The sequence below is a fragment of the Sulfurimonas sp. genome (genome assembly GCF_028714975.1).
Classification (GTDB): Bacteria; Campylobacterota; Campylobacteria; order Campylobacterales; family Sulfurimonadaceae; genus Sulfurimonas.
The window spans coordinates 1-57,671 of record NZ_JAQTLH010000007.1; the positions used below are offsets into that span (position 1 = coordinate 1).

At 35.7% G+C, this 57,671-nt stretch carries 54 protein-coding genes (1 of these 54 running past the window's edge); 33 read left to right on the forward strand and 21 right to left on the reverse strand.

Annotated elements, in window-relative coordinates; genetic code table 11:
* Positions 1-2,238, reverse strand: a 2,238-nt coding sequence (locus PHQ93_RS07225) for a valine--tRNA ligase (RefSeq protein WP_299942629.1), incomplete at its 3' end; no start/stop codon positions are given.
* A gap of 113 nt (positions 2,239-2,351) precedes the next feature.
* Positions 2,352-3,179 (reverse strand): GGDEF domain-containing protein, encoded by an 828-nt coding sequence (locus PHQ93_RS07230; RefSeq protein ID WP_299942631.1) that lies wholly within the window; start codon positions 3,177-3,179, stop codon positions 2,352-2,354.
* Between the two features lie 162 nt (positions 3,180-3,341).
* Here PHQ93_RS07230 and PHQ93_RS07235 point away from each other — a divergent pair, with 162 nt between their 5' ends.
* The gene (locus PHQ93_RS07235) at positions 3,342-5,417 is read left to right on the forward strand and encodes an ATP-dependent helicase (RefSeq protein ID WP_299942633.1); all 2,076 of its coding nucleotides are present in this window, start codon (positions 3,342-3,344) and stop codon (positions 5,415-5,417) included.
* A 52-nt stretch (positions 5,418-5,469) separates the two neighbouring features.
* On the forward strand, positions 5,470-5,904 hold the full coding sequence (locus PHQ93_RS10740) for a c-type cytochrome (RefSeq protein WP_367278381.1): 435 nt from the start codon (positions 5,470-5,472) through the stop codon (positions 5,902-5,904).
* A 32-nt stretch (positions 5,905-5,936) separates the two neighbouring features.
* Here the strand turns inward: PHQ93_RS10740 and PHQ93_RS07245 are convergent, their stop codons facing one another.
* Genes PHQ93_RS07245 through PHQ93_RS07255 form a run of 3 tightly spaced genes read right to left on the reverse strand, consistent with a single transcriptional unit; the run spans position 5,937 to position 8,223 of the window.
* Entirely contained in the window at positions 5,937-6,719 is a 783-nt protein-coding gene (locus PHQ93_RS07245) for an EI24 domain-containing protein (protein ID WP_299942635.1), read from the reverse strand.
* On the reverse strand, positions 6,716-7,657 hold the full coding sequence (locus PHQ93_RS07250) for a DUF3137 domain-containing protein (protein ID WP_299942637.1): 942 nt from the start codon (positions 7,655-7,657) through the stop codon (positions 6,716-6,718). Before PHQ93_RS07250 ends, PHQ93_RS07245 begins: the two co-directional genes overlap by 4 nt.
* A gap of 11 nt (positions 7,658-7,668) precedes the next feature.
* Positions 7,669-8,223, reverse strand: coding sequence for a LemA family protein (locus tag PHQ93_RS07255; RefSeq protein ID WP_299942639.1), 555 nt, complete (start codon positions 8,221-8,223; stop codon positions 7,669-7,671).
* Between the two features lie 188 nt (positions 8,224-8,411).
* On the opposite strand from PHQ93_RS07255, the gene PHQ93_RS07260 reads away from it, so the two are divergent.
* The 22 genes from PHQ93_RS07260 (at position 8,412) to hypF (ending at position 30,723) form a co-directional block, all read left to right on the forward strand.
* Complete coding sequence (locus PHQ93_RS07260; protein WP_299942641.1) at positions 8,412-11,030, forward strand: PAS domain S-box protein; 2,619 nt, start codon at positions 8,412-8,414, stop codon at positions 11,028-11,030.
* Positions 11,031-11,048: 18 nt separating this feature from the next.
* On the forward strand, positions 11,049-12,677 hold the full coding sequence (locus PHQ93_RS07265; RefSeq protein WP_299942643.1) for a diguanylate cyclase: 1,629 nt from the start codon (positions 11,049-11,051) through the stop codon (positions 12,675-12,677).
* A gap of 209 nt (positions 12,678-12,886) precedes the next feature.
* Entirely contained in the window at positions 12,887-14,224 is a 1,338-nt protein-coding gene (locus tag PHQ93_RS07270) for a deoxyguanosinetriphosphate triphosphohydrolase (RefSeq protein ID WP_299942645.1), read from the forward strand.
* A gap of 57 nt (positions 14,225-14,281) precedes the next feature.
* Positions 14,282-14,527 (forward strand): AbrB/MazE/SpoVT family DNA-binding domain-containing protein, encoded by a 246-nt coding sequence (locus tag PHQ93_RS07275; protein ID WP_299942647.1) that lies wholly within the window; start codon positions 14,282-14,284, stop codon positions 14,525-14,527.
* On the forward strand, positions 14,521-14,856 hold the full coding sequence (locus PHQ93_RS07280; RefSeq protein WP_299942649.1) for a type II toxin-antitoxin system PemK/MazF family toxin: 336 nt from the start codon (positions 14,521-14,523) through the stop codon (positions 14,854-14,856). Before PHQ93_RS07275 ends, PHQ93_RS07280 begins: the two co-directional genes overlap by 7 nt.
* A 113-nt stretch (positions 14,857-14,969) precedes the next feature.
* Positions 14,970-16,175 (forward strand): AAA family ATPase, encoded by a 1,206-nt coding sequence (locus PHQ93_RS07285; RefSeq protein ID WP_299942651.1) that lies wholly within the window; start codon positions 14,970-14,972, stop codon positions 16,173-16,175.
* A gap of 172 nt (positions 16,176-16,347) precedes the next feature.
* Positions 16,348-16,629: a HypC/HybG/HupF family hydrogenase formation chaperone gene (locus PHQ93_RS07290; protein WP_299942653.1), complete on the forward strand. Its 282-nt coding sequence runs from the start codon at positions 16,348-16,350 to the stop codon at positions 16,627-16,629.
* Positions 16,626-17,753 carry a hydrogenase formation protein HypD gene (gene hypD, locus PHQ93_RS07295; RefSeq protein WP_299942655.1) on the forward strand — a complete coding sequence of 376 codons (1,128 nt, stop codon included), beginning with the start codon at positions 16,626-16,628 and terminating at the stop codon, positions 17,751-17,753. The genes PHQ93_RS07290 and hypD overlap by 4 nt, the downstream gene beginning before the upstream one ends.
* Before the next feature lie 28 nt (positions 17,754-17,781).
* Positions 17,782-18,795, forward strand: a complete 1,014-nt coding sequence (locus PHQ93_RS07300) for a Fic family protein (protein WP_299942657.1) — start codon at positions 17,782-17,784, stop codon at positions 18,793-18,795.
* A gap of 16 nt (positions 18,796-18,811) precedes the next feature.
* A complete protein-coding gene (locus PHQ93_RS07305) occupies positions 18,812-19,507 on the forward strand; it encodes a CHAD domain-containing protein (protein WP_299942659.1) in 696 nt (231 codons plus the stop codon).
* Positions 19,504-20,001, forward strand: a complete 498-nt coding sequence (locus PHQ93_RS07310) for a histidine phosphatase family protein (protein WP_299942661.1) — start codon at positions 19,504-19,506, stop codon at positions 19,999-20,001. Before PHQ93_RS07305 ends, PHQ93_RS07310 begins: the two co-directional genes overlap by 4 nt.
* 2 nt (positions 20,002-20,003) lie before the next feature.
* Positions 20,004-21,467 (forward strand): pyruvate kinase, encoded by a 1,464-nt coding sequence (gene pyk / locus PHQ93_RS07315; protein ID WP_299942663.1) that lies wholly within the window; start codon positions 20,004-20,006, stop codon positions 21,465-21,467.
* 31 nt (positions 21,468-21,498) lie between these two features.
* A complete protein-coding gene (locus tag PHQ93_RS07320) occupies positions 21,499-22,518 on the forward strand; it encodes an aldo/keto reductase (protein ID WP_299942665.1) in 1,020 nt (339 codons plus the stop codon).
* 129 nt (positions 22,519-22,647) lie between these two features.
* Positions 22,648-23,097: a hypothetical protein gene (locus PHQ93_RS07325; RefSeq protein WP_299942667.1), complete on the forward strand. Its 450-nt coding sequence runs from the start codon at positions 22,648-22,650 to the stop codon at positions 23,095-23,097.
* Positions 23,087-23,752 (forward strand): nucleotidyl transferase AbiEii/AbiGii toxin family protein, encoded by a 666-nt coding sequence (locus PHQ93_RS07330; protein WP_299942669.1) that lies wholly within the window; start codon positions 23,087-23,089, stop codon positions 23,750-23,752. Before PHQ93_RS07325 ends, PHQ93_RS07330 begins: the two co-directional genes overlap by 11 nt.
* A 184-nt stretch (positions 23,753-23,936) precedes the next feature.
* Positions 23,937-24,191, forward strand: a complete 255-nt coding sequence (locus PHQ93_RS07335) for a type II toxin-antitoxin system Phd/YefM family antitoxin (RefSeq protein WP_299942671.1) — start codon at positions 23,937-23,939, stop codon at positions 24,189-24,191.
* Entirely contained in the window at positions 24,184-24,471 is a 288-nt protein-coding gene (locus PHQ93_RS07340) for a type II toxin-antitoxin system RelE/ParE family toxin (RefSeq protein ID WP_299942673.1), read from the forward strand. Before PHQ93_RS07335 ends, PHQ93_RS07340 begins: the two co-directional genes overlap by 8 nt.
* Positions 24,472-24,529: 58 nt before the next feature.
* The gene (locus PHQ93_RS07345; protein ID WP_299942675.1) at positions 24,530-24,844 is read left to right on the forward strand and encodes a nucleotidyltransferase domain-containing protein; all 315 of its coding nucleotides are present in this window, start codon (positions 24,530-24,532) and stop codon (positions 24,842-24,844) included.
* 200 nt (positions 24,845-25,044) lie between these two features.
* Positions 25,045-27,075: a P-loop NTPase fold protein gene (locus tag PHQ93_RS07350; protein WP_299942677.1), complete on the forward strand. Its 2,031-nt coding sequence runs from the start codon at positions 25,045-25,047 to the stop codon at positions 27,073-27,075.
* Positions 27,076-27,093: 18 nt separating this feature from the next.
* The gene (gene hypE / locus PHQ93_RS07355) at positions 27,094-28,086 is read left to right on the forward strand and encodes a hydrogenase expression/formation protein HypE (protein ID WP_299942679.1); all 993 of its coding nucleotides are present in this window, start codon (positions 27,094-27,096) and stop codon (positions 28,084-28,086) included.
* Positions 28,087-28,428: a hydrogenase maturation nickel metallochaperone HypA gene (gene hypA, locus PHQ93_RS07360; RefSeq protein ID WP_299942681.1), complete on the forward strand. Its 342-nt coding sequence runs from the start codon at positions 28,087-28,089 to the stop codon at positions 28,426-28,428.
* Positions 28,429-28,491: 63 nt separating this feature from the next.
* Entirely contained in the window at positions 28,492-30,723 is a 2,232-nt protein-coding gene (gene hypF, locus PHQ93_RS07365; RefSeq protein WP_299942683.1) for a carbamoyltransferase HypF, read from the forward strand.
* Here hypF and PHQ93_RS07370 read toward each other — a convergent pair.
* Genes PHQ93_RS07370 through PHQ93_RS07410 form a run of 9 tightly spaced genes read right to left on the reverse strand, consistent with a single transcriptional unit; the run spans position 30,703 to position 39,130 of the window.
* Positions 30,703-31,494 (reverse strand): shikimate dehydrogenase, encoded by a 792-nt coding sequence (locus PHQ93_RS07370; protein ID WP_299942685.1) that lies wholly within the window; start codon positions 31,492-31,494, stop codon positions 30,703-30,705. The genes hypF and PHQ93_RS07370 overlap by 21 nt on opposite strands.
* Positions 31,495-32,898 (reverse strand): anthranilate synthase component I family protein, encoded by a 1,404-nt coding sequence (locus PHQ93_RS07375; protein ID WP_299942687.1) that lies wholly within the window; start codon positions 32,896-32,898, stop codon positions 31,495-31,497.
* A 48-nt stretch (positions 32,899-32,946) separates the two neighbouring features.
* On the reverse strand, positions 32,947-33,663 hold the full coding sequence (locus PHQ93_RS07380) for an SPOR domain-containing protein (RefSeq protein ID WP_299942689.1): 717 nt from the start codon (positions 33,661-33,663) through the stop codon (positions 32,947-32,949).
* 47 nt (positions 33,664-33,710) lie between these two features.
* On the reverse strand, positions 33,711-34,253 hold the full coding sequence (locus tag PHQ93_RS07385) for a DUF1882 domain-containing protein (RefSeq protein ID WP_299942691.1): 543 nt from the start codon (positions 34,251-34,253) through the stop codon (positions 33,711-33,713).
* A 9-nt stretch (positions 34,254-34,262) separates the two neighbouring features.
* On the reverse strand, positions 34,263-35,510 hold the full coding sequence (locus PHQ93_RS07390) for a serine hydroxymethyltransferase (RefSeq protein ID WP_299942694.1): 1,248 nt from the start codon (positions 35,508-35,510) through the stop codon (positions 34,263-34,265).
* 51 nt (positions 35,511-35,561) lie between these two features.
* Positions 35,562-37,076: a lysine--tRNA ligase gene (lysS, locus tag PHQ93_RS07395; RefSeq protein ID WP_299942696.1), complete on the reverse strand. Its 1,515-nt coding sequence runs from the start codon at positions 37,074-37,076 to the stop codon at positions 35,562-35,564.
* An 11-nt stretch (positions 37,077-37,087) separates the two neighbouring features.
* The gene (locus tag PHQ93_RS07400; protein ID WP_299942698.1) at positions 37,088-37,564 is read right to left on the reverse strand and encodes a Fur family transcriptional regulator; all 477 of its coding nucleotides are present in this window, start codon (positions 37,562-37,564) and stop codon (positions 37,088-37,090) included.
* 1 nt (position 37,565) lies between these two features.
* On the reverse strand, positions 37,566-38,216 hold the full coding sequence (locus PHQ93_RS07405; protein WP_299942700.1) for a CvpA family protein: 651 nt from the start codon (positions 38,214-38,216) through the stop codon (positions 37,566-37,568).
* Positions 38,216-39,130, reverse strand: a complete 915-nt coding sequence (locus PHQ93_RS07410) for a GGDEF domain-containing protein (protein WP_299942702.1) — start codon at positions 39,128-39,130, stop codon at positions 38,216-38,218. The genes PHQ93_RS07405 and PHQ93_RS07410 overlap by 1 nt, the downstream gene beginning before the upstream one ends.
* Before the next feature lie 165 nt (positions 39,131-39,295).
* On the opposite strand from PHQ93_RS07410, the gene PHQ93_RS07415 reads away from it, so the two are divergent.
* The gene (locus tag PHQ93_RS07415; RefSeq protein WP_367278383.1) at positions 39,296-40,648 is read left to right on the forward strand and encodes a class II 3-deoxy-7-phosphoheptulonate synthase; all 1,353 of its coding nucleotides are present in this window, start codon (positions 39,296-39,298) and stop codon (positions 40,646-40,648) included.
* Between the two features lie 16 nt (positions 40,649-40,664).
* Here the strand turns inward: PHQ93_RS07415 and abc-f are convergent, their stop codons facing one another.
* Positions 40,665-42,602 (reverse strand): ribosomal protection-like ABC-F family protein, encoded by a 1,938-nt coding sequence (abc-f, locus tag PHQ93_RS07420; protein WP_299942705.1) that lies wholly within the window; start codon positions 42,600-42,602, stop codon positions 40,665-40,667.
* Between the two features lie 101 nt (positions 42,603-42,703).
* Between abc-f and PHQ93_RS07425 the strand changes: the two genes are divergently transcribed.
* On the forward strand, positions 42,704-44,101 hold the full coding sequence (locus PHQ93_RS07425; RefSeq protein ID WP_299942707.1) for an MBL fold metallo-hydrolase RNA specificity domain-containing protein: 1,398 nt from the start codon (positions 42,704-42,706) through the stop codon (positions 44,099-44,101).
* 31 nt (positions 44,102-44,132) lie between these two features.
* Here the strand turns inward: PHQ93_RS07425 and PHQ93_RS07430 are convergent, their stop codons facing one another.
* On the reverse strand, positions 44,133-44,441 hold the full coding sequence (locus PHQ93_RS07430; RefSeq protein ID WP_299942709.1) for a hypothetical protein: 309 nt from the start codon (positions 44,439-44,441) through the stop codon (positions 44,133-44,135).
* A 169-nt stretch (positions 44,442-44,610) separates the two neighbouring features.
* Here PHQ93_RS07430 and htpG point away from each other — a divergent pair, with 169 nt between their 5' ends.
* Complete coding sequence (htpG, locus tag PHQ93_RS07435) at positions 44,611-46,506, forward strand: molecular chaperone HtpG (RefSeq protein WP_299942711.1); 1,896 nt, start codon at positions 44,611-44,613, stop codon at positions 46,504-46,506.
* Between the two features lie 98 nt (positions 46,507-46,604).
* Positions 46,605-47,111: a hypothetical protein gene (locus PHQ93_RS07440; RefSeq protein WP_299942713.1), complete on the forward strand. Its 507-nt coding sequence runs from the start codon at positions 46,605-46,607 to the stop codon at positions 47,109-47,111.
* Positions 47,112-47,117: 6 nt separating this feature from the next.
* Here PHQ93_RS07440 and PHQ93_RS07445 read toward each other — a convergent pair whose 3' ends face one another.
* Positions 47,118-47,426: a hypothetical protein gene (locus PHQ93_RS07445; RefSeq protein WP_299942715.1), complete on the reverse strand. Its 309-nt coding sequence runs from the start codon at positions 47,424-47,426 to the stop codon at positions 47,118-47,120.
* A 98-nt stretch (positions 47,427-47,524) separates the two neighbouring features.
* Positions 47,525-47,842, reverse strand: a complete 318-nt coding sequence (locus PHQ93_RS07450; RefSeq protein ID WP_299942717.1) for a DUF3817 domain-containing protein — start codon at positions 47,840-47,842, stop codon at positions 47,525-47,527.
* A gap of 176 nt (positions 47,843-48,018) precedes the next feature.
* On the opposite strand from PHQ93_RS07450, the gene PHQ93_RS07455 reads away from it, so the two are divergent.
* Positions 48,019-48,234 (forward strand): OadG family transporter subunit, encoded by a 216-nt coding sequence (locus tag PHQ93_RS07455; RefSeq protein WP_299942719.1) that lies wholly within the window; start codon positions 48,019-48,021, stop codon positions 48,232-48,234.
* 6 nt (positions 48,235-48,240) lie between these two features.
* A complete protein-coding gene (locus PHQ93_RS07460) occupies positions 48,241-50,070 on the forward strand; it encodes a biotin/lipoyl-containing protein (protein WP_299942721.1) in 1,830 nt (609 codons plus the stop codon).
* A gap of 66 nt (positions 50,071-50,136) precedes the next feature.
* Here the strand turns inward: PHQ93_RS07460 and PHQ93_RS07465 are convergent, their stop codons facing one another.
* The 3 genes from PHQ93_RS07465 to PHQ93_RS07475 all read right to left on the reverse strand — a co-directional run bounded on the left by PHQ93_RS07465 (position 50,137) and on the right by PHQ93_RS07475 (position 54,064).
* Positions 50,137-51,513, reverse strand: coding sequence for a sensor histidine kinase (locus tag PHQ93_RS07465; protein ID WP_299942724.1), 1,377 nt, complete (start codon positions 51,511-51,513; stop codon positions 50,137-50,139).
* Positions 51,514-51,529: 16 nt separating this feature from the next.
* On the reverse strand, positions 51,530-53,047 hold the full coding sequence (locus PHQ93_RS07470; RefSeq protein ID WP_299942726.1) for a response regulator: 1,518 nt from the start codon (positions 53,045-53,047) through the stop codon (positions 51,530-51,532).
* Positions 53,048-53,119: 72 nt separating this feature from the next.
* Entirely contained in the window at positions 53,120-54,064 is a 945-nt protein-coding gene (locus tag PHQ93_RS07475) for a chemotaxis protein (protein WP_299942728.1), read from the reverse strand.
* Positions 54,065-54,228: 164 nt separating this feature from the next.
* On the opposite strand from PHQ93_RS07475, the gene PHQ93_RS07480 reads away from it, so the two are divergent.
* The 3 genes in view from PHQ93_RS07480 to PHQ93_RS07490 are tightly spaced (at most 29 nt apart) and all read left to right on the forward strand, a layout consistent with a single transcriptional unit that may run on beyond the window.
* Positions 54,229-55,980 (forward strand): molybdopterin-dependent oxidoreductase, encoded by a 1,752-nt coding sequence (locus tag PHQ93_RS07480; RefSeq protein ID WP_299942730.1) that lies wholly within the window; start codon positions 54,229-54,231, stop codon positions 55,978-55,980.
* Positions 55,977-57,161 (forward strand): aspartate aminotransferase family protein, encoded by a 1,185-nt coding sequence (locus tag PHQ93_RS07485; protein WP_299942732.1) that lies wholly within the window; start codon positions 55,977-55,979, stop codon positions 57,159-57,161. Before PHQ93_RS07480 ends, PHQ93_RS07485 begins: the two co-directional genes overlap by 4 nt.
* Positions 57,162-57,190: 29 nt before the next feature.
* Positions 57,191-57,671, forward strand: partial view of an SAM-dependent methyltransferase gene (locus tag PHQ93_RS07490; RefSeq protein WP_299942859.1) — the beginning only. 509 nt of this gene lie beyond the right edge of the window; the window shows 481 of its 990 coding nt (coding positions 1-481); it begins with the start codon at positions 57,191-57,193; the stop codon falls past the right edge of the window.

The following is a 57,671-nucleotide window of genomic DNA, read 5'->3' on the forward strand; positions in this document are numbered from 1 at the left end:
TGCCAAATCAACTAAAACTTTGGCACGGCGGATAGAGACGATAGCATCCATGATAAGCTCAAATCTTGCCTCATCTTTTTCGCGTTTTTTGGTTTTAGTAGGGTATCTCATAATCATAATCGAATCACTATCTTCCAGGCTTGTGCCTGAGAGTTCATGGTATAAATACTCCGTGATAAACGGCATAAACGGATGCAGAAGCTTCATAGACTCTTTAAAAATCGCTCCAAGTTCGATGATGGCGCCTTTGTCTGCTTTGCTTAACTCAATGCCCCAGTCACAAAACTCATTCCAGATAAAGCGATAAACTGCAGTCGCTGCGTCGTTAAATCTATACTCATCCATACATGCGCGGACTTCTGCAGTTGCCATGTTTAGTCTTGAGAGCATATATCTACCAAGCCCGCTCTCTACACAAAAACCTTTAAGGTCTGGAAAAACATCTGCATTCATCTGCAGAAATTTTGCGGCATTGTAGAGTTTGTTTGTAAAGTTGCGGTTTTGATCAAGCTTTGCTTTGCTCATACGGATATCGCGCCCTTGAGCAGCCGAGATGGCAAGCGTAAAACGGAGTATATCCGCGCTAAATTCGTTTACCATATCAAGCGGGTCGATAACATTGCCTTTTGATTTAGACATCTTTTGTCCGTTTTCATCGCGGACAAGCGCATGAAGATAGATGTGGTTAAACGGCAATTCGCCTATAAAGCTCTCACCCATCATCATCATTCTAGCCACCCAAAAGAAAAGGATATCAAAACCCGTGATTAGAAGCGAATTTGGGTAAAACTCTTTCATATCGTTTGAGGCAAAAAGTTTATCCATCTCAGCGTCGCCGTTACCCCAGCCTAAAGTTGAAAACGGCCATAGTGCGGAGCTAAACCAAGTGTCTAGTACATCTGGGTCTTGATGAATATTTTTTGAAGCACATTTTGGACACTCATGCTCTTCGTCTTTGAGACTTGCCCACTCATGGTCGCACTCATCGCAGTAAAATACAGGAATTTGATGTCCCCACCAAAGCTGTCTTGAGATACACCAATCACGCAAATCTCCCATCCAAGAGTTGTATGAGTTTATCCAATGAGGAGGAAAAAATTTCGCTTCGCCGTTATTAGTTTTTTCAATCGATTTTTTTGCAACCTCGCTTCTGACAAACCACTGTTTTGAGATGTAAGGCTCAACGATGTTTTTACATCTGTAACAGTGTCCGACTTGATGTTTATGCTCTTCAATCTTTACGATAAAGCCCTCATCTTGAAGTCTTTTGACAATAATATTACGGGCTTCAAGGCGTTCTAATCCTTTGAACTCACCTGCATACTCGTTTAAGATACCTTTTTCATCAAAAACGGTGATGAACTCCAAGTCGTGTCTCTTACCCACTTCATAGTCGTTTTGGTCGTGTGCGGGAGTAACTTTTACCACACCGGTTCCAAAAGTTATATCGACATGCTCATCGGCAATAATTGCAACTTCTCTGCTTGTTAGCGGGAGTTTTACTTTTTTACCTATAAGATGTTTGTATCGCTCATCATCGGGATGAACCATAACCGCAGTATCGCCGAAATATGTCTCAGGTCTTGTTGTTGCAACTTCTACAAAGCCGCTTCCATCTGCAAACGGGTACTTGATGTGGTAAAATTTGCCGTCATGGTCTTCATGTTCAACTTCGATATCGCTTAGTGCGCCGTCATGCGTACACCAGTTCACCATATAGTTTCCGCGAACTATTAGCCCTTGGTTGTAGAGATGAACAAACGCCTCTTTTACCGATTTTTGGAGTCCATCGTCCATAGTAAATCTCTCTCGTTTCCAAGCTGGACTTACTCCCATTTTACGAAGTTGTGAAGTCATAATCCCTGCAGATTCCTCTTTCCAAGCCCATGCACGATTTAAAAACTCTTCTCTGCCGATCTCTTCTTTTGTAGTTCCCTGCGCTAAGAGCTGTTTTTCAACAACATTTTGCGTAGCAATCCCCGCATGGTCTGTTCCCGGCTGCCAAAGAGTTTTATACCCGTCCATGCGTTTGTAGCGGGTGATGATATCTTGAAGCGTAAATGTGAGTGCATGACCTATGTGCAGGCGACCCGTGACATTTGGCGGAGGCATCATGATAGAGAAGTTTTTTCCCTCTTCTTGAATCTCTTTGTTGCCCTCTACTTCAAAGTAGCCTCTATCTTCCCAAATTTTATAAAATTTATCTTCTGTAAGTTGCGGTTCGTAGCTGTTTGACATATTTAATACCTTGAATGTTTGCTGTAAAAATTTCGCGATTATAGCGTAAATGTTGTGATGGGTTGCTTATGCTAAATCTATGTTTTAAATAGATTGAAGAGAGAAGTTGAATTTTAATATATACCAGTAACTCTTTTTTTTATCTGAATTTTATCTTCATACATATTGCTATCTGCCAGTTCTATCACATCGGTTAAGATATCACTTTTTTTAAATTCACAAATACCAAAAGAGAAACTCACTTTAAACGAGGACTCTTTAACTACTAAATGTTTTTTTATAATATTTTCTCTTATCTCATTTAGTTTTTTGTGAGCATCATTTTTTGTTGTCGAGGCAGAAAATATAATTATAAACTCATCTCCGCCGTATCTAATCACACTTTCGTTTGTCTTTTTAAGTTGATTTGCAACATAAATTAAAACTTTGTCGCCTATGATGTGTCCGTAGGTATCGTTTATAATTTTAAAGTAGTTCAGATCAATCATTGCAAGCGTGCCGGAGTTTTTAAATCTTTGCGATTCATCTTCTAAAGAGTAGTCATACAGCCATTTTCTGTTAAATACATCAGTAAGTTCATCTCTATAAACAGATTTTTTGAGTCTCTCTATTTCGCGTTGCAGATTTTGCGTCTCTTGTAAAACTTCCCTAAGGATAGTCTCATTTTTATCTTTTATGGCTAGTAGTGCCTTGTCCGTGCTTTCACTCAGCTTTTTTGCGTTTTTTGCCGTTGTCTCTTGCAAATCCGTAAATTGGGAAATTTTTTTACTCAAGAGATAATCCGTAATTTTATGCTCGTTATCTACATCGGTGTTATGAGATGAAGCACATTTTAAAAAAATATCCGTATAGATAGTCGGAGTAACAATGCTTATATCATCGATAGAATTTTTTGTTTCATTAGATATTACCTGTAGCATCTCTTCATTTATCTGTTGCATATTTAATTACCTTTCATTAGAAATTTGCGGCATAGTCAGTAGAATTATAGCAACATTTTATTTATAGGTGCACTTAAGTGAGTTTTTAGATGTGTTTTAAATAAAATTCAGTGAAGTTGTATTTGGTATAATCACGCTCTTAAAATTTTTATAGGAGTTTTTTTGCCACTTTCCCGCTTAAATGAAGAACAATACCTTGCCGCTACATCTGCATCTACGCAAAACCTTATTATTGCTTCAGCGGGAACCGGCAAAACTTCTACAATAGTCGGACGCATCGCTCATCTTTTAGGCTCCGGTACCAAACCGGAGGAGATATTGCTGCTGACTTTTACAAACAAAGCGGCTGCAGAGATGGTACAGCGGGTGGCTGATTTCTTCGGTAAAGATGTAGCCTCAAAAATAGATGCGGGAACATTTCATGCGGTAAGTTACAGATGGCTAAAAAAAGAGAATAAAAAGGTTGTCTTAAAACAGCAAAGAGAGTTAAAAACTCTCTTTAGAAGTGTTTTTGAAAAACGCTCTTTTGGGCATTTGGGGGCAGAGATAGCACCCTATGGCGGAAACTATCTCTATGATGTTTACTCCTTTTATCAAAATACTGAGATGCATGCAAATTTTGAAGAGTGGATAAAGGGTAAATATCCTGAGCATGAGCCCTTTGCTATGATTTACGCTGACATCGTCGATGAGTTTGAGAGTCTAAAAAAAGAGTACGGTTTTGTAAATTTTAACGATTTGCTTCTTAATTTTAGAGAGATGTGTAAAAGCAGGGATTTGGGTTATAAAGAGGTGCTTGTGGATGAGTATCAAGATACAAATGCGCTTCAAGGAACTCTCATAGATGCTATGAATCCGCCGTCGCTTTTTTGCGTCGGGGATTATGATCAGAGCATTTACGCTTTTAACGGTGCCGATATCTCCATAATCGGTACATTTTCAAAAAAATTTCCAAATGCAAAAGTTCATACCCTTACAAAAAATTACCGCTCAACCGTCCCGATACTCTCTCTTGCTACAAAAGTTATAGAGCATAATGAGAGGATCTATCCAAAAAAACTAGAAGTTACAAGAGGGCATAACTCAGAGCCTCCAAAACTGCTTGCCTATGATGAGCTTTTTGACCAATACCACGATATCGCCTATAAGATAAGTAACACGCTCACACCTAGAGAAGATATAGCCGTTATTTTTAGAAACAACTCATCGGCTGACGGTATAGAAGTTGGTTTAAGAGAGCTTGGCATCAATTGCAAGAGAAAAGGCGGAACTAGTTTTTTTGATTCAAGAGAGGTTAAGGCGGTACTTGATTTTTATACGCTTCTTGTCAATGAGTCGGATATGATGGCGTTTATCCACCTTTTTGAGTTTGCAAGAGGGATAGGGAGTGCGATGGCAAAAGAGATATATATTGCACTCAAAACTCTAGGGCTCGGAAGAATTTTTTATGGACTTTATGCGCCTGATGAGTCCATAAACAACCCTTTTGAGAAGAGAAAGCTTAATCATCAGCTGGGATTGTTTGATGATTTTTTAGAGCTTGGAAGTGTAGGAAAATTTGCAAAATGCGGATTTGAAGATAAGTTTATGAAAAATCCGATTTTAAAACATCCAAAACTTACAAAAGAGAGCGCTACATTTTTGCACGATTTTTATCTTCTTTATCGTGATTTAAAAGGTGTCAAACAGCCTCGCGTTATCGTGAAAAAGATTTCTGAATCGGCGATTTACAGATATATATCCGAGAGTTTGGCAAGCAAAAGAGCAACGCTTAAAGACGGTACGATTGACGAGAAGCAAAAGGCGGATTCACTCTCAAAAATAGCCAGAAAGATGATTTTGCTAGAAGAACTCTCAAAACCGTACTCTGAGCATGATAGATTTTTAAACGCTATGATTTTAGGCTCGTCGGATTTGACGCAAGGCGAGGGTGTAAACCTGCTAAGTGTCCACGCTTCAAAGGGTTTGGAGTACAAAGAAGTCTATATAGTCGACTTGATGGACGGGCGATTTCCAAACAGAAAACTTATGCAGCGCGGCGGCTCACTCGATGAAGAGAGAAGGCTTTTTTATGTCGCAGTTACCCGTGCAAAAGATATACTCTATCTTAGCTATGCAAAATACGACAAAATCAAAAAAACAAACTTTTTGCCGTCTCAATTTTTGTATGAAGCGGGGCTTGTTCCAAAAGATGAAGCCTACCGTGCTATGGTTTTAAAAGATGAGGATAAAGAGTAAATATTGTTGTTGATTTGGAGTATAATTTAAGAACAACAAAAAGGAGTAGAGTATGAAAATTTTAATTTCGATTGTAGTAGCGCTGTTTTTAGTGGGATGTGGTAATGATAACAAACAACAATCAAATGCTCAGAAGGCGGTTGACGCCGTAAAAGAGGTGAAACAGGAAGTTGCTCTAAAAGCGCAAGATGTTAAACAAGAAGCTGCGGCAAAAGTTGAAGAAGTCAAAAAAGCAGTTTCAACACAAATGGATGGAGCAACAATCTATCAAGTCTGTGCAGGATGTCATGGTGAGGATGCTTCTAAAGCAGCTCTTGGAAAATCGCAAATCATTAAAGGCTGGGATGCTAAAAAAATTGCAGATGCACTAAATGGCTATAAAAACAACACATACGGCGGTGCAATGAAAGGCTTGATGGCAGGTCAGGTATCTAAACTAAGTGATGGCGATATAAAAGCTGTCTCGGAATATATTTCAAAACTATAACAGGCAGTATACGGAAATTATTTCCGTATACTTTAAATCTCTCTTCTTATTTTCTTAACCTCCACAAAATATGTATGTCCAAGATAGATAACAAAAAATATAGCTCCGAAAAATACGGCGAATGGGATAAGCGATAGAAGATAGAGCGCTAAAGTTTTCATTCTTATTTTGTTTGCGTTGAAAAAGTTTATCTGTTTTTCCTCTTCAGCCGTACATATACTTGAAGAGACATCTAGTGTCAGCATCTTGTGAAAAAAGTAGTAAAGAGGGATATTTAGGGCGACTATATTTAAAAGCGGAATAAAATAAAAGGGTATAAGCAAGATAAAGAGCGCAAGCATAGCCAATGTCCATTTTATGGCAAAAAATATGAAGTAGAGTATATTTCCGTAACCTATCATCTCAACATCTTTATAGTGTCTTGCTTGAATCTCTCTTAAGATAAACGGGGTCAAAAAGCCTATGATGACAACTGCAAAAAATATAGAGATGTAGATAGTCAAAAAACCGCCTATTGCATAGATGAGAAAAGTAGCCAGCCAAGAAGTTATAGTATAGTTCATCAAAAATTTTATAATTGCAGAATCCTCAAGCACGGCACTTAGACTCTCGGTGTGCGGGACGCCGTTTTGGATAGTAGTTTGAGAGCTGTACACCTGCAGAGTGCCGAGCTGCTCAATCCCGATTCCCGCTATGATAAAAAAGAGAATGTACATAACAACCAAACTGATTATAAAAGGCAATATGGCAAATTTGAGCATTTGAGGAGTTAAAAAATCTTTGACGCTAAGAAGCGCTATATCTTTTTCGCTCATACTTTGCTCCATAGTTTTTGATTTAGTTTTAACTCTTCTACGACACCGATGGCTAAATGCAGGGTTTTTACATACTCCATCGCCACTTTATAATCTAAAAGCGAATGAAATACTGACGGCTCAAACAAATCTTTGTCATAACTGATAGCCATATAGATATGAGTACCGATAAATGAGATATAAACCGGATGTTTTGATTTGTGTTTAAAGTCAAGCAGTTTTTTCATAAGCGAGTGAGATAGGATATACCTTGCTTCTATCTGATTCGTGGAGTAGACTACAAACTCTTTTTCAAATTCGGGGTCATCCATTTTAACCAGTTCATCTCTAGCTGCATTGTTTGATTGCAGCCAATGTCCGATGATATCGCCGAATGTGCTTTGAGCGGTATCGGGCAAAACAACCGTTTCTCCGTTAAAGTGTTTGTTAAAGTCGGCAACAATAAAAAGCCCTTGAAATATTGTGCTCCATGTATCTTTACTTTTGGAGTTTTGATTTCTCTTTTGGGCATGTATGTCTGAAAATTGGATGTTTACACCGTCAATTTGACCTTTTACATAATCATTTCCGCTTATCTTATCGGGGTTGCTAAAGAGCTTTGAGTGTTCAAAAAGATACTCTGAGACATGAGTTGCACTTGAGTAGAGCAGAGTCTTATCTATAGCATGAATAAGCGGTTTTATGACATTCATCTTAAATTCATGTGTGTAATCTTTTATCATAAATTTATAAAGCAAAGCAATAAGAGCAATATATATAAAGATGATAAAGTCGTAATAATTATTTAAAGTATAAGCAATAGAAGCAAAAATAGCAGTAACGGTTATAGCAACAAAGATAATTCGATGTCTGAGATTTTTTCTATCATTCTCCAGCCTTTGCAGAGTAGGAAATAGATTGTTGTAGTAAAAATCGGTAAGTTCACTTACGCTCTTCATCACAAAAGCCTTTAGCTAAAAAGCTCTTTGACATTGACATTTTGGCGCTGCTCTTCAACTATCGAAAATACCTCTTTTCGTTTGTAGTTCATAAGCGAAGCCATAAAACTTGTCGGAATCATCTCTATAGCATTGTTGTAGTCCGTTACGCTTTGGTTGTATGCGCGTCTAGCCGCAGATATCTGCTCTTCAACCTCGTGCAGAGTGTGTTGCAGGTGCATAACATTTTCGTTTGCTTTTAGCTCGGGGTAGTTCTCAACTGCCACCATAATAGAGCCTAAAGCAGAGCTAACCTTCGCATCAAGAGCAATTTTCTCTCCATCGCTTAGATTTGGCTTATTCGCTTCTGCACGAAGGCGTGTAACATTTTCAAGAAGCGATTTTTCATGCTCCATGTATTTGCTCACACTTGCTACAAGGTTTGGGATAAGGTCGTAGCGTTTTTTTAGAACCGTATCTACACTTGCAAAGATATTTTCAACCTGATTTTTCTTTCCTACAAGCGAGTTATACATCAAAACTAAAACAAGTGCTAGAACTATAACTATAATGAGTGAAGTTGACATGAGTAATTCCTTTGGATGAGGTTAGTGTAATAGTTTACCTTAAAATAGTTAAAAGTATTTTAAGATTTCTTTATATTATGCTTCTTACAAAATTTATAAGTTATATTCTTAATCAAGTTTAAAATTAAGAAATTACTGAAAAATAGTTATAATAATCACTGAATTTTTATACTTTTAAGGAATTTAGTGTGAAGTTATTGAATTATAGATATAAAGATAGAGATTCATTAAAAAAATTTATACAAAAAAATAGTATTTTAGATACAAATTTTACCTTTATACAGCTTTTTTATTCAGATAGTGATATAAAAAATGTTTATAAAGCAAGAGATGATTTAAACTCAATACTACCAAACGCATCTTTTATGGCTACATCTACTGCCGGCATTGTAAAGGGCGGAGAAATAGTTGATGGTGAGATAGTTATCTCCTTTTCTCTTTTTGAGCATTCATTTACAAAATCTCTTTGTTATGTATCAAAAACTGCCGATGAGATAGTTGAGAGTATCTCAAAAGATTTAATAACCTCCAGCACAAAACTTCTTGTAATTTTTGCAAATACATTTAAAATAAATTCTGAATATATTCTTAAAGAAATATCACTTAAGCATCCAAATATTGTCATATCCGGCGGAAATGCCGGAGATGATTTTAAATTTAAAACATCAAATGTTTTTTCTTCTAAATGCAATACCTGTGATGTGGTGGTTGGCGTTATATATTCTGATATTTTAAAGGTTGAAACAAAATACCTCTTTAATTGGCAAACTATCGGAAAACAGATGGTAGTTACGAAATCCTCTGAAAATATAGTGTATGAGATAAATAATCAAAGTGTTTTGGATATTTATAAGCACTATCTAGGTGATGAAATAGCAGAAAATATGCACACTTTAGGGATAGAATTTCCATTAATTTTTAGTGAAGATGGAGTTGATGTTGCAAGGGCTCCTATTGCAGTGGATGAAGCACAGGGGAGTGTACAATTTGCAGGCGACATAAAAGAGGGTAGTTATGTAAAATTTGGCTATGCAAATATAGAAAATATTAAAAATGCAAATATTGAAACAATCAATCAAAATAGATTTAAAAACGAAGCTATATATATTTACTCTTGTGCAACTAGAAGACAAGTATTAGGAAGTTATTTTAAAGAGGAACTTAAATCACTTCATACTTTAGCACCACTATCTGGTTTCGCCACTTACGGTGAATTTTTTCACGACTCAAAGAGTTGCAGTAACAATCTTTTAAATATAACTACAACTTATGTGGTTTTAAATGAGGGTAATAAAGAAGAGATTATTGAACAAAAAAGAGTAGATAGAAATAAGAACATAGAAGAAATTAGATTAAAAGCTATTACGACACTTGTTGCAAAAATAGGTGAAGAATTGGATGAAAATTTATATTATTTAGAACAATTTAAAAGAATTGTAAATAATTTTTCAATAATATCTGCAACCGATGAAAAAGGAATTATCAAAGATGTAAATGAAAATTTTATAAGTTTGTCCGGATACTCCAAAGAAGAACTTATAGGAAAGTCGCACAATATTGTAAGACATGAAGATATGCCAAAAGAGGTATATAGAGATATGTGGGAAACCATAAAAAGCGGCAAATCATGGAGAGGGCTTGTAAAAAACAAAACAAAAGAGGGTAAGCCATACTATGTAATCTCTGAAATAAGTGAAGTCTTAAATAAAGATGGAAGCTTTAAAGAGTATTTAGGATTTAGAACCGATATAACAGAGCTTGAAGAGTATAAAAATATTTTAAGAGTTGAGCTAGATATTAAAAGTAACAATCTTGAAGATAACCTGCACTATATGCAACAGTATGAAAATATAATAAATTCATCTATAGCCATTTTAAAGACAGATACAAAGAGCATCATAAAATATGCAAATAAAAAGTTTTGTGATTTAAGCGGCTATACGGAAGATGAATTAGTAGGAAAAAATTGCTCAGAGCTACGACATCAAAAACATAGAGAGTCTCATCTCTGTGATAAAATAACTGAAAAATTATCTAAAAAAGAGAGTGTTCAGTATATTTTAACAAACATTGCTAAAGATGGCTCAGAGTACATTATAGATTCACTTTTTTACCCACTATTAAATAGAAACAATGAAGTCTCAGAGTATATACAAGTTATGCTTGATGTAACAGAGATATATGCACTCAATGAAGAGATTATAAATACGCAAAGGGAGGTAGTTCTCACTATGGGCGCTATCGGTGAGACGAGAAGCAAAGAGACAGGTTTGCATGTAAAAAGAGTAGCTGAATACTCTTATCTTTTGGCAAAATTAGCGGGGATTAGTGAAGAGGAAGCAAGCCTTCTAAAGCAAGCCTCTCCTATGCACGATATAGGTAAAGTCGGCATTTCAGATAATATACTTAACAAACCGGCAAAGCTCACTTTGGAAGAGTTTGAAGTAATGAAAACACATGCCATAATAGGATATGAGATGTTGCAACACTCAAAAAGACCTATCCTAAGAGCTTCTGCACAAGTTGCACTCACCCATCATGAAAAATATGATGGAAGTGGATATCCAAGAGGTTTAAAAGCAGAAAATATTCCTATTTATGGGCGTATTACCGCTATAGCCGATGTTTTTGATGCACTTGGACATGATAGATGTTATAAGAAAGCGTGGGAGTTAGATAAAATTTTAGAACTTTTTGAGAAAGAGAGAGCAAAACATTTTGATCCAAATCTTATAGATCTATTTTTTAAAAATCTTGATAAATTTTTAGAGATTAGAGATAGATTGCAAGATAATGTACTAATTTAATAAACAAGGAAAAATAAAATGAAGAAAATACTCATCATAGAAGCTTCAAGCGTTTTTATAAATATGTTAAAAAATATGTTTATAAAAAACATAGGCATGAAAGTATTTAGTGCTAAATCTTTAGAAGAAGCAAGTTATTTGATTGACACACACAATTTTTTTCTTGTTATATCAAACTTGGTGCTGCCGGATGCATTAAATCTTGAGATATTGAAACTACTTGCTAAGCATAAATTGCCTACTATTGTTTTTAGCTCAAGAGTAGAGAGCAATCTTCTTAACAATCCTGAGTATCCAAATATTATAGACTATGTGATAAAAGATTTCAACTACGGAATAAATTATCTCTCTCATTTAGTTGAAGCTATAGAGTATTGTAGAGGCAAAGAAGTTTTAGTTGTAGATGATTCAACTGCTGTTTCTAAAAATATTCAGCAGATATTAGAAAAGATTTTGTTGAAGGTTCATGTTGCTAAAGATGGCGTAAATGCAATTGAACTACTTGCTAAAAATAGTTATATTTCTTTGATAATAAGCGACTACAATATGCCAAATATGAATGGGCTTGAGCTAATAAAAACTTTAAAATCAGATATAAAATACTCAAAACTGCCTATTTTGATTATAACCGGTGAAAATGATAATGACCTAAAGATAAAATTGTATAAATATGGTGCAAATGATGTGATTTTAAAACCGGTCTTAGAAGAGGAGCTTAGTTCAAAAATAATACATATTTTTTTAAATATGAAGCAGATGGAAGAGATAAGTGAGTTTAATAAAATTGTTGATGACAATGTTATCACTTCATCTACGGATACAAGTGGAAAAATAATCTTAGTATCAAATGCTTTTTGTGAAATATCCGGATACACAAGAGAAGAACTGATTGGAAAAAATCATAATATCTTAAGACATCCTGATATGCCGGATTTACTCTATGTTGATCTTTGGAAAACTATAACTTCCGGAAAAGTTTGGAGAGGTGAGCTAAAAAATAGAAAGAAAGATGGCTCTTACTACTGGGTAGATGCTATCATAGAGCCAAAGTTTAGTAAAGATAACCATATAATAGGCTTTAATGCGTTAAGACATAATATAACTGATAAGAAAAAGATATATGAACTCTCCATCACCGACGGACTAACCTCTTTATATAACAGAAGGCATTTCAATGATATAGCAGACTCCGTACTTGAGAATTCTTTGAGAAATAATAAAATATTTGCATTTGTCCTTTTAGATGTTGATAACTTTAAAAAGTACAACGATAATTATGGTCACCAAGATGGTGATAGTGTACTTATAAATCTAGCAAATGTATTAAAAGAGAGCTTTAAACGCAGTGAAGACACTGTATTTAGACTAGGCGGTGAGGAGTTTGGAGTTTTGATAAGTGCAAAAAGTATAGATGATATATATACTCTAGTAGAGAGCGCTAGAAAAAACATAGAATCTCTAAGTATAGAACACAAGCTCAACCCACCGCTAAATACAGTAACAGCTTCTTTTGGTGTAGCTATCATATCAAGTAGCACTAAAGATAAATTCATATTGGATACTGTTTATAAACAAGCAGATGATGCACTTTATGAGTCTAAAGAGAGAGGAAGAAATAGGATTACATATAAGCAACTTGGAAATTAGATTAGACTTTGCATAACCATAAATTAGATTCCAAATCAAGTTTGGAATGACGGAGTATATGAATTTTCGTCATCCTGAACTTGATTCAGGATCCAAGTTATGTAAGAATTCTAGTGTACTAGTCTATCCAAAAATGGTTGAAATTTATATTTTTGAAGTTTTGTTTTAGTACTATGGCAATATAAAATCCCTAGAGATGGAAATAAAAAATGTTTGAAAAACTACTCTGTAAAAAAAGATACTACTCCGATGATAAGATACAAGAGGATGAAAATCAACAATATTACAGAAGCAGTTTTCATAAAGATTATGACAGGATAATATTTTCCAACTCATTTAGAAGGCTCTCAAAAAAGACGCAAGTGCATCCGCTTTCAAAAAACGACCATGTTCACAACAGACTCACGCACAGCTTGGAAGTTGCGAGTGTCGGCAGAAGTTTAGGGCTTCGAGTCGGAGAATTTCTAAATAAAAAATACCCGCAGATAGAGATAAATCCTTATGATGTCGCATACATAATCCAAACTGCTTGTCTGGCGCATGATATCGGTAATCCGCCTTTTGGACACGCAGGGGAAGAGGTTATAAAAGAGTGGTTTGAGACTAATAAAAATGAGGATTTTTTAAAAGAGTTATCGCAAAACGAGATAGAGGATTTTATCCATCTCGATGGTAACGCTCAAAGTTTTAGAGTAGTTACTCAGATAGAAAATAACCTTTTTGAGGGAGGAATGAATCTTACTTTTGCAACGCTTGGGGCTTTAGTAAAGTACCCGCATCCATCGAGCAGTTGCAAAAATATCGGCAAATCGAAGTTTAACTATTTTCAAAGCGAAGCTGCCTTTTTTAAAATCCTTTTTGATGAGCTTGGATTAATTAAAGCAGACGGTATATTTAAAAGACATCCCCTTTCTTACCTTATGGAAGCCTCGGACGATATCTGTTACGGTTTGCTGGATTTGCAAGATGCTCTGGAGCTTAAAATCATAACGCTTGGGGATACGAAAAATATATTTACCCTCATTTGCGGCGAAGATGAGGTTGCAAAAATATACTCTGAGAGGAGTATTGAGGATACAAAAAAAGTCTCAAGACTGGTTGCCATCTCCATACATCTCTTAGCGGTACACACAATGGAGGTTTTTGAAGAGAATTTTGATGCCATCATAAGCGATGAGCAGCCAAAAGATTTGATTGAACTCTTTAGAAAAAAAGAGTTTCAAACTGCCATCAAAGAAGCAAAAAGACTTGGAAGCCAAAAAATATTTAATGAAAAAAGAAAAATAGAACTTGAACTCGGAGCTTACAATATTATAGAAACTCTGCTTAAAAATCTGATGCATGCCTCGTACGAACTTTACAAAAAAGAGGATGAGTCAAAACTCTCTTTTAGATACAAAAGAGCACTAGAACTTATGGGTGAAAACAGACCAAAAAAAACAGAGAGTTTGTACACTATGTATCAAAGGGTTATTGACTATATCGTCGGAATGACCGACAATCACGCGATGTATGTGGCAAATCAGTTGAATGGAATGGGGATTTAAGGGTTTATGATTTAGCAATACTATGATATACTTTGGATATACATTAAGGAGTTAAAAATGACTGCTATTATTTCAAAATGGGGAAATTCACAGGGGCTTAGAGTTCCAAAAGATATTATGCAAACTCTGCATTTATCTGTCGGTGATGAAGTTAATATATTTGTGCAAAACAATAAAGCGATAATCGAGCCTATAAAAAAAGAAAAAATAAAATATGACATCAATGAGCTTGTCGCAAAAATTCCAAAAGATTATCAAGCAAAAGAAGAGTTTATTTTATCAGTCGGAAAAGAAGAATGGTGAAAGAGTATATCCCAAAAAAAGGTGACTTAGTCATACTAACTTTCGACCCATCAGCCGGACATGAGCAACAAGGCAGAAGACCGGCTCTTATTATCTCAAATGAAGTTTTTAATAAACATGTAGGGTTAGCCATAGCTTGCCCAATAACTAACACCGATAGAAATTTCCCTTTTCATGTAAAAGTAGAAAGTGACAATTTAACGGGTTTTATAATGACTGAGCAGGTAAAATCCATAGACTACAATGTTAGAAAAGTTAAGTTTGTTGAGAGAGTCAGCGATGAGGTTTTAGAAAAAGTTTTAGGGATGCTAGAGAGCGTTGTGTTTTGAATATGCTTATTTAATTCAAGAGTCTCAATAATAAATAAAAATAACTAGTATATTGCAATAGACTTATAGCATATTTTATAGTATAATGCAAAAAACAAACTAAGGCTTAATGTATGCAAAAAATACTTGAAAATGCAAAAAGACTTTATGCTCTTAAGGCAAATCAAAAACTGCCGTTATATAAAAGATATATTTTTGACGCTCTTTATAATTCGCCTGCAAAAATAACCGCAGTTTATGGGAGCAGAGGAATCGGAAAAACTACTACACTTATGCAAATACTTCAAAAATCAGAACTTTCTATCAGTGCTAAACTCTATATCTCATGCGATTATGCAATGTTTCAAGATATTTCACTTTTTGATTTTGTAGATGAGTTTAGCAAAAGAGGAGGCGAGCTTATCTGCATAGATGAGGTTCATGAAGCTTTAAATTTTGAGAAAGAGCTGAAGTCTATCTATGATTTTTTAGATATTAAAGTCTATTTTACAGGCTCATCTGCACTTCATTTAACAAGTCCTGATTTTGCAAGAAGATACTCTATGTACCATCTTTATCCACTGAGTTTAAAAGAGTATTTGGAGCTTTCGTTTGATATATCTTTAAAATCTTATAGTTTGGAGGAGATTTTGCATAGTCATGAAAATATAGCAAATGAGATAATTCAAACTCTGCCAAATAAAAAGATACTAAAATATTATGATGAGTTTTTAAAAGTTGGAACTTATCCATTTTATTTTGAAGATAAAGATAAATATGTAGATAGAATCATAGAGACTATAAATACTATTTTGCATACAGATTTAAGCAAGCTTTTTATGATTCAGCCGGACAAAATAGATACTTTAAAAAAATTGCTGCTTACGATTTGTGTATCAAAACCTTTGGAATTTAGTATAGATAAATTGGCTTCAACTATCGGTATAACAAAAACCACGCTTTACAAATACATTGAATATCTTGATGATGCAGAACTCATCAAACAAATCACACATGAAGGCAAAAGGTTTGCAGCTATTAGAAAATCAGATAAGCTCTACCTTGCCAATACAAATCTTTTTGAGGCTCTTTGCATCTCCAAAGATATCGGAACTCTAAGAGAAACATACTTTGTTAGTAATGTTTGTACAAAACATAAACTCCACTATCTTGATAAGGGTGATTTTTTGATAAATGAAAAATATACGGTTGAAATAGGCGGTAAAAATAAAGGATTTGAGCAGATAAAAGATTTGCCAAACTCTTATGTTATTGCCGATGATATTGAGATGGGATTTGGCAATAAGATACCGCTTTGGCTGTTTGGATTTTTGTACTAAAACCTAGTTATATCTCTTGTAGCCAAATATCTGCTTGTCTATGTAAAGGCAAAGTTGTAGCCTCCGTGGCGACCGACAATATCTAAAACTAGTTTAGATTGATATAGCAATATGTTTAAAAAAAAGATAAAATAAGTCATAAGAGAAAGTAAGTTAAATACAAAGAGTAGATATGTGCCTTTCAATTCCCAGCCGTGTAACAAAAATAGATAAAACTACAAACACCGCAACCGTCGATACTATGGGAGTGAGCCGTGACGCTTCTTTAGACCTTATGCAAGATGGCAGTGTAGAGGTCGGGGATTATGTTCTTATACATGTCGGTTTTATTATGAACAAAATCGACAAAGAGGATGCGCTGTTGTCTCTTGAAGCGTTTGAAGAGATACTTGGGCGGATGGATGATGATGAACTGCAACAGAGCATAATAGATAGCGATAAGTGTTTTCAATGAGTAAAAAATTAGAATTAAAAGAGCTCTATTTCGGCTTTAGAAATCCACAAACCATAAAAGCGTACGCAAAGCTTATAGAAGAAGAATCAAAAAAGCTTACACACGATGTAAATATCATGGAAGTTTGCGGAGGGCATACGCATACCATTATGAAGTACGGGTTAAATCAGATTTTGCCTGAAAATGTCAAGTTCATTCATGGTCCCGGTTGTCCTGTTTGCATCATGCCAAAAGAGAGGATAGACCACGCCTACATCTTGGCACTGCAAAAAGATGTGATTTTGATTACCTTGGGTGATATGATAAAAGTTCCAGGAAGTCACGGAAGCCTGCAAGATGCAAGGGCCCTTGGAGCCGATGTCAGATTTGTCTACTCTCCTGCCGACACTCTAAAAATAGCTTTGCAAAATCCAGATAAAACCGTTATATTTTTTGCCATAGGTTTTGAGACGACTACGCCTATGACATCCGCGCTTATAAATATGGCAATAAAACAAAACATTAAAAATATTCTCTTTCACATCAACCATGTAACCGTTCCTGAGCCTATGAGGGTTTTGCTAGACGATGAGACAAACAAGATAGACGCTTTCATCGGTCCGGCTCATGTGAGCGTTATAAGCGGGAGCAAGATTTACGACGAATTTGCCAAAAAATATAAAAAGCCCTTGGTTGTAAGCGGATTTGAGCCTGTCGATGTGATGAAATCTCTCTATATGATTTTAAAACAGTTCAATGAAAAAAGATGCGAAGTTGAGGTCGAGTACAGCAGAAGCGTAACAAAAGAGGGCAACACCGAGGCGCAAAAACTAAATGAGAAGTTCTTTGAGAGACGGGAGCATTTTAGATGGCGAGGTATCGGCGACATAGCCCAAAGTGCGCTAAAGTTAAAAGATGAGTTTAGCTATCTTGATGCGGAAGCCCTTTACAGAGATATACTACCGAGCCAAATGATAGACGACCATAAACTCTGCATCTGCGGAGATATCTTAAAAGGCAAAGCAAACCCGAAAGATTGTAAAGTCTTCTCTAAAGCCTGTACGCCATCAACCCCGCTTGGAAGCTGTATGGTAAGCAGCGAGGGTGCATGCGCGGCATACTACAAGTATGGAAATCTGTTATAATAACTAACATAAGATTTGGAGCAAAGTTATGAGCTATAAACCGCCTTTTACGATTACATCTAAGATGATTAATCTTGTGAGTGAGATAAGTGAAGCCTTAACAAAAATAGAGGTGTATGAACATACTCTAATAACTCCATATTTAAGAAAAATAAATCGTATAAAAACATTGGCAGGAACTTTAGAGATAGAGGGAAATTTTTTAGGCGAAGAGAAAATTACAGCTATTTTGGATGGTAAAAGAGTTTTAGCTACCGTATTGGAATTGGCAGAAGTTAACGGTGCTATAAAAGCTTATGAAAAATTTGAAGAGTATGATTGTTATTCTTTAAATGATTTGCTTAAAGCTCATAAAATTTTGATGGGAGAAATTTTAACGACAGCCGGAACTTTTAGAAGTGTTAATGTTGGAGTCGGCGGACAAAGCGGAGTAACGCATGTTGCACCTCCGTTTTACAGAGTGCCGGATTTGATGTGTGATTTGTTTGAGTGGTTAAAAAGTTCAGATGAGCATCCGCTGATAAAAAGCAGCGTATTTCATTATGAGTTTGAGTTTATTCATCCTTTTAGCGATGGAAACGGCAGAATAGGGCGGCTTTGGCAAAGTGCTATTTTATACAAGTGGAAAAATATTTTTTCTTCAGTGCCGACTGAGAGCATAGTTAGAGATTATCAAAATAGTTACTATAAAGCTTTGGAAGATTCTACAGAGTTAGGCGAGAGTACACCGTTTATAGAGTTTATGCTTGAAGTTATTTTAGAATCTATAGAAAAGGTCGGTAATAAGGTCGGTAATAAGGTCGGTAATAAGGTCGGTAGTAAGGTCGGTAATGATTTGAATGAAAATCAGAAGTTAATTATTCAAAGTATGAGCCAAAACCCAAAAATATCAGCTAAAAAACTCTCAGATATTGTTGGAATATCGGTTAGAAAGATAGAAGAAAATATTTCAAAACTAAAAGAGATGAGAGTTATTGAAAGGGTCGGCGGAACTCGTGGGCATTGGAAGACTATGGTATCTTACAAAAAAACAGAGCAATGAAAGAGCTTGAAATATTATGCAAAATAAACTTTTATCAAAAAAACTAGAAGAGTTTAAAAAGTATATCGGTCAGTTTATACTAAAGCGAAGAAGCAGTGTTAAAAGCATCCATTCATTAAGGGTCAATAGTAGGGAGTTGCTCTCTTTGGTAAGTGTGGATGATCCGTTTTCAACTGAGCTTAAAAAAGTAATCAAGCAAAGTAACAAGATACGGGATATGGATGTGTTTATACAAACATATCTCGGCTCTTTGCCAAAAAAATATATTTTGAAATTAGATATCAAAACTATCAAAAAGTTTATAAATAAAAAAAGAGAAAAGAAGATAAAAGAGCTTCATCTTTATTTAAAATCTTTAGTTATTCCCCATAGTGCCGAGTTTGAAAATAATGTGCATAACAAATCTCTAAAAAGTATAAAAATAGAAACGCTAAATCAAGAAGAGTTGCATAAGTACAGGATTTACATAAAAAAAAGGTTGTATAACGAGAAAAACAGCACTCCTTTAGATGAGGAGAGAGTAGAGATTCTTACAAAAATAAAAGATTTACTGGGAAAGATAAACGATAATTATAACGGTTTGAAAAGATTAAACCACTTTGTGGTTAAACATAAGCTCTACAAAGAGATTCAAGATTTCACAAATATAGAAAATTTAAAAATTTTTAAAGAGTTTAAAAATATAGAAGATGAGTATGGATATGCATTATGAAAAAACTATATATCATTAGACATGCAAAATCAAGTTGGAAAGATGAAGCTTTAAATGATTTTGATAGACCGCTAAACAAAAGAGGCAAGCAAAACGCTCCTTTTATGGGAAAAAGACTAAAAGAGAATGGCATAATGCCTGATATTATCGTATCAAGCCCTGCATTAAGAGCCAAAACTACGGCAAAAATGATTGCCAAAGAGATAAAGTATGCTAAAGATATTCTCTTTAACCAAGATATCTATGAGTCAAGCCAAAGCACACTTCATAAGATATTGACTAAAATTGATGATAAGTGCGGCATACTTTTTTTAGTAGGACACAACCCCGCTCTAAATATGTTGGCAGAATATTATGTCGATTTTAGCCAAAACATCCCTACAAGCGGAGTTGTCGAGATAGAGTTTGATTGCGATAAATGGGCGGATATAAGTGCGAAAAATGCAAAATTTATATCATTTGATTATCCAAAAAAATATAAGGATACTTATTAATCATGAAAAGAAGAACAAAAATAATAGCAACGCTTGGACCATCATCCGATAGTTTAGAAAAAATCATAGCCTTAATACGAGCCGGAGTAAATGTCTTTAGACTAAATTTTTCTCACGGTACTCATGAGTATCACGCCAGTGTTTTGCAAAGGATTAGAGAGGCAGGCAAACTGACAAATTTGTTTATCGGAGTTTTACAAGACATTAGCGGTCCAAAGATAAGGGTAGGGGCTTTAGAGGGTGCTTTTGAGATAGCAGTAGGCGAAAGAATAGAGATTTTAAAAAATGATATAGTCGGATATAAAAACCAAAATAGTGGTTATACGCTAAGTATATGTGAGCCGAAAATTTTGCAAAATCTTCAACCGGATAGTTATATCTTTTTTTGCGACGGACAAATCAAGACAAAAGTAGTGCAAATCGAAGACGACAGGGTGGTAGTAGAGGCTCATAGCGGCGGCGTGTTGTCTTCTTATAAAGGGGTGAATTTTCCAAACACAAAACTTGGGCTTGAGGTACTTACGCCAAAAGATATAAAAGATATAGAGTGGGGTGTAAAAAATGATGTGGATTTTATGGCAATATCGTTTGTCCAGCATGCCGGGGATATCATAAAAGCCAGAGAACTTGTGACTTCTTTTGGCGGAGATGTGCAACTCTTTGCCAAAATAGAAAAATTTGACGGCGTTGAAAATATTGATGAAATCATAGATGTAAGTGACGGTATAATGGTCGCAAGAGGCGATTTGGGTATAGAAATTCCATACTATGAAGTGCCGCAAGTTCAAAAAATGATTATCAAAAAAGCAAATGAGATGAGTAAACCCGTAATCACCGCTACTCAAATGCTTCTCTCCGTAACAAACTCTAAAAGCGCGACAAGGGCCGAGATAAGCGATGTGGCAAATGCGATACTCGACGGCAGCGATGCGGTAATGTTATCCGAAGAGACAACCGTCGGCAAGTATCCGATTGAAGCAGTAACGATTATGATGGAAACCATCAAAGCAACAGAGAGATCCACTTATCCTTACTATAAATTTGGAGATTTTGAAATGCACGACTCTACTGATAGTATAAACTATTCGGCTGCAAGGTTGTCAAATCATCTAAAAACAGACGGAATTTTTACTATGACAAACTCCGGCGACAGCGCTAAAAAGATAGCCAGATATAGACCGAGTCAAGCCATTTATGCTGTTTTTCATACAGAAAAAACCGCAAGACTGCTCACTATCGTTTGGGGAGTAGTTCCCGCATTTTTGGTAAAAAAAGGCTCAATCGGGCAGATGTTAAATCAAGTATTTACAGACGGAGTAAATCGCAATTTTATCAGCCCTGATAAAAGCTATATCCTAACGGCAGGCGACCCGTCTGATGTCAGAGGCAGTACAAATATGATAAGAGTGCTTAAAAAAGATGAGATAGAGTTTTTTATCAATCTAAAAGATTTAGATTGTTATTAAAAATGAAAATTCTTTGGTAGAGGAGCTTTAAATGCAGTACAGATACATAGGAAAAACGGGGCTTAGAGTAACTTCTATCGGGCTTGGGACAATGAGTTTTGGCAGTTGGAGCGACGAGGCGGAGGCTTTTAGGATTATGGATAAGGCGTATGATAGAGGGATTAACTTTTTTGATACCGCCGAACTCTATCCTGTACCGCCGAGGGTTGAAGATGCGGGCATAACCGAGACAATAATCGGAAAATGGCTAAAAGGCAAACCAAGAGATAGCATTATTTTAGCTTCAAAAGTCGCAGGTGCCGCAAACGGCTGGTTTGTTCCGCCCATCCGACATGGGTATACAGCCATTGATAATTTTCATATTAAAAGAGCAATCGAAGGGAGTTTAAAGCGGCTTCAAACGGATTATATCGACCTCTACCAGATGCATTGGCCGGATTCAGTCGTACCCATAGAGGAGTCGTTAATGGCTTTTGACGAGCTTATAAAAGAGGGCAAAGTTAGATATATAGGAACTTCAAACGACACCGCTTACGGACTCACAAAAGCAAATGAGACTTCAAAACGATTGAGTATTGCAAGATTTGAGTCCATACAAAACAACTTTTCACTGAACAATCCGCGGTTTTTGGATGAGCTCTCATATGTGTGCAAAAGAGAGCAGATATCGCTTCTGGCGTACTCACCCATAGCAGGAGGAGTGCTCAGCGGTAAATATAACGGGGAGCTTTATCCGCAAAATGCGAGATACTCGGACTATCTCATCAGTAAAAATATTCGTCTAAACTCTCAAGCCGCAAAGTTTGTAAATGAAAAATCACTCAAGTCCACAGCACGCTATCTTGGTATTGCAAAAAAGCTTGAAATCTCTCCCGCGACTTTGGCAGTAGCCTATACAAAACAGTTTGACTTTGTTGCATCGACGATAATAGGTGCAAGAAACAGAGAGCAGATGGATGAGTCACTAGCCGCGCTAGATATGACTTTGAGTGAAGAGACCATGAGTGAGATAAAAGCAGTGCAGCAAGAGATAATGTACCCGATGGGGTGAGTGAATCATAAGCTTATACATTTCAGATTTACTTTACAAGTATATGATAACAAAAAATTTTTAATATTTCAGGTATTGACATTATAGGCGAATATCGCCTATAATATTAAAAATAGCAAAGGATTTACTATGACACAGCAACAAATTAGTAAATTACTAGATGTACCAGATAGAACTTTAAGAGACTGGAAAAAGAATCGCTATAGGCTGTACCATCTACTAGAATCATTAGAGTATGATGAAGCAAAAGAGAAGATCAATGCAGTTGATATTGATGATGTAGTTGTATTTAATCCACAAAAATACTCACACAATCTTTTTTGGCAGACAAACGAGCAAAGCGAACAAAAGGTTTATTCTATCATCTCGAACTATTTATCGAGCATGAATGAAAATGATATAAAAACACTATGTGAGCAGTTTGGTAAAAATCTAGTTAGGAGCGTACTCAAAGATAAATATAAAAAGATGTACGCAAAGGGCTACATTGCTACAAGTGGCATAGACATACCCTTAAGTGGCAGATATGAAGAAAATGGAGTATATAAACAACTGCTAGGCATCATAAATGACTGTTAATGTCAAAAATGCACTAGATAAAATCTGCAACAATGAAATTTTTAACAATGAGCTGTACTTCGTAGGAGGTACGGCTCTGGCTTACTATCTAAACCACCGAATCTCAGAAGATATAGATATAATCTCTGCTAAAACATTAAATCATAGATATATCATCCCAAGTATGAGCGTTGTTGGAGCCAAAAAACTAGAAGATGAAAATGTAACTGCTTTGAGATTAGCGGGATTGTTCCCTGATGAGTACATGATAAAGTTTGTGCTAGACAATGTAAAATTAGAGTTTTTTCAGGCAAATCGTCCAATCCAAAAAGAGATACTTTCAACCGCTACATTTACAAACTATGAAAACTCAAGATTAAAGATACTTGATGTTAAATCTGTCGCAAAACTAAAAATAGTGGCATTGATTATGAGAGAAAAATCAAGGGATTTGTTTGATTTTAGTGCTATATTGGAAAACAAGGTACTGCCTATAGATGAGATTATTGAACTATTTTCTAAAGTTGATAGTAAAATTAGTTCGGTTGATGGTGTTGTACATTTTATGAAGTTGAAAAAAGAGCCTAAAAATGATGAAGCTGTCTATCTAAGCGAAAGTGATAAAATGGATTTGAGTTTTGAAGAGATTAAAGAGCGAGTACTTGAAAAAATATAGAAAAAATGTATTGTGTACTATGTTGTTAAAAAGTCCTTATTTAAGGCATTTGGATGCTGAACAATACAAAATAATGTACCCGATGGGATGAGTTTTATTTTTATGTAGGGTTTGATTATCCGAAAAAAGAGATTGTTAGAGGGAATGTGTTACAATGACAATATTCTGTCATAAAGGTTTTTAAATGCAAGCACTAAATTACACAAATGCTAGAAATAGTTTTAAAAGTATCATAGAAAATGTGTGTGATAACAATGAAGAAGTGATAGTTACAACAAAAAATAATAAGTCGGTCGTAATCATTTCACTTGATGAGTATAATGCCACACATACAAAACTAAAGCAAGATGTACAAAATGCTATAAAAGATATTCAAAAGGGTGACTTTTTGGATATTGACGATGCCTTTGAGTTAGCGAAAAAGTCCTATCGTGCATAAAATAGTTTTTTCAAAAATAGCAGCTCTTAGCTTAGTAGAACAAGCTAAATATATTTTTGAACAAACAAAAAATGAAGATGTAGCCGATAGATACTTAGATAAGATGAAAAACTACATCATCCAAACGCTCTCTAACTTCCCAAAATCAGGAAGACCTACGGAAGAACTTTTATCAAATACCAGAAAACTAGTCTATCAAGGATACTCTATAATTTATAGTGTTTCTGACACGCAGATAGAGATTTTAGTGATTTTTAGAGAAAACTTGCCTAAGTTATGAAAAATGTAATCTAGGATACGCCGTTATGATATAATTTTTGAATGTTTAAAGGAAAAAGATGAGAGCAACAAAAGAGAGTATATTGCACTATTTAATAGAATTAAAAGCAGAGTTCTCAAAAGATGGCATTACGACATTTGCACTTTTTGGAAGTTTCGCCAAAGATACGCATGGTGTATATAGCGATATAGATGTAGCCATTGCAAAAAGAAGCGACTACCTATCTCACAACTCTTCTTACTCCTATTTCGAGACTATCTCAAAGATTAAAGATAAAATAAGAAAAAAATTTCACCGCAATATAGATATATTTGACCTTGACAGCCAAAGCCCATTTAAAGAGACAATACAAAAGGAACTTATATATGTTTAGTCAAAAAGCCATAGAAACACAAGGACTTCCTATCATAAAAGAGTCTGTGGATAAAATAATGAAAATGAGAGAGGATTTATAAAATGCAGACAATAAACCTAAAAATAGACGATGCTTTTTTTCCGTATTTTAAAGCTATTGACATAATCGGCGGAGCTCGTAGGTATTTGGAGATAGTAAAATAATTATGAGGATAAAAAATGCGACATCGTGACATACCAAAAAAAAATATAGAAGATGGTGATGATTTAAAGTTTGCTCCATATGCTTCAAGGGTGGCTCAAGGGATATTGAATTATTCTCAAAATGAAACATTTATTATATCCCTTGAAGGAGAGTGGGGCAGCGGTAAGACTAGCGTTATAAATTTTATTAAAGAGGATTTAAAAAAGCAACAAGAAAAAGTTGAAATTTTAGATTTTAATCCTTGGCTAATCACGGGTATAGAACAAATCATAAAAGTTTTTTTTGGTGAGCTGATAAAGGTTTTATCATACGGTTCATTTGCTGTAAAATGGAATGAAGATATAAAAAAAGATTTGCAAACATTGGCATCATTGATTTTGCCTGATAATATCAATATAGATGTAGGTTTAATTAAGCTTGGATATAAACCAAAAGATGTTTTATTGCCAAAAAGTGAAAAGACCTTAGCACAAATCAAAGAAAAAATAAATAAATATTTAAGAGACTCTGGTAAAAAAATAGTTGTTATAATAGATGATATTGATAGACTTACGGATAAAGAGACCGAGCTTATATTTAGACTTGCAAAAGGGATTGCAGATTTTGATAATCTTATCTATATACTACTTTATGATAAAAAAGTAGTGACAAAATCACTTGAAAAGTTCAAATCGGAGAATGGTCAAAAATATCTTGAAAAGATAGTTCAGTATCCGCTAACTATTCCCAAAGCACATAAAATTAAGATAAAAAATTTATTATTTAAAGAACTTGATAAGATACTTAAAAGACTCCATTTTAAAAAAGTAAAATATATTTTTAATCAAGAAACTTGGAATCAAGTTCATTTAGTAATTGATAAATATATAAAAACAGTAAGGGATATAAACCAGATAGCAAATATTATCTCATTTGAATATCCAATAATTGCAACGGAAGTTAATTTTACAGATTTTTTTATAATTTCACTTATTAAACTAAAAAACCATACTCTTTATGAATTAATTCAAAATAAGCCTAATAATTTTTTTATTGATGAACATAAAACTTATGAACCTGAAAAAGAGGAAAAAAGAATCATAGAAAATTTTGAAAATAATATGAAAGATTTTCATGAATTTAAAGATTTGTTGGAAATAATTTTTCCTGTATTTAGTGAAGATGATTATAGAAGCTCTGACAGTCATAAAGCAAAATATATTAGTGATATTTATTATTTTGAGAATTATTTTTCATTTTCAGTATCTGATGATAAATTGTCAATGAAAGAATATTATGAGATAAAAAATTTATTTATCAGTAGTGATTTTGAAGCATTTAAAGAGATTATGCTAAAAGCTGATAAAGAGCAAAAAAGTACATATTTTTTGGATATGTTTGAGGAATTTGATGAACATATAAAAAAAGAAGAAATAGAAAATGTATTCTTCAACGCATTGAAAATGACAACGAAAGATAATCTATTATCTTTGCTGCTTAATGTAAGTAGTAGCTATCAAGAACTGGCATATGATGTTTTAGTTAAACATCCAGAACTAGATGAATTCATATTAAATTTTTATAAAACTAATAAAGAAGTAGATTTTAAACTAAAAGTTAATTTATTACAAAAAATAAATAAAGAAATAAAAGAAGCACATAGTGATAAAAAGCTAAAAATTTTAAATAAAACACTTTTAGAACTTAATAGCCTTGTAAAAAAAGAACTAGAATCTATCAGATTTGAGAATATTGGTAATTATAAAGGAACTCTAGGTTTAATAGGTCGTTTTGATTTGTTTGGAGCTTCTATTGATAAATTGAAAGAGGATATAAACAAAAACATATTTAAATCAACTGATAATTTCTTTAAAATATTAAATATATTTAAGGGTACTAATATTGTTAATGGTAGCTATGAAGAACACTATATATCAAAAGAAAGTCTTGAAAAACTATTAGAATTAAAAGAAGTAGAAAACTATATAGATAATTTGGATAAATCAGATTTAACAAATGAACAAAATACTTTATTAACCTATTGGAAGAATAATTATGGATGGTAAATATATAAGGATAAATCAATGACTAAAACAATAAAACTTTCCCACGGAAACGGTGGGCAGGAGAACAACGAGCTGATAAGCGATGTTTTTTACAAGGCATTTAAAAACGACATCCTAGATAAGAGCGAAGATGCGGCTATCATTGAGGGTGGAAAGCTGGCATTTTCAACTGACAGCTTTACGGTAACTCCGCTTTTTTTTGCAGGGGCGGATATAGGCAAACTTGCCGTTTGCGGAACTTGTAATGACCTTGCAATGATGGGTGCAAAGCCGAAATATCTTACTTGTAGTGTGATAATCGAAGAGGGTTTTAGCGTAGATGAGCTTGAGCTCATAGTTTCATCTATGCAAAAAGAGCTTGAAATCAACGGTGCAAAAGTCGTAAGCGGGGACACTAAAGTGGTACCTCGCGGAAGCGTTGACAAGATATTTATAAACACGACGGGCATCGGCGAAGTTCTTCATGGTGGGATTAGCTCAAATGCCATTTCAATCGACGATATTATACTTCTTAGCCGCGATATTGGGTGTCACGGGGCGACTATATTTGCATCTCGCGAGGGGATTGAGTTAAGTTCTGCGCTTCAAAGCGACTGCACCTCTCTTTATCCAACCGTAAAGAGTTTGATAGATGCCGGCATAGATATAACGGCTATGAGAGATGCAACGCGCGGCGGAGTTAGTGCGGTGTTAAACGAGTGGGCAAAACAGTCAAATATCTGTATAGAGGCAGATGAGAGCAAAATCGTTATAAGTGACGAAGTTATGGGACTTTGCGAGCTTTTAGGGTTTGATGCTATGTCTTTGGCAAATGAGGGAACTTTTTTGCTTGCAGTTAAAAAAGAAGAAGCAGTGAGGGCAGAGCAGATTTTAAAAACATTTAACAAAAATGCTTCCATCATCGGCAAAGTGACAAATCTGCATCCAAAAAAAGTCATTATAAATTCGGCGTGGCAAACGCAGAGGTTTTTAGATATGCCAAGCGGTGAACTGCTCCCAAGGATCTGCTAAATGCATGAGTATAGCATTGTGCTCTCACTCATTGATAGTTGCGAAGAACATGCAAGAGCGAACTCTGCAAAAAAGGTAACAAAAGTTGTAGTTAAAATAGGCGTTTTAAGCGGAGTTGAGCCTCATCTTTTAAGTGAAGCTTACGAGATGTTTAAGCTCGGTACAATATGTCAGGAAGCTGATTTGGTTGTAAATCTTCAAAAAGTAAAGATACACTGCAACAGCTGTTTGGTTGAATCAGAGCTTGAAAAAAATGAATTCATCTGTCCGTTATGCGGTAGTTTTGACCTAAAGGTTCTTGATGGCGAAGAGATGTATTTGATGAGTTTGGAGCTGGAATAAATGAGATTTGATTTTTTTGTCACTGCGAGCGCAGCGCGGCAGTCTATGATAGGATTTTAAATTATGTTTTATTCAATAGAGATAAGAGGTGTGGTGCAGGGGGTCGGTTTTCGTCCTTTTATCTACAACCTTGCCGCTTCATCTGGGTTAAAGGGTCAAGTTTCAAACAACGGTTACGGCGTGCTGATACTTCTTGATGCTTGCCAAGAAGAGCTAGATGCGTTTGTCCAAAAAATAAGAGCCAATCCGCCGCCCCTTTGCGAGATAGACTCCATAAAAATAACTCAAATAAAAAAAACAAAATCGTTTGAGTGCTTTAGTATCCAAATGAGCGAAAGCGCCAAAAGTCTATCGAGTCATATACCGTCTGACATTGCAATGTGTGCGGAGTGTGAGAGCGAACTTAAAGATAAAACCAACCGCAGATTTGAGCACCCGTTTATCACATGCACAAATTGCGGACCAAGATACAGCATCATAAGAAATCTTCCCTATGATAGAAAAAATACATCTATGGATGAATTTGTTATGTGCAAAAAGTGCGCGGCAGAGTATGAAAACCCGCATGACAGAAGATACCACGCTCAGCCGATAGGGTGTCATGAATGTGGAGCAAGGCTCTCTTTATTGGATAATAAAGGCAAAATAATAGAGAGCGTAAATATAATAGATAAAGCAGTAGAACTTATAGCTGAGGGCAAGATTGTGTGTGTAAAGGGAATCGGCGGCTATCATCTGATTTGCGATGCTACAAATGATGATGCCGTGAAACTTTTGCGAGAGAGAAAAAAGCGACCCTCAAAACCTTTTGGAGTAATGGTAGAAGATATTGATGTCGCAAAAAAAATTGCTATCATAAATGCAAAAGAGGAGGAGTTGCTCTGTTCAAATAGACGACCGATAGTTTTGCTTAAAAAAAGAGACGATAACAGTTTGAGTGATTTTGTCGCTCCAAATATCAATCAAGTCGGTCTTTTTTTGGCATACACTCCGCTTCATCATCTTATCTTGCAGCGTTTAAATACTCCCATAGTCGCTACAAGCGCAAATATATCTGATGAGCCGTTATGTACTACTTATGATGATATTATGAAGCTACGGGGCATTTGGGACTACTGTTTGGAGCATAATAGAGAGATACTAAACAGCTGCGATGACTCGGTTGCTTTTGTTGAAAATGAAAAAGTATTTATGCTGAGAAACGCAAGAGGATACGCGCCTCTCTACTTAAGGCTTCCGCAAACGACATCTAAAAAGATTCTCTCTCTTGGAGCGAATCAGAAAAGCACGGTTGCCATAACCGTAGAAGATAGCGTAATTCTCTCACCATATATAGGGGATTTGGGAAGTTTGTCAAGCATAAACCATTTCAAATCACATATAGAGACGCTTAAGAGAATCTATGATTTTACTCCCGATGTGGTTGTCTGCGACAAACATCCAAACTATGAATCCACCAAATACGCCAAAGAGCTAGTAGCGCAAAATCAAGAGGTAGAGCTACTGCAAGTTCAGCATCACTACGCGCACATTCTGGCAACTATGGGTGTAAAGGGTATAACGACAAAAGTTTTGGGCGTGAGTTTTGACGGAACGGGGTATGGGGATGACGGCAATCTTTGGGGCGGAGAGTTTTTGGTGTGTGACTTAGAGGGCTATGAGAGAGTAGGGCAGTTTAAATATTTTAAGCTTATCGGCGGTGAGAAGGCGATAAAAGAGCCGCGGCGTGTTGCACTTGGCTTTTTGTTTGAGATATACGGCGATGGAGTTTTTAATCTCAATAATCCGATAACCAACTCTTTTTCTGCCGCTGAGATAAAAACTTTATATACGGCATACAAAAACGGACTAAACTCGCCGCTTTCAAGTTCATGTGGGCGACTCTTTGACGCTGTTGCATCTCTTTTGGATGTTGTTCAGGTTTGCAGTTACGAGGGTGAGAGCGGACTGCTTTTGGAGAGTCTATATGATGAAAATATCACGGAGTATTATAAGTTTAGCATGCAAGATAATGAGATAGATTTTAGCCAAATAGCAAAACAGATTTTAGATGAAGAAAACAGTCGTATTGCAGTTTCAAAGTTTTTTAACACGATAGTGGAGATTATTTATCTGGTGCAAAAAAAGTACGATTTGCCATTGGTTCTAAGCGGAGGAGTGTTTCAAAACAGAGTACTTTTAAGGCTGATTATGAAGAAAATCCCTGATGTTATTCTACCTGAATCGTTTGTCAGTAATGACGCCTCAATCGCTTACGGACAAGCGATAGCCGCTTTAAATCTCAAAACTCTTTGACATATGGGTTTTTATATCATCAGTTTTTAACTCATAATTTACGAATAGCTCGTTTGCCAAAACACCTTGACCTAAAAGCATATCGGCACCGTCTTTACAGGTAATATTTTTGCTTTGTGATAGTTTTAAAAACGGTGTTACTTTACCGTAGATAGCATCTGCTACAAAAGAGGTGTTGTATAAAATCTCTTCTATTAATGTTAAAGGAGCCGGCAACTCTTCATCTTTGAGTCCGGCACTTGTTGTATTTACTACCAAATCATATTTTTTTAGTTTAAAATCTTCCCAGCTAAAACACTCACACCCAAGTTCCCTAAAGTATGCAAGTCTCTCTTTGCTTCTGTTTAAAACGCTTACTTTTATGCCGGCATCTATAAATCTTGCAGACAAAGCCTTCGCAGTTCCGCCTGCACCGAGAACTAAAATATTTTTTATATCGCCGAACTCTTTTATAGCGAACATAAAACCGTCCGCATCGGTGTTGTAGCCTATTAACTTGCCATTTTCATTTACAAGGGTATTTACAACGCCCACTTTTTTTGCAAAACCGCGAACTTCATCACAAGCCTTGTATGCCGCTTCTTTATGAGGAACGGTAACATTAGCTCCACTTAGTCCAAGAGCAAAAAAAGTTTCTCTGAGTTTTGAACCGTCTGTTAGATGAACTCTCGTGTAGCAAGCTTTGTAGTTTAAGTTTTTAAATACGCTGTTGTGCATAAGCGGAGAGCGGGAGTGCGCAACAGGGTCGCCAAATATGGCAAACAATTTCATTTAGTCTAAATCCTCTAACGAAGCAACAAGCGCGCCGAGTTTGTTTTTTACTTCCAAGTACTCAAGCTCGTTTTGGCTATCGGCTACAACGCCTGCACCTGCTTGAAGAACAACTTTGTCCTCTTTTACCAAAGCAGTCCTGATAGTGATTGCGCTGTCCATATTGCCATCAAATCCGAAGTAGCCTATGCTTCCGCTGTAAAAACCTCTTTTTAGACCCTCAAACTCTGCTATAAGCTCCATTGCTCGTATTTTTGGCGCACCAGTCATAGTTCCTGCCGTAAAAGTTGCCATAAATAGGTCAAACATATCTTTATCGTCCGCAAGCGTAGCCGTAACATCCGAGACGATATGCATAACATGTGAAAATCTTTCGATATGCATCATATTTTCAACTTTTACGCTTCCCGTCTTTGCTACTCGGCTAACATCATTTCTTCCAAGGTCTATCAGCATAAGATGTTCAGATAACTCTTTTGGGTCATTAAGCAGCTCCATTTCAAGCTCCATATCTCTTTGCTTTGTAGCGCCTCTTTTTCTTGTTCCTGCTATCGGGCGAAGAAGAAGTTCCCCGTTTGTAACTCTTACCATAACTTCAGGAGAACTCCCGACAATATTAAAATCTTCATACTCCATCAAAAACATATAAGGGGAGGGGTTTTTACTTCTTAGGATTCTGTAAAAACTAAAGGGATCGACTTTTATCTTTCTTGTAAAACGGTTTGTCATAAGGATTTGAAAAACATCACCGCTTCTTATCATCTCTTTTGATTTGTCGACCATTTTGAAAAACTGCTCTTTAGAAAACGCAAAGCTGCCTTTGTCATCCCCGATGTTTCTCTTCATATGAACATATTCATAAGAGTTTTTTAGCTCGGCTTCAATCGTGTCAAATTTATCACTCATCTCTTTTAGCGTTGAAACAAGAGTTAATTGATAATTTTTATGAGAATAGACCAAAATCATTTTTGGAAGTATAAGATCCAAATCTGGAGTATTTAGCTCATCTTTTAAACTATCCATAATATTATGGAGTTTTGGCTCAAAAACCTTGACCATATCATAACCGATATAGCCGATAAACCCGTCTACATAACCGACTTTAAGTTCACTTGTAGCTTTTTTATATATTGAAGTGTCTATGTTTTTGTAGTAGTTTTTTAAAAAAACAAACGGAGATTCTTCTTTTACATGTACTGTACCGTTTGCATCCGTATATAGCGTTTGATTGTTTATGTACTGAACTCTTTCTCTTGCACCGATACAGATGAAGCTGTAGTTTCCTTCGCTTCCTCCTGCACTCTCAAAAAGATACGAAATCTCATCTTTAAAGATGTTTTTTAATTTTGCATAAACTGCAATAGGAGCTAGCTGGTCTTGTATGAATTGTTTAGAGTAAATCAAATGGGTACCTTGTAAAAAAGAGTCGCTCCCGTAAAAGGAGCAAATTAATTATATTTTCGTTAAAAAAGCACCCGGTTCAACAGAGCTTCTCACTTTTACCAATGCTTTTCTTGCTTCTTCTTGAGAGGAAAACGGACCTACTAAAACTTTGCTCACCGTTCTAGTGTTTATTTTAACCTCATGAAACTTATATTTGTAACCTAATTTCGTAATTGAACTCAATAGTTTTTCATCAGGCTGGCTTTTTTCAAAAGAACCGACTTGAATATAGTGATTGCCGAGGGAATCGTCTGCAACAGTAGGTGCACTAGCCGTCTTAGGCGTAGGAAATGCAGGTACGGTTGCTTCTTTAGCCGCTACCTTTTTAGTTTCTGCTTTTTTTGGCTCTTCAACAACTGCCGCTGCTTTAGCACTCTCTTTTTTTACTGTTTCAGCTGTTTTACTACTCTCTTTTATGCTCTCTTCTTTTAATTTTTGTGCGATTTTATCAAGAGAGCCGTTTTCCGGTGCACCTTCTTGAACAACTTTTACTTCTTCAAAAAGAGGTTCGTTATTTCCTGCGATAATCTCTTTTTGAGGTTCAGGAGGAAGCGCTGCTTGAGGTAAATTTTTCGTACCGCTTGATGCAAGTGAATTCATAAGCATTACTACAATAATTAAAATAATACCTAAAGTAGCAACTGCCAAAATGATTTTTCTATTTCCGGCAGATGAGCTATTTTTATTTAAGATAATATCATTAAGTTGATTTCTTTCTTCTTCCATAACTTCTCCTTCTTTATTCATAGTTTATAATAATACCCAAAACTTATTTACATATGCTTTGACCAAGAAGCACCTCGTTCTTTAGAATAAACTTCATACGGAAGAGTAAGTATGTTATACTCTTCAGGCATCTCGTCATTTGGAAACATTCTCCACTGTTTAGGCTGTTTTGCCGCTAGTTTCATAGATATCATTTTTCCGAGTTGGATAGCCTCTTGAAGCGTGGTGTGACCTTTATGAATGTAAACATGAAGATGACCCTCTGTTTTTGTTTTAAAAGCGGTAAAGTTTATAAAACCCTCTTCACGAAGAAGAAGTTGAGTCTTGTGGTAAAAACGTTCAGGATCTCTTCCGTTATAGTCGATTACTATATTTTCGACTTTGCCGAGTTTGTTGATCAGAGAGTGAGCTATGGTTATCTCACCCTTTGTGTGTTGGTTTATGACGCTTTGCGATAATGTGGAGTTTACTTTTTCAAACTTATTGTAAAATGTGCGACCCTTGAAAACTATTTTATTGACTACTTCATCTTTTTTGATCCAGTAGTGATCTGTTAGCATTTTTATAAGTTTTAAATCCATCGCCGTCATAAGTTATCCTTAGTATGTAGGTTGATTGTATATTACAAAATTTTGAGCTAATTCTTTTAACTCTTTTTTGATATTTGCTTGCAGCTCAGTATTGTTGATATCATCAAGAACATCAGCAATCTTATTTGCAATAAATTCAAACTCTTTCTCTTTCATTCCTCTGCTTGTAAGCGCAGGGCTTCCGATGCGGATACCTGAGGTTACAAACGGACTTCTTGTCTCACCAGGAACCGTGTTTTTGTTTACGGTAATACCCGCATTTCCAAGTGCGATATCTGCATCTTTACCTGAAAAATCACGATTTAAAAATGAGAGTAAAACTAGATGGTTGTCAGTTCCGCCGCTTACTAAGTCATAACCTCTTTTAACCAAAACTTCTCCAAGAACTTTAGCATTAGCTTTTACTTGCTTTGCGTAATCTTTCCATTCAGGAGAGAGGTTGTATTTAAATCCGACTGCTTTTGCAGCGATTACATGAACAAGCGGTCCGCCTTGAAGAGCAGGGAAAATTGCAGAGTTCATTTTTTTAGCTATCTCTTCATCGTTTGTCATAATCATACCGCCGCGAGGACCTGCAAGAGTTTTATGTGTTGTAGTCGTTACTACATGTGCATAAGGAAACGGGCTAGGGTGCTCACCGGCTGCAACAAGTCCGGCAACATGCGCGATGTCGGCAAATAAAATTGCTCCGACTGCGTCGGCTATTTCACGGAATTTTTTAAAGTCAATCTCTCTGGCATAAGCAGAAGCGCCGCAAACAATAATTTTTGGTTGAACCGTTTTTGCAATCTCTAAGATTTTATCATAATTCATGCGACCGTCAAGCTCAACGCCATATGTAAAACTTGAATAGTTTTGACCGGAAAAACTAGGCTTACTTCCATGTGTCAAGTGTCCGCCATGACTTAAGTCCATACCGAGAAGTTTATCACCTGCTTTTAAAAGTCCGGCATATACGGCAGCGTTTGCTTGGCTTCCTGAATGAGGCTGAACATTTGCAAAGTTACATCCAAAAAGTTTACATGCTCTGTCGATTGCTAACTGCTCAACACCGTCTGCGTACTCACAACCGCCGTAGTAACGCTTACCAGGATAACCCTCTGCATACTTGTTCGTAAATACGCTTCCCATAGCTTCCATAACAGCCGGAAGCGTAAAGTTTTCAGATGCAATCATCTCTAAATGGTCAGTTTGTCTCTCCAACTCTTTTTCGCATAAATCGAAAATTTCTTTATCGTAATCTTGTAAAAAACCCATTTTTATATCCTTTTCTATTTAAATTAAAATGCCAAAGAAGAATTTCTTTGACTACTCGTTCTCTTCATTCTTCTCTTCGTTATGCAATGGTTTCATAGCGGGAAATAGTAAAACATCTCTAATTGAATGTTCATTTGTAAGCAGCATTACCAATCTATCTATGCCTATGCCTTGACCTGCCGTCGGGGCCATACCGTAGCTAAGTGCTTCAACGAAATCCAAATCCATCTCATGCGCTTCATCGTCACCGCCCTCTTTTGCTGCACCTTGAGCTTCAAATCTTTGAAGTTGATCAATCGGGTCGTTTAACTCGCTAAAAGCGTTTGCAATCTCGCGCCCTGCAATGAAAAGCTCAAAACGCTCAGTGATATCCGGATTTTTATCGCTTCTTCTTGCAAGAGGAGAGATTTCAACCGGATATTCTGTGATGAAAGTCGGATTTATAAGTTTTTCTTCAACAAACTCGTCAAATAGTTCGCCTTGAAGTTGACCTAAGTTTAGACCATTTTTAACTTGAATATTACGGCTTTTTAAAAACTCTACTATCTTATCTTTGTCATTTACTATCTCTTGCGGAACTCCGCCGATAGTGTATAGCGACTCTATTAGAGGTACTTCGCTAAAGCGGCTAAAATCAACTTCCATATCTCCGTAAGGAAGCTGTGTAGGCAGATTTAAGTGATCAAAGAGGTATCTAAAATACTCTTTTGTAATCTCAATCAAATCTTTGTATGTTTTGTATGCCCAGTAGAACTCTATAGAGGTAAACTCAGGGTTGTGAGTAGCGTCCATACCCTCATTTCTAAAGTTACGGTTTATCTCAAAAACAGCTTCAAATCCGCCGACAATAAGTCTTTTTAGATATAGTTCAGGAGCGATTCTTAAGTATCTGTCGATGCCGAGCGCGTTGTGATGAGTTATAAACGGCTTAGCGTTTGCACCGCCGGCAATAGGATGCATCATAGGAGTTTCAACTTCTAAAAAGCCCTTGTCTTCAAAGAAGCGGCGAGTTAGAGAGATGACTTTTGAACGAATTTTGAATGTTTTACGGACATCTGCGTTCATTATAAGATCGAGATATCTTTTTCTGTATCTAGTCTCTTTATCGGTAATACCGTGAAATTTTTCAGGCAGCGGTGATATAGCTTTTGTTAAGAGTTTTAGTTCATCCGCATGCAGAGATAACTCTCCTTGACCTGTTACAAAAGGGTAACCGCTCACTTCTACTATATCGCCGACTTCTATATTTTTCTTAAAAGTCTCATTATAAAAATTTTCAGGAAGGTTATCTCTTGCTACATAGACTTGAAGAACTCCACTCTCATCTTCGATTTGGATAAAGCTGGCTTTTCCCATAATTCTAAATAGTTTTATTCGACCGCTTAAAGTATAGTGGCGATTTTCGTCTCTTTTGTTCTCTTTGTTAATAATGTCAGAATTTACATTTAAAAATTTTTCAATCGTCGTATTTCTTTTAGAGTCGTTAGAGTATGGATTGATTCCATCACGTCTTAGAAGTTCTGCTTTTTCAATTCTTTGTTGTATAAATTTATTATCAAAAACCAATAGTTTTTCCTTTATTTTTTTTGGCAATTCTTACAAATTCCGTAAATTTGCATAGAGTGGTCTTGCATATCAAAACCTAGCTCATCGGCAATTTTATGCTGTCTCTCTTCTATCTGTTCGTCAACAAACTCCGTGATACTCCCGCATACCGTGCAGATAAAGTGATCATGGTGATGTTTGGCACCGAGTTCATACTTCTTTCCTTGCGCGCCGAAAGAGAGCGATGTAACCATATCCGACTCTTCTAAGAGAGATAGAGTTCTATATACCGTTGCAATTCCTGTTTTTAAGTCGGGAAACTTCTCTTGTATAAGATTGTGAAGCGATTCCGGCGTTAAATGTTCGTCAGAGTTGTACAAAGTTTCGAGTATCACTTCTCTTTGAATTGTAAACTTTAGGTTGTTTTTTTTAAGCAGCTCTTTAAAGTTATTAAGTAATTGTTTGTATGCAACTGTTTTATCATTAAAATCGGTTGTAATTTCAGACATATTATTTACTCTCTTTATTAGGTGTATTTTGCTCTACATTTTCATTTAATATTTTCTTTGTCTCTTCTAAAGTTTTTAGTGTTGAGTTTTGCAGAGTTTCACTGATGCTCTCTTGCATCATCTCCGTACCTTTATTTATAGTTTTATTAAGGTCTTGGGAAATTTCAATGGTATCAAGTTTCATAATAACGCTTCCGATTTTAACCAGCATAGGAAACACGATGCTGTTTTTCATCATTTGGTCGATATTTGTTTTTACGGCTTTAATATTATAAGCTGCATATGCAATAACCGAGGCAATAAGAAAAAATTTACTTGCACTAAAGATAAAACCTAAAGTTTTATCAAAAACACCGAGCCCGCTTACAGAGCTGAGTTTTTTAAATAGTGCTCCCACTCCGACCATAAAGAGCCAAAAAAGTGCAAGGGTAATTAAAAAGCCGGTAAAGCTAACGGCTGCACTGCTTTGAAGTTTAAAAATAGAGTCGCTTACCAGTTTACCTACATTTTCACCTACTCTAGAAGCTATAAAAATACCGCCGATAATGCCTAAAAGACCAAACAACTCTTTGAAAAAGCCGTTTATGACCCCTTTAAGTCCTAAAAAAAGAATAATAATAGAAACTACGATATCAAAATAACTAAACGCCATTATTTAATAACCTTAGAAACCATGTTTTTGCCGTTGTGTTTAGAAGCATAAAGAGCTTTATCCGCTCTTGAGAGGAGTGTGTCAGGCGTATCGTTTTCAATAAATTTCGTCATACCGATACTTGCGGTTACGGATATATTTTCACCCATATAAACCAGTTTATTTGAGCAAATCAGCTTTAAAATTCTATTCGCAATAGCTTCACTGTCTTCATCATTGTTGCGATTTAGTATGACCGTAAACTCTTCACCGCCGAATCTAAAGATTTTATCTCCGTCTCTGAGTGTTTTTCTGAGGATATTTGAAATAAAAATCAAAATTTTATCACCGGCTATATGCCCATAAGTATCATTAATAATTTTAAAATTATCTATATCGAGCATTAACACATGCAGAGTATACGGTATGTTTTTATTTGAACATACGCCGTTAAGATAAGAGATTAGAGCTCTTCTGTTAAAAACTTTTGTAAGCGGATCTAAATTTGTAGTTTCTTCTAATGTTCTAACTTTTTCCGAGAGTTCCGAAATGATTTGATTTGCTTTTTTTACTTCGTCGGTCATATGAGTTTGAATCTCGCTAAATTTACTCGTTAAAGTTTCCAAATCAATTTGTTTGTTATTGCATTTTTGCAGTGTTTGTTCGTTGAGCTGTGTAAGCTCTCCAAATTTTTGATTGGTATTTTTATAAGAGCTTAAACTTTGACTTACAAGTTCTTTGTATGAATTACCAAAAGCTGCTTTTGCATGTTCTATGGAGTCGATATCTTTATCATTTATGTTTGAAACGATATCAATAGCATCTTTTAGATAGTTGACAACTTGCCCTTTTGTCGCATTTTCATCTGCATCAATGCGCTCAAGGAGGTTTTCGTAAATCTCTTCTATAAGTGCTTTTAAATCGTTTTTTTGCATAATATATAATCCATAAAAAAATATTTTGCATTATACATTTTTAAGCATAAAAAATAGCTTTTATACTTTTTTATCAAGTTTAAATTTATGGTATCTATATGAATCAGTCCTATTTTAGGTACCGTAATGTATAATCACAAAAAATAGATAATTTAAAAAGGTTTTATTATGAGTATTTGGAGTCCGTCAAGTTGGAGAGAAAAGCCTATTGTGCAACAACCGACTTATCCAAACGAAAATGAATTAAACAGAGTTTTGGCTGAGTTAAGAAATTATCCGCCGCTTGTTTTTGCAGGTGAAGCGCGTTCGCTGAAGAGTCAACTGGCTAATGTTGTAGAAGGTAAAGCATTTTTGCTTCAAGGCGGAGATTGTGCCGAGAGTTTTAGCGAGTTTCATGCTCATAATATTCGCGACACTTTTAAAGCGGTTCTTCAGATGGCGGTAGTCATGACATACGCAGGCGGGCTTCCGGTCGTAAAAGTAGGTCGTTTAGGCGGTCAATTCGCAAAACCTCGCTCAAGCAATACCGAAACAATTGACGGCGTAACGCTTGATGCGTATCGCGGCGATATAATCAACGGTGTTGATTTTACTTCAGAGGCGCGCATACCAGATCCGCAAAGAATGATAAAAGCTTACAACCAATCGGCTGCGACGCTAAATCTACTTCGTGCATTTGCATCGGGCGGTTTGGCTGATTTACATGAAGTTCATAAGTGGAATTTAGATTTTACACATCAGAGCGAGATAAGTAAAAAATATGAAGATTTGGCAGAAGAAATCGGTAAATCTCTAAAGTTTATGGAAGCGTGTGGAATTACATCCAAAACACATAGAACTCTGCGTGAAACTGATTTTTACACCTCTCACGAAGCTCTTTTGCTCCCTTATGAAGAGGCATTTACAAGAAAAGATTCTCTAACGGGAGAGTGGTACGATACTTCTGCGCATATGTTATGGATAGGGGACAGAACTCGCCAGCTTGAGGGTGCACATGTCGAGTATATGAGAGGTATTAAAAACCCTATCGGGTTAAAAGCGGGTCCGTCAATGGATCCTGAAGATTTGGTAAGACTTTGCGATATTTTAAATCCTAATAATGAAGCGGGTCGTCTGAATGTTATTGTAAGAATGGGTGCTGATAAAGTAGCTGATGGTATGCCGAAGCTTATCCACGCAATCGAGAGAGAAGGTAAAAAAGTTCTCTGGAGCTGTGACCCGATGCACGGAAACACCATCAAATCATCAAACAACTTTAAAACTCGTCCTGTGGATTCTATCCTTAGAGAGATGAAGCAGTTTTTCCAAGTGCATAAAGCCGAGGGTACATTTGCAGGCGGTGTTCATTTGGAGATGACGGGTAAAAATGTAACCGAGTGTATAGGCGGTTCATTTGTCGTAACCGAAGAGGATTTAAGTTCTCGTTACCATACTCATTGTGACCCTCGCTTAAACGCAGACCAAGCATTAGAGTTGGCGTTTTTGATAGCGGACACTCTAAAAGAAGCTCAAAAGTAAATAACGCATTTATGCGTTATTTATTTATCTCTTCCTCTTTTAACTGAATAGTCAGTAACTCTTCAACTTTTTGTTCATATAGCTTTTCAAGCTCTTCCAGCTCGCGTGCAAGTTGCATTATGCCTATCTTCTCGTAGCATGCGGGATTTGCCAAACAGCTGTTTTTTTCTTCTAGTTTTGCTTCAAGCTCTTCTATCTCAAGAGGCAGTTTTTCCAGTGCGATCTTCTCTTTAAAAGTAAGTTTTAACTCTTTTGGTTTGCTCTCTTTTATTTTCGGCTCTGCTTTTTGACTCTCTTTCTCCATATCGCTAAGCTCTTTTAACTCTTTTTCAAGTTCCAAATACTCGGAGTAGTTCTGGTAACTCTCTTCAATATGCTTATCTTCTTTAAAAATAAAGAGTTTTTTTGCAATCTTATCTACGAAATATCTATCGTGGCTTACTATGATTACCGCTCCGCTAAAGTTGGTTAACTGCTCTTCTAAAATGTTTATGGTCGGGATATCCAAATCGTTTGTCGGCTCATCGAGTATGAGAATATCGACATTTTTTGTAAAGAGCAGGGCTAATGCGATACGGTTTTTTTCACCGCCGCTGAGGATGCCTATCTTTTTATCTAAAAACTCTCTTGGAAAAAGAAAGTTTTTTAAGTAACCGTAAACATGCATATCGCGACCGCGAACACTTACACGATCCCCTCCGTGAGGGCAAAAAGTCTCTATAAGATTTTTATCGTCATCAAGCATTTCGCGATGCTGATCAAAGTAGCCTATTTTGAACTCACCTCTTTTTATGGTTCCGCTTGTCGGTTGTATGCGTCCTAAAAGAGCTTTAAGCAGGGTTGATTTGCCGCTTCCGTTTGGACCTACTATGGCTATTACATCTTTTTGAAGGATTCTGGTAGTGAAATTTTTTAAAAGTTCTTTGTCTCCGAGTGTTAAACCCAAATTTTCCACTTCAAAGAGCATTTTTTGTTTGTTTACACTTTTGTCACGATTGAAGTGTTTAGCTTCACGTTCTAGCTCCAGTGTCATTTTTTTAATTTTAGATGGGTTTGTTTTTGCATCTTCTCTAAGAGACATAAGTCGCTCTTTGCGACCTTCGTTTCTTTTTAGTCTTGCTTTTACGCCTCTTGAAAACCACTCATTTTCTCTCTTTAGAATTGTCAGCAGAGTTTCATGCTGTTTCTCTAAAGTTCGCATATACTCCTCTTTTTGAGTCAAGTAACTGCTATAACCGCCGCTATACTCCCTAATAGAACAATCTTCAACTTCAACGCATTTTGTAGCTACTCTATCTATAAAATATCTATCGTGTGAGATAAAAACCAGTGTAAATTTTTCTTTTAAAAGCAACTCTTCTAAAAACTCAACCATATATACATCAAGGTGATTTGTAGGCTCGTCAAGCAGTAAAATATCGGGTTTTTGAAGCAGCAGCGAGGCAAGTGCAACTCTTCTTTGTTCTCCGCCGCTAAGCATAATTACCGGTTTGTCTTCATACTGCACAAGATCAAAATGTTGGATAATTCTCTCAATTTTATCATCTAAATTCCAAGCGTTGTGATGCTCAATATAGCGAGACAGTCTCTCATGTTCGTCGATGAGAAGCTTGTTGTCAAAATCATCGGCGAGCAGCAATGAGAGTTCATCGTATCTTTTTTTTGCACGGTTAAGTTCATCCAAGCCTGCTTCAACAGCTTCTCTTACCGTATCGCCCTCTTTAAACTCAGGTTTTTGGGATAGCATTTTTACTTCTAAATTTTGTCTGCATATCCTCTCACCGCCGTCTTGCTCAAGCGTTCCGTTTACAATCTTCATCAGAGTAGATTTTCCGCTGCCGTTTTTACCGATGATAACGATTCTCTCGCCTTCGTCTACATGAAAATTTACATCGATTAAAATCTTTTGAGCTTCATAATGTTTTGATATATTTAGTAAGTCTATTAGTGCCATAAAGTGTTTTGTCTTTCTTGTTTATTATGTTGAATTATAGTATAAGTTTCATAATAGTTAAATTTGAATATAATCAAGCAGTTTTTATCAAGGATTTAATAATGGTAACTGTAACATCATACGGAGCGGCGCAAACTGTAACGGGTTCGTGTCACTTGCTCAAGATAGGCTCTATACGAATATTGATTGATTGCGGTATGTTTCAAGGCAATGGCGGTGATGAAAAAAATTATAAGCCTTTTGAGTTTATCCCATCAAAAATAGACTACCTTATCTTGACTCACGCGCATCTTGACCATATCGGAAGAGTACCAAAGCTGGTAAAAGACGGATTTCACGGTACTATAATTTCTACGGAGGCAACTTGCGAGATAGCAAAAATAATGCTTCTTGACAGCGCTTCTATACTCCAAGAAGAGTATAAAACGATAAGAAAAAAAGCTCGAAGACGCGGTGAAGAGGATAGTATATTTGAGCCTCTATATAGCAAAGAAGATGTAAAAGAGGTTTTTGCTAAAAAATGGTGCACGCTTGAGTATTTTGAAGAGCATAAGCTAAAACAGCATATAAGGGTGTCTTTGGGCAATGCAGGACATATCATGGGTAGTGCTTTTGTTATGATTGATTATCAAGAGGAGAATCAACATAAGCGAATTGTATTTTCAGGTGATATAGGCTCCCCACAGAGGATGATAATAGACAGCCGCGACAATATCGGCGAAGCGGATTCACTCTTTATCGAGTCAACATACGGAGATCGTAATCACAAACCGTTAGAGCAAAGCATAGAGGAGTTTAAAGAGGCGGTTGTCTCAACGCTTAAACATAACGGCAGTGTTCTAATCCCTTCTTTTGCGTTAGAGAGAACACAGGAGATACTGTGGCTGCTTCACGGGATGCATGACAACGGAGAACTGCCTAAGTGCCGTATCTTTCTCGATAGTCCGCTTGCTATAAAAGCGACAAAACTCTACAATCGTTACCCGATTCATCTGAGTGACGAGGTTGAATATTCAACCGGAAGCGGAAAAGATCCGTTTTCATTTGCATGGCTTGAACCGACTACTACAAGAGAACAATCAGTAGCAATAAATAGAGTAAAAGAGAAGTGTATAATAATTGCAGGCAGCGGTATGTGTAACGGCGGTCGTATAATGCACCACTTAAAACATAGACTTTGGAATCCAAAAAATGCAGTCGTCTTTGTCGGATATCAGGTTAAAGAAACATTAGGACGAAGCATAGTTGACGGTGAAAAACTAATCAAAATTTACGGTGAAGATATCGCCGTAAAAGCTAAAGTTTATACTATTAACGGCTTTTCGGCTCATGCGGATCAGAGTGAGTTGATTGAGTGGATAAGACCGATTGAGGGTATAAAAAATCTTTGTTTGATTCACGGTGAAGTCGATAAAATGGAAGTATTTGCCGATGTCATTAAAAGAGAATTGGGACATGATAGCTGCATTATGGTTCACGGCGTTCCTATGAAGCTCTAATGAGTTTCATAATACAATCTTAAGGGAGGCTCTAATGAGCCTCATAGCATAACTCTTTTGCCGTATACCAGTCGGCTATCCCTTTATCGTTATAGTGATACTCTCTTTGAGCATGGGGAATTACGCTGTTTCGTAGTTTTGAACGAACTATGCCCATTACTATAAAAGTTAGAACTAGAGTTAGCATCGCTATAAAATAGTCATACATATACCATGCTGCCAAACTAGATAGCGGCGTAGTAAATTGTAAAAATAGTTTCAGTAAAAAAGAGATAAATTTACATTTTTTTGAATAAAGCTTAGGCGTCGGCTCAAGCATGTCTATAAAATTATCCGACATATCATTCTCCTGTAAAAAATCTATTTTAAAATTATATCAAAAAAAATATTAATAAATTTTAGACTAAATATAGTTGAGTAGACTAGACTAAATCAAGTTGATTTGATTTGTACTCATTAACTTTTTTTTGTTAGAATCACAAAATATTTTAACCAAAAGGATTCAAAAGATGGCAAAACATCAGTTTCAAACAGAAGCAAATCAAATATTAAATCTTATGATACACTCGCTATATTCAAATAAAGAGATATTTATTCGTGAGTTGGTTTCAAACGCATCAGATGCGCTTGATAAATTAAATATGTTGGTTTTAACTAATGATACTTATAAAGGCGTAAATTTTGTTCCTCGTATAGATATCGTAGCAAATAAAGAGACAAAAACTCTAACTATCAAAGATAGCGGTATCGGTATGAACGAAGAGGACTTGATGAATAATCTAGGTACTATCGCAAAGTCCGGTACGAAAGCGTTTTTAGAAAATCTAACGGGCGACCAAAAAAAAGATTCAAATCTTATCGGTCAATTCGGGGTAGGTTTTTATGCTTGTTTTATGGTTGCGCATAGAGTTGAAGTAACAACAAAAAAAGCGGGCGAAGAGCAGGCTTATCTATGGATAAGCAAAGGTGATGGCGAGTTTGAGATAGAGCATACGACGCAAGACGGTCACGGTACAACGATAGTTATGCATTTAAACGATGATGAGAGTGAATTTTTAGATAGTTATAGAATCCAAAATATTATCAAAAAATATTCAAATCATATACCGTTTCCAATTTTTATGGATAAAGAGAAGTTTATTGCAGCCCTAAAGGATGATGATGGCAAAGAGACAGAGCCTTCAAGAACAGAGATAGAAAATGTACAAATCAACCGTGCAAACGCACTTTGGACAATTTCAAAAAATGAGATAAGCGATGAAGAGTACAAAGATTTTTACAGCTCAATCGCTCACTCCTCAGAAGAGCCTCTTGCTTGGATGCATAACAAAGCCGAAGGTGCCATAGAGTATACGACACTCTTTTATATCCCGTCAAAAGCACCGATGGATTTGTATAGAGTAGATTATCAAACGGGTATAAAACTCTACATCAATCGCGTGTTTATCACCGATGACGAAAAAGAGCTTATGCCTACATACCTCAGATTTTTACGCGGTGTGATTGACTCTAAAGATTTGCCTCTAAATGTATCCCGTGAGATTTTGCAATCAAACGCGGTTATGGCAAAAATCAAAAATGCTTCCGTTAAAAAAGTTCTCTCTGAACTATCTAAAATGGCGAAAAACGATGCTAAAAAGTATGATGACTTCTTTGCACAGTTTGGCAATGTTTTAAAAGAGGGAATTTACAGCGATTACGGTAATCGTGAAAAAATCTTAGAGCTTATGAAGTTTAATACTCTAAACTCAAGCCAAAAGGTTATGATAGAGGATTTTGTAAAAACCGTAGATGAAGCTAAAAAAGAGATTTACTATATTACGGGTAAAACTTCGCTCTCAATGCTTAGAAATTCACCGTCATTAGAGAGATTTAAGTCTCGCGGCATAGATGTTTTAGTTTTAAATGAAGAGATAGATACCATAATTTTCCCGATGGTAACGGAGTATAAAGAGTATAAGCTAGTGCATGTCAGCGATGCTAAGTTTGAAGAGAATGAAAATGATAAAAAAGCTCACCAAGAGAGTGCCAAATCATTTGAAAGTCTAACTAAAGAGCTAAAAGACGCGCTCGGCGAGAGTGTAAAATCGGTTGAAGTGACTTTTGATTTGGTCGACTCTCCGGTAAAACTCAAAGAGGATAAAGAAGATTCGGCTTATATGATGGCTAAAATTATGAGACAGATGGGACAAGGTTCAGAGATGCCGACTCCGGCACCTATTTTACAGATAAATCCTAACCATGATTTGATTATAAAGTTGAAAAATTCCGTAGATCAAAACTTGATTAACGATGCAGCGCATGTACTTCTTGATCAGGCAAAACTTTTTGACGGAGTTGAGCTTGAAGATACGGCAGGCTTTATTTCAAGATTAAATAGAATTATTGCAAAGGCTGTTGTATAATTTCTTATTATGAGTGCTTTTGTAGCACTCATAAATTGTTTATATAGTTTTTTGTTGTTAAATTATGATAAAGAAAAAAATTATGATATTGTATGTTTATGGATAATAAATACAAAGATAAGAGACGGCCTGAAAATGCCGAACTTCGGCGCAAGATAGATAGATTGCTCGATGAGGGAGAATCTTTTATTAAAGAAAATCTTCAACATTTAGAAATATCCGATTATCGCTATGAAGTTGCTGAAGCAATAGAAGAGTTGTCTTTGGATGAAGAGATTATCCGTCAGCTTATAGAAGATTATGTAATTCAAATTTTAAAATCAAAAATAGCTTTTTATAAATATATTCACGAATTAAAAAAAGATGAATTAGAGGGTAAGAGTTTAGATTATACAAATGTTAGAAATCTTGCGCATAAAAACTTGGGAGTTGTTAGAAATCTTCGAATTAAAGACGCCCAAAAGCTGCTTGAAGTGATAATGCATGAGGATGATTTGGACTATTTAAGACTTTGCATAAAAGCTTTAGAGATGTCTGCAGTTAAGTTAAACCCGCTCTGCGCTTATGAAACGCTAAAGCTAATCGAAGTTAAAAAATCTTTATAGTTTTTATTAATCTAATTTGTTTAACTGATTTGTAGTCATATATATCCAAAACTCTTTATGCGTATAACCTTTATCTAAAAAAAATATCTGCAAAATCGCAACTCTATAAAGTGTAACTATCATCTTTGCATACGGTATAAAAAGACTAAGGCTGACAAATAGCGATTGTTCTTTGTCGCCTTTTAGTTTAATCATCTCCTGCATACCTATATTTTTACTAAGGTACATTCCAAAAAGTATAGAAAAAGTAAAATTTAGTATTAATCCAAATATGATATACGCCATTAAATCTTGTTCGTTCATTCCAGCAATCATAAATACATCCCTTTTATTTAATTTAAACGCTAAATGAGCAAAAGCCCATTTAGCTACGCTAGCCGCTATGGCACTAAAGCTTTAATAAAATATTTTAACTAAACAAAACTTTTTAATTCATAAGTTTTAATTTTAGTTTTAGTAAAAAAAGTTCCAAACGGTATAAGCGAAGCTATAAAAAATATCATATTTTCTTTAAATGACCATTCGCTCTCTTGCCATGCTTTTATGAGATATAAACAAAATAGTACAAATAGTATGCCGTGAATCATACCGACTATTTTTACCGCTAAAGCTATTCCAAATAGATATTTTAACGGCATCGCAATAAAAACGAGTGCTAAGTAGGAGTATCCTTCTATTGTATTGATTAACCCAAACTTTACAACATTTTCATTTTTTATAATATGACCCATCTTCGTCCTATTTATTTTTTTATGAATTATATAATCAAAAAGTAACAATCTGACTATTTTTTAACATTACAAAAAGTTGTACAAACTCTTTTTAAACATTAATATTGTAAAGTACCGCGAAAGATGTTAGAAAGGCATATTGATGGAAACCAAACCTTGTAGTAGAGAGTTCTAAAATGGAAGTCGTTTTTTTATTTATCGGAATAATAATTGGGATAGTAGTAAGTAAAACGAATACTGTGTCATGTATTATAAAAAAATTCTATCCTGAAGTAGAGCCTGAAGTAACCCCTGAAGTAAAACCTACATTAAACAATGCTCAAAATCAAGATAATCAAAAAAAAGTAGTTGCTGCAATAACGGCTGCAATTAAATATCATAGAGAAGGTTAAAATAAAATGGCTAAAAAATTTATAGATGTAATGGATACAACATTTAGAGACGGTGTTCAGTCCGTCTTTGGCGGTCGTGTATTGATGAACGATTTTTTTCCGGCTGTTGAAGCGGCAAAAAGAGCGGGAATTACTCACTTTGAATTTGGCGGCGGCGCTAGATTTCAGTCACTCTACTTTTACTTAAGAGAAGATGCATTTGTGATGATGGACAAGTTTCGCAGCATTGTAGGACCGGATGCAAATCTTCAAACATTATCTCGCGGTATTAATACTGTAATGTTAGATACAGGCTCTAAAGAGCTTATAGATTTACATGCAAAAATGTTTAAAAAGCACGGTACGACGACTATTAGAAATTTTGATGCATTAAACGATGTTGAAAATTTAAAATATTCGGCAGAGCGAATAACGCATCATGGATTAAAGCATGAAGTAGTAGTTACAATGATGGATCTGCCTCCGGGTTGTTTTGGTGCTCATACGGTAGAATTTTACGAAAAAACATTACGCGAGATACTAGACAGCGGTATTCCTTATGACAGTATCTGTTTTAAAGATGCATCAGGAACTTCAAATCCTCAAAAAGTTTTTGAAACTATTCAAATGGCAAGACGCTTGATCCCTGAGGGAACACACTTAAGACTTCATACTCATGAAACGGCAGGTGTTTCGGTCGCTGCATATATGGCTGCTCTTGAGGCGGGCGTAGACGGTATTGATTTAGCTGCTGCACCTGTAAGCGGGGGAACTAGTCAACCGGATATTTTAACTATGCTTCATGCTACAAAAGGGATGAATTATGACCTTGGCGGACTTGAGATAGATAAAGTATTGACTTATGAAAAAGAGCTTCAACACTGTTTATCAGACTATTTTATGCCTCCTGAAGCAACAATGGTTTCTCCGATTATTCCATTCTCTCCAATGCCAGGCGGAGCGCTTACTGCAAATACTCAAATGATGCGTGATAACGGCATTATGGATAGATTTCCGGAAGTAATCGCTGCTATGACTGAAGTTGTAAAAAAAGGCGGATACGGAACATCTGTTACACCTGTTTCACAATTTTATTTTCAACAAGCGCTTAACAATGTTATGCAAGGTCCATGGAATGCAATCGCTCCGGGATACGGAAGAATGGTTCTGGGTTACTTCGGTAAAACTCCGGTTGCACCTGATCCTGAAGTTGTTAAAATTGCTTCTGAAAAATTAGGTTTAGCGCCTACGACAGAGAAAGCTCTTGATATCGCAAATGCTGATGAGAGTAAATCTTTGGCTACATGGATTGACAAATTAAAAGCAGAAAATATCGAAATAACTGAAGAGAATATTTTTATAGCCGCAGCTTGTCATGAAAAAGGAATCGCTTTTCTAAAAGGTCAAGGTGAACTAATGGTTCGCAAACTGTCGGATATGAAAAAAGAAGAAGAGAAAAAAGAACAAAATAATAAAGAACAAGGGAGTAGAAAAATGGGAAGCGGAAATTATACGGTAGTTGTTGACGGTCAAAAATATAGTGTTCAAGTTGCTGAAGGTGATGTAAATATTCAAGTAACTGCGGTAAACGGCGAGAGCGCAGCAGTTGCTCCTGTAGCAGCTGCTCCAAAAGCGGTAGTAAACGGATTTGAAGTAAAAGCGCTTCTTCCTGGAAATGTATGGAAAATAGTTGCTAATCCGGGTCAAAGCGTAAATGAAGGTGATGTTATCTTAATATTAGAATCTATGAAAATGGAAATAGATGTAGTTGCGCCAAAAAGCGGTATAATTAAATCTATAGATGTTGCAACTAACGATAGAGTAACTGAAGGTCAAGTTATAGCGTTGATGTCATAATTTTAACTTACATCGTTAATGTTTTATTTAGCATTAGCGATGTAAATTTATCTGCCACCTTTAAAATTAATCAAACTCTTTTTTATTATTTGATTTATCCAACGGAATATTTATAGTAAATTTTGCGCCGTTACTGCCGTTTTGAACATCTATCTTACCTTTACAGTGCTCTTCAATAATCATTTTAGACATATACAGACCGATGCCGGTTCCCTCTTTATCTTTTTTTGTACTAAAATACGGCTCGAAAATTTTGCTCATTACCTCATCAGAAATGCCTCCACCGTTATCTTCAATGGTTAATTCTGCATATTTTTCATCTTTGCGTCCCTTAACCCAGATAGTTGCATTTGCAATATTTTTTTCAAGCAGTACATCCTCTGCATTTTTTATAATATTTAACAACACCTGCTTTATTTCCGTGATGTAGGTATATACAAAGATATCATCATCTATATCGGTGCTTATGGTGATGTTTTTTGTTTCTATGCAAGGAGCAATAATTTTAAAACTTTTCTCGACAATATCTTTTAACTCTCCGTGTTCGAGTTTTTTATCGTTTTTAAAAAAATTTCTAAAATCATCAATAGTGCGAGAGAGGTAATTTGCCAGTTCGTCAATAGAGTCTAATTTTGCTTGAAAAAAATCGGCTTTGTAGTTATCCATCATGATATCAAGTGAAAGAGTTCCCGATATTGCCGATATTGATGCTAGCGGTTGACGCCATTGATGAGCAATCATATTAAGCATCTCTCCCATTTGTGCCAGTTTTGATTGTTGAATAATTTGCAGTGTTTTTTCCCTATTTTTATATACTTCATCCATAACACGCTCTTGGAGATCTTTATTTATATCTTCTAACTCTTTTGTTTTTGCTTTTATCTCATTTTCCGTCGGTAAGAATATGAAAAAAGCTTCAAAAGCTAACAGTAGAAGCAACAGTATCAAAAGAAGTGTTTTTATAAATACTATATTTTGGGTTGATTCTTCACTCTCTTTTTGAATCACAAGAGCGTAATTACCGATATTTTTTATTAGAACATCATATTTTTTTTGAAGAAAAACATCAATTTCTTCAATCTTATCATTTCGTTTATCATCAGATATATTTAAAAACTGTTTTACACTTTCAAGATACTCTTTTTTACTCTCTTCTTCAAAAATATACCCTTTGCCTTTTAAGATAAGTTCAGTTCTCTCAAACTCTTCAATCGCCTCCTTTAGAGATTCTTTATGCCCATTTGACACATGGTGAGACATATAATTGATACAGTAAATAATCTTTGCCGTAATCATCTGCTCTTTTGCTACTAGATTTATATCTTGGGCATATTTATCATGGTTTCTGACAAGAGTGATAGTCGTGGTATGAAACAGTAGCGCATATACGGCTACTAGGATTAAAGCGAATGTATACTTTTTTCTTAAGCTTATTTTGTTCATTTCGACTCCTGCTGTTTTATAACGGTGAATTGATATCCGTTGATTTAAACTCACGGATAAGTTCAATTTGGCGATTGGAGAGGTACTCTCTTATATTGTTTAGATTTTTTTTGTCAAGCTCATAAATAAGTACGATATTGTAGTCATATTTGTTTTCGTCAATTCTATAAACTTTGCCTAATGTGATAAATGACATCGGTTTTCCTTTTAGTTTTAGAAATATGGCTACTTTAACCGTTGTGCCGATTTCTATTCCTGCGGGCAACGCATCAATTTTTATTTTTACGGAGACTTCAGAAATGTCTACAATATGAGTTTCACCTGGAAATTTTATATTTTTATAATAGAGTGTACATCCGTGATCAAGATCAGGCTCTAGGCGGGTGTATTTTCTGTCTGCCGCACTTCTTGATGCAAAAGAGAAATCATCTATAACAATTATTTGAGTGTCGGAGTCAACATTTTTGATGGATTTACATACGATGTCTTTTGGAAATATTTCAGAAGTGATTGTCATAAATCTGGTAATTTGCACAATTTTCAGTTGAGTATTTACTGTTTTTAACGAGAAATTATTTTCATTTATATCTATAATAACGGCGGGATTTATAATAGTCAACCCTTTATAAAAATTGTGTATTTTTATCTCTGCAGAGTTATCTTTTATAACTTTTAGCAAAGATAAAATAGCTGTTTTATCTTTGGAATTTTCATCATCTCTTGATGCATTTACATCAAATAGAGTCATCAGATTTAACTCGGTTACATCATCAAAAGAGAGTATATAGTGCTTCTTTTTTTGGGGAATCTCTCTAACTTTTAAGATAAGATGTCTTTTTTCGCCTTTATAATTTTGTATTTTTGTGTGAAAAAGTTTTCCCGGATTTTTAATAGCGGTATCTATCCATTTAGATGATGGCGTAGTATATAAAAATTCTTTATGTTCAAGCAGCAATTTGTCGATGTTACTATGCTCCTTTGTAAACTCATCTATACTCTCTACGCCAAAGAACTCATTAAAACGCTGATTTACCAAAACAAATTTATCTTCATGCATCATGATTACTATATTGTTTTGATAGTTAAAAATATTTTGAAGCTGATTTAAAAATATACGGCTGTTTTCGTCTTTTTGTATTGCTATGGTTGCATTATATATAGCATCTACAAGTTCAGGAGCTTTTGCAGGTTTGTGTAGATAGGAAAATACACCCAGTTCAAGAGCTTTGTAAAGGTCTTCTTTTTCATCGTAAGCTGAGAGGATAATTATTTTACACTCCAACTCTAACGCTTTGATTTTTTTTATCATTTCAAAGCCGCTCATTATGGGCATATTTACATCTGTTATAACGATTTTGGGTTTATGCTTAATATATTCGTTATAGCCTTGCTCGCCGTCATATGCTACATATACATTATCAAATATTCTACTTAAGAGTGTCTCCATATTTTTAGATAAACCTTGATTGTCTTCCACATACAAGATGCCGATATCTTTTGATAGTTTTTTTATTGTCTCTATTTTTTCATTCATAGTGTTGCTACCTATTGGTAAATGTATTAGATTTTATTATAAAATGCCTTTGGCTGAAATTAGAAGTACCTATTAATTTTTATTCATAATCTCTACAATCAGCGGAATAATATTTTGACTTTTTGTTTTGTCTATAAAGCCGTCAGCTCCCAAAACTTCCGCTTCTCTTTTATTGTTAAGTCCGGTCATAGAGCTGTTTACTATAACAGGTATATTTTTTGTTTTTAAACTGCCCTTTAGCAGTTTTACAACCGTAAAACCGGACATCTCCGGCATCTCTATATCCGTAATAATCGCCGGTATCTCCGAAACATTATCGCCCAATGAGTTTATATAATCAACTAGTAGTTTTCCATTGTCAAATAGTCTCATTGAAAGATTTGCATGTTCAAAAATTTGTTTGAGATGTTTTTGTGCCGTTTTAGAATCTTCGGCTATTAAAACCGTTCCATTTTTTAGCTTTTGTGGTATATTAAAATCTTTTAGATTTGCAGGTGATTCAGATACATCCACCATAGCTTGTGGGATAACATCGGCTAAGAGTTTTTCATAATCCAGTACAAGGCACAAGCTGCCGTCTTCAAGCCTAGTGTCGTTGATAACGACATTGTCTTCGCCGATTCTGTAGCTATCAGGGGCATGCATCTCATTCCAATTTTTCTTCAAAACTCTATAAGCCGACATAATTCTAAGTCCGATTACGATACCGTTAAAATCGCAAATAAGAATATTTGATTTATCAATATCCTCTTTATTTAGGGTTGTTCCAAGCCACAGCGGAAGGTTTAGTATGGGAATTTGCATTCCGCGCAGAATTATCGTGCCTTCTAACATTTTATGGGATGAGGGAATTTGAGTAATATGGTGATTTTTAGATTCCACTACTTCTCTCGTTTTAAAAACATTGATAGCGTAATAAGCGGAGTCAGGTTTATCGCTGACTCTAAATACTAAAAGTTGAACTTCATTGTTTTTAGCCAGATTTGTAGCAGCATCGACATTATCTAAAACGGACATTTAAACCCTTTATGTTTTGGTTATTTAATATCGGTAGATAGTACCGAAAATATAATGAATTATGCTTGAATATTAGTAATGAAATGATAAAATGCCCATGATTATTCGAAGGTATTGTTAATGAAAATTTTTATGTTAATTTTATTAAATATAAATAAAAGATTTTGGATTGGTTGTTTATGATGAGTAGTGTTACGGCGTGTCCGCTTGACTGTTATGATGCATGCGAGATAGTTTTTGAAAACGGCAGATTAAAAGGTTTAAAAAACGGTTATACACAGGGATTTTTATGTCCGCATCTAAACCATTTTGATAAGCATGAGTTTATAAAAAAACCGAGATATAACGGTAGAGAAATTTCCATTCAAGAGGCATTGGCAATTCTAAAAGAGATGATAAAAGAGAGTCAAAAAGATGAGATTCTGCACTACAGAGGAAGCGGAAACTTTGCTCTGATGCAAGAGGTTACGGATCATTTTTTTGCTTCCTACGGTGCCACACTTACAGAGGGAACTTTATGTGACGGAGCAGGAGAAGCAGGAATAGAAGAAGGAAGAGGGAGCAATAAAAATATGCCTATTACGGAGGTTGCAAAGTCCGATGTAGTCATATTTTGGGGAAGAAATCCTCATACGACTTCAAGCCATGTCTTGCCGCTTATAAAAAACAAAACCGTTATCGTTATAGATCCGGTAAAAACCCAAATAGCAAAGACGGCAGATGTCCATATCCAACTAAAGCCTCATACGGATATATTTTTAGCAATGCTGCTTAGCCGTTTTTTACACATAGAAAACGGGTGTGACGAGGAGTTTTTAGAGAAGTATGCAAGCGAATATGAAGATTATTATGAGCTGACGCAAAATATAAGGATAAAAGCTGTTTTAGATCAAATGGATGTCTCTATCGGTCAGCTTGGAGATGTTCTTAGGTTGGTAAAAGATAAGAAAGTCGCTATCGTTTGCGGTGTAGGTATCCAAAAATATAGTGACGGTGCGGATGTTATGAGAGCGATTGATGCTTTTGCCGCGATGCTGGGGCTATTTGGCAAAGAGGGGTGTGGAGTTAGTTATCTCGGCTCTTCGAGAGCAAACATAGTCTCGCCTTTTAATAAAAAAAGCAAAAAGGTTTCTAAAGTAAATACGGAGTTTAGCGATTTTAAAACCGTTTTTATTCAGGGCGCAAATCCTCTTTCGCAAATGCCGAATTCCACAAGAGTAAAAGAGACCATAAGCAAGGTAAGAAATATTGTCTATTTTGGACTTTATGAGAATGAAACAAGCGAAATGGCAAATCTAATCATTCCTGCTAAGAGTTTTTTATATAAAGATGACATTAGAACATCATATTCTCATAATAAAATGTCGTTTATGCCTAAAGTTGCACAAAGCGATATAGGTATAAGCGAGTATGATTTGAGCGCATATTTGTGCAGAGAGTTCGGTGTTGAGCTGCAAAGCGAAGAGTTTTATATAAAACATTTTAGAAACTTTGCGGTGCAGAGAATCGACGGCTCTTGGTATGTGGAAAATAGAGAAGAGATTCCCTATATAGACGGTTTTGATACTGATGACGGAGAATTTGCGTTTTTAGACGAACTTGACTCAAAAGTAGATGAAGAGGGCAGTATGTATCTTATCACATGCAAGAGTCCGACAAGCCTAAACTCTCAGTTTAATCGCAGCGAGCATGTTTATCTGCATAGTTCTTTGGGATTTTGCGAAGGAGAACTTGTGACTATTAGTTCGGTTGATGGGAGCGTTAGCTTAAGAGTTAAACACAATAATGATTTAAGAGAGGATTGTGTTTTAATCTACAGCGGTACGAGAGGTGTAAATAATTTAACGACCAAAAAGCATTCATTAAGTGCAAAGAGTGCAATATTTCAAGAAAATAAGGTGGAAATCAGAAGATGAACAATATAAAAGATTTAGATAAAAAATATGTTTTGCCGACTTATGCAAGAGCGGATGTAGAGTTTGTGAGCGGTAATAATGCAAGACTTGTTGATGCAGAGGGTAAGAATTATGTAGATTTTGCTTCGGGCATAGCGGTTTGCAGTGTCGGACATGCAAATAAGAGAGTAAATGATGCTATTTGTAAGCAAATATCAAATATAACACATACATCAAACCTCTACTATATCGCTCCGCAAGCAAAAGCCGCCGAGAAAATTGTTGAGGCTAGCGGATACGATATGAAATGCTTTTTCGGTAACAGCGGGGCAGAGGCAAATGAAGGGGCTATAAAGATAGCTAGAAAGTTCGGCGAAAAAGACGGCGAGTTAAAGAGATATAAGGTTATAACGCTTCAGCACTCTTTTCACGGAAGAACGATTACGACGGTAAAAGCGACGGGTCAAGAAAAAATGCATAACTATTTCGGACCTTATCCCGACGGGTTTGTTTACGCGGACAATATAGACCATGTCGAGAGTCTTGTTGATGATCGCACTTGTGCGGTTATGATAGAGCTTGTTCAAGGAGAGGGCGGAGTTCAGCCTTTAGATAGAGAAGCGGTTCAAAAGCTTGCAAAGTTTTTAAAATCAAAAAATGTTTTGCTAATCATCGATGAGGTGCAGACGGGAGTTTACAGAACTGGTAAATTTTTGGCATCAAACTACTATGACATTGAACCTGACATAGTAACTTTGGCAAAAGGTTTAGGCGGCGGAGTACCAATCGGCGTTGTTATGACAACTCTAAAAGATATCTTTAACGCAGGGGACCATGGTTCTACTTTTGGCGGGAACTTTTTAAGCACGGTTGCGGCATGTGAAGTTGTAGATATTTTAAATGAGATTTATGCAAGCGGCGAGCTTCAGAGTATGATTAACTATTTTGATAGTGAATTAGAGAAATTTTATAGCGCTCATAGAGATATATTTACTTCAAAAGTCGGTATAGGTATGATGTGCGGATTACGCGTCAAAGACGGCGAAACTTTAACAAAAGTAATCTCAAATGCAAGAGAAGAGGGTGTTATAGTGCTTAAAGCAGGACGAGACACGCTTAGACTTTTACCGGCTTTAACAATTACAAAAGAGGAAATAGATGAAGGTTTTATGTGCCTCAATCGAGCTGTTAGTTCTCTTTGAGTTATTGACGCTAAATGAGATGTAAGATGATAAAATTTAGCGACTATATGAGCGAATGGCTATACGGCAAAGACGGCTACTATGCAACCTATAAAAACATCGGAAAGAGCGGGGATTTTTATACGGCAGTAAGTACGAGTAAATTTTTTGGCGGGACGATTGCAAAACATATCATCTCTTTAGTCGATGAGGGTTTTTTGGATGAAGAGGGTGTCGTTTGTGAAATCGGAGCGCATCACGGCTATTTTTTAGCGGATGTGATAGAGTTTATATATACTCTTAGACCAAAACTGCTGAGTAGTTTAAAATTTGCGATAATCGAGAGATTTGACTCGCTTCAAGAGTTTCAGAAGAACTACTTTTTTGAGAGTTTCGGCGATGCCATAAAGCTTACCCACTATAAATCTTTAAGCGAGCTAAAGTGTAAAAATGCTTTTTTTATAGCAAATGAGATATTTGATGCGTTCCCGTGCGAACTCTACTACAAAGGCAAAAGTGCAAGAGTTGAGC

Coding starts and splice junctions, on each gene's coding strand:
- PHQ93_RS07380 (WP_299942689.1), bottom strand. CDS start 33,663: ATGGAAGAAGAAAGAAATCAACTTAATGATATTATCTTAAATAAAAAT.
- PHQ93_RS07330 (WP_299942669.1), top strand. CDS start 23,087: ATGACTGTTAATGTCAAAAATGCACTAGATAAAATCTGCAACAATGAA.
- PHQ93_RS07445 (WP_299942715.1), bottom strand. CDS start 47,426: ATGATTGCTGGAATGAACGAACAAGATTTAATGGCGTATATCATATTT.
- hypE (WP_299942679.1), top strand. CDS start 27,094: ATGACTAAAACAATAAAACTTTCCCACGGAAACGGTGGGCAGGAGAAC.
- htpG (WP_299942711.1), top strand. CDS start 44,611: ATGGCAAAACATCAGTTTCAAACAGAAGCAAATCAAATATTAAATCTT.
- PHQ93_RS07310 (WP_299942661.1), top strand. CDS start 19,504: ATGAAAAAACTATATATCATTAGACATGCAAAATCAAGTTGGAAAGAT.
- PHQ93_RS07350 (WP_299942677.1), top strand. CDS start 25,045: ATGCGACATCGTGACATACCAAAAAAAAATATAGAAGATGGTGATGAT.
- PHQ93_RS07370 (WP_299942685.1), bottom strand. CDS start 31,494: ATGAAATTGTTTGCCATATTTGGCGACCCTGTTGCGCACTCCCGCTCT.
- PHQ93_RS07410 (WP_299942702.1), bottom strand. CDS start 39,130: ATGCAAAAAAACGATTTAAAAGCACTTATAGAAGAGATTTACGAAAAC.
- PHQ93_RS07320 (WP_299942665.1), top strand. CDS start 21,499: ATGCAGTACAGATACATAGGAAAAACGGGGCTTAGAGTAACTTCTATC.
- hypF (WP_299942683.1), top strand. CDS start 28,492: ATGTTTTATTCAATAGAGATAAGAGGTGTGGTGCAGGGGGTCGGTTTT.
- PHQ93_RS07335 (WP_299942671.1), top strand. CDS start 23,937: ATGCAAGCACTAAATTACACAAATGCTAGAAATAGTTTTAAAAGTATC.
- PHQ93_RS07300 (WP_299942657.1), top strand. CDS start 17,782: ATGAGCTATAAACCGCCTTTTACGATTACATCTAAGATGATTAATCTT.
- PHQ93_RS07290 (WP_299942653.1), top strand. CDS start 16,348: ATGTGCCTTTCAATTCCCAGCCGTGTAACAAAAATAGATAAAACTACA.
- PHQ93_RS07285 (WP_299942651.1), top strand. CDS start 14,970: ATGCAAAAAATACTTGAAAATGCAAAAAGACTTTATGCTCTTAAGGCA.
- PHQ93_RS07265 (WP_299942643.1), top strand. CDS start 11,049: ATGAAGAAAATACTCATCATAGAAGCTTCAAGCGTTTTTATAAATATG.
- PHQ93_RS07465 (WP_299942724.1), bottom strand. CDS start 51,513: ATGAACAAAATAAGCTTAAGAAAAAAGTATACATTCGCTTTAATCCTA.
- PHQ93_RS07450 (WP_299942717.1), bottom strand. CDS start 47,842: ATGGGTCATATTATAAAAAATGAAAATGTTGTAAAGTTTGGGTTAATC.
- PHQ93_RS07485 (WP_299942732.1), top strand. CDS start 55,977: ATGAACAATATAAAAGATTTAGATAAAAAATATGTTTTGCCGACTTAT.
- PHQ93_RS07245 (WP_299942635.1), bottom strand. CDS start 6,719: ATGAGCGAAAAAGATATAGCGCTTCTTAGCGTCAAAGATTTTTTAACT.
- PHQ93_RS07460 (WP_299942721.1), top strand. CDS start 48,241: ATGGCTAAAAAATTTATAGATGTAATGGATACAACATTTAGAGACGGT.
- PHQ93_RS07270 (WP_299942645.1), top strand. CDS start 12,887: ATGTTTGAAAAACTACTCTGTAAAAAAAGATACTACTCCGATGATAAG.
- PHQ93_RS07385 (WP_299942691.1), bottom strand. CDS start 34,253: ATGACGGCGATGGATTTAAAACTTATAAAAATGCTAACAGATCACTAC.
- PHQ93_RS07280 (WP_299942649.1), top strand. CDS start 14,521: ATGGTGAAAGAGTATATCCCAAAAAAAGGTGACTTAGTCATACTAACT.
- PHQ93_RS07250 (WP_299942637.1), bottom strand. CDS start 7,657: ATGAAGAGCGTAAGTGAACTTACCGATTTTTACTACAACAATCTATTT.
- PHQ93_RS10740 (WP_367278381.1), top strand. CDS start 5,470: ATGAAAATTTTAATTTCGATTGTAGTAGCGCTGTTTTTAGTGGGATGT.
- PHQ93_RS07475 (WP_299942728.1), bottom strand. CDS start 54,064: ATGTCCGTTTTAGATAATGTCGATGCTGCTACAAATCTGGCTAAAAAC.
- abc-f (WP_299942705.1), bottom strand. CDS start 42,602: ATGGCACTAATAGACTTACTAAATATATCAAAACATTATGAAGCTCAA.
- pyk (WP_299942663.1), top strand. CDS start 20,004: ATGAAAAGAAGAACAAAAATAATAGCAACGCTTGGACCATCATCCGAT.
- PHQ93_RS07425 (WP_299942707.1), top strand. CDS start 42,704: ATGGTAACTGTAACATCATACGGAGCGGCGCAAACTGTAACGGGTTCG.
- PHQ93_RS07305 (WP_299942659.1), top strand. CDS start 18,812: ATGCAAAATAAACTTTTATCAAAAAAACTAGAAGAGTTTAAAAAGTAT.
- hypD (WP_299942655.1), top strand. CDS start 16,626: ATGAGTAAAAAATTAGAATTAAAAGAGCTCTATTTCGGCTTTAGAAAT.
- PHQ93_RS07405 (WP_299942700.1), bottom strand. CDS start 38,216: ATGGCGTTTAGTTATTTTGATATCGTAGTTTCTATTATTATTCTTTTT.
- PHQ93_RS07440 (WP_299942713.1), top strand. CDS start 46,605: ATGGATAATAAATACAAAGATAAGAGACGGCCTGAAAATGCCGAACTT.
- PHQ93_RS07345 (WP_299942675.1), top strand. CDS start 24,530: ATGAGAGCAACAAAAGAGAGTATATTGCACTATTTAATAGAATTAAAA.
- PHQ93_RS07430 (WP_299942709.1), bottom strand. CDS start 44,441: ATGTCGGATAATTTTATAGACATGCTTGAGCCGACGCCTAAGCTTTAT.
- PHQ93_RS07230 (WP_299942631.1), bottom strand. CDS start 3,179: ATGCAACAGATAAATGAAGAGATGCTACAGGTAATATCTAATGAAACA.
- PHQ93_RS07325 (WP_299942667.1), top strand. CDS start 22,648: ATGACACAGCAACAAATTAGTAAATTACTAGATGTACCAGATAGAACT.
- PHQ93_RS07400 (WP_299942698.1), bottom strand. CDS start 37,564: ATGTCTGAAATTACAACCGATTTTAATGATAAAACAGTTGCATACAAA.
- PHQ93_RS07455 (WP_299942719.1), top strand. CDS start 48,019: ATGGAAGTCGTTTTTTTATTTATCGGAATAATAATTGGGATAGTAGTA.
- PHQ93_RS07470 (WP_299942726.1), bottom strand. CDS start 53,047: ATGAATGAAAAAATAGAGACAATAAAAAAACTATCAAAAGATATCGGC.
- PHQ93_RS07275 (WP_299942647.1), top strand. CDS start 14,282: ATGACTGCTATTATTTCAAAATGGGGAAATTCACAGGGGCTTAGAGTT.
- PHQ93_RS07255 (WP_299942639.1), bottom strand. CDS start 8,223: ATGTCAACTTCACTCATTATAGTTATAGTTCTAGCACTTGTTTTAGTT.
- hypA (WP_299942681.1), top strand. CDS start 28,087: ATGCATGAGTATAGCATTGTGCTCTCACTCATTGATAGTTGCGAAGAA.
- PHQ93_RS07390 (WP_299942694.1), bottom strand. CDS start 35,510: ATGGGTTTTTTACAAGATTACGATAAAGAAATTTTCGATTTATGCGAA.